Origin of the sequence: Pseudomonas sp. B19(2017) (genome assembly GCF_002113165.1) — a bacterium.
Taxonomy (GTDB): Bacteria; Pseudomonadota; Gammaproteobacteria; order Pseudomonadales; family Pseudomonadaceae; genus Aquipseudomonas.
The window spans coordinates 229,323-285,452 of record NZ_NEJR01000005.1 but is presented as its reverse complement, the minus strand read 5'-3'; the positions used below and the strand labels follow the sequence as shown (position 1 = coordinate 285,452).

52 protein-coding genes and 1 tRNA gene (2 of these 53 running past the window's edge) are annotated in these 56,130 nt (G+C 64.1%); 30 read left to right on the top strand and 23 right to left on the bottom strand.

The features are described from left to right. Together CAF70_RS10505 and CAF70_RS10500 are read right to left on the bottom strand one after the other, a co-directional pair. A protein-coding gene (locus CAF70_RS10505) for an ABC transporter permease (protein ID WP_085624696.1) crosses the window boundary here: on the bottom strand, positions 1–1,128 show its start. 1,380 nt of this gene lie to the left of the window's left edge; 1,128 of the gene's 2,508 nt are visible here — the first part of the coding sequence; the start codon lies at positions 1,126–1,128; its stop codon lies beyond the left edge, outside the window. Beyond that, positions 1,128–1,811, bottom strand: a complete 684-nt coding sequence (locus CAF70_RS10500) for an ABC transporter ATP-binding protein (protein ID WP_016714756.1) — start codon at positions 1,809–1,811, stop codon at positions 1,128–1,130. The genes CAF70_RS10505 and CAF70_RS10500 overlap by 1 nt, the downstream gene beginning before the upstream one ends. Positions 1,812–1,821: 10 nt before the next feature. Between CAF70_RS10500 and CAF70_RS10495 the strand changes: the two genes are divergently transcribed. The 3 genes from CAF70_RS10495 to CAF70_RS10485 all read left to right on the top strand — a co-directional run bounded on the left by CAF70_RS10495 (position 1,822) and on the right by CAF70_RS10485 (position 3,865). After that, complete coding sequence (locus CAF70_RS10495) at positions 1,822–2,427, top strand: arylesterase (protein ID WP_085624694.1); 606 nt, start codon at positions 1,822–1,824, stop codon at positions 2,425–2,427. Between the two features lie 58 nt (positions 2,428–2,485). After that, a complete protein-coding gene (locus tag CAF70_RS10490; RefSeq protein WP_013971899.1) occupies positions 2,486–2,776 on the top strand; it encodes a hypothetical protein in 291 nt (96 codons plus the stop codon). 111 nt (positions 2,777–2,887) lie between these two features. Then, positions 2,888–3,865: a L,D-transpeptidase family protein gene (locus CAF70_RS10485; RefSeq protein WP_085624692.1), complete on the top strand. Its 978-nt coding sequence runs from the start codon at positions 2,888–2,890 to the stop codon at positions 3,863–3,865. 132 nt (positions 3,866–3,997) lie between these two features. On the opposite strand, the gene oprI is transcribed toward CAF70_RS10485, so the two are convergent. After that, a complete protein-coding gene (gene oprI / locus CAF70_RS10480; RefSeq protein ID WP_003259780.1) occupies positions 3,998–4,249 on the bottom strand; it encodes an outer membrane lipoprotei OprI in 252 nt (83 codons plus the stop codon). 507 nt (positions 4,250–4,756) lie between these two features. Here oprI and CAF70_RS10475 point away from each other — a divergent pair. After that, positions 4,757–5,038 (top strand): GNAT family N-acetyltransferase, encoded by a 282-nt coding sequence (locus CAF70_RS10475; protein ID WP_025338432.1) that lies wholly within the window; start codon positions 4,757–4,759, stop codon positions 5,036–5,038. Positions 5,039–5,171: 133 nt separating this feature from the next. Here the strand turns inward: CAF70_RS10475 and CAF70_RS10470 are convergent, their stop codons facing one another. After that, positions 5,172–6,248 carry a 3-deoxy-7-phosphoheptulonate synthase gene (locus CAF70_RS10470; protein ID WP_063914021.1) on the bottom strand — a complete coding sequence of 359 codons (1,077 nt, stop codon included), beginning with the start codon at positions 6,246–6,248 and terminating at the stop codon, positions 5,172–5,174. 230 nt (positions 6,249–6,478) lie between these two features. Here CAF70_RS10470 and CAF70_RS10465 point away from each other — a divergent pair, with 230 nt between their 5' ends. The 3 genes from CAF70_RS10465 (at position 6,479) to cysB (ending at position 9,152) form a co-directional block, all read left to right on the top strand. Next, the gene (locus tag CAF70_RS10465; RefSeq protein ID WP_085624690.1) at positions 6,479–7,426 is read left to right on the top strand and encodes a putative 2-dehydropantoate 2-reductase; all 948 of its coding nucleotides are present in this window, start codon (positions 6,479–6,481) and stop codon (positions 7,424–7,426) included. Positions 7,427–7,551: 125 nt separating this feature from the next. Then, complete coding sequence (locus CAF70_RS10460; RefSeq protein WP_085624688.1) at positions 7,552–8,049, top strand: universal stress protein; 498 nt, start codon at positions 7,552–7,554, stop codon at positions 8,047–8,049. Positions 8,050–8,177: 128 nt separating this feature from the next. Beyond that, complete coding sequence (gene cysB, locus CAF70_RS10455; RefSeq protein ID WP_085624686.1) at positions 8,178–9,152, top strand: HTH-type transcriptional regulator CysB; 975 nt, start codon at positions 8,178–8,180, stop codon at positions 9,150–9,152. 38 nt (positions 9,153–9,190) lie between these two features. Here the strand turns inward: cysB and CAF70_RS10450 are convergent, their stop codons facing one another. The 5 genes from CAF70_RS10450 to CAF70_RS10430 all read right to left on the bottom strand — a co-directional run bounded on the left by CAF70_RS10450 (position 9,191) and on the right by CAF70_RS10430 (position 14,635). Further along, positions 9,191–9,925 (bottom strand): phosphoadenylyl-sulfate reductase, encoded by a 735-nt coding sequence (locus CAF70_RS10450; protein ID WP_085624684.1) that lies wholly within the window; start codon positions 9,923–9,925, stop codon positions 9,191–9,193. Between the two features lie 116 nt (positions 9,926–10,041). Beyond that, positions 10,042–11,385, bottom strand: coding sequence for an aminodeoxychorismate synthase component I (gene pabB, locus CAF70_RS10445; protein ID WP_085624682.1), 1,344 nt, complete (start codon positions 11,383–11,385; stop codon positions 10,042–10,044). Between the two features lie 192 nt (positions 11,386–11,577). After that, a complete protein-coding gene (locus tag CAF70_RS10440) occupies positions 11,578–12,558 on the bottom strand; it encodes an alpha-L-glutamate ligase-like protein (protein WP_085624680.1) in 981 nt (326 codons plus the stop codon). After that, on the bottom strand, positions 12,558–14,093 hold the full coding sequence (locus CAF70_RS10435; protein WP_085624678.1) for an inactive transglutaminase family protein: 1,536 nt from the start codon (positions 14,091–14,093) through the stop codon (positions 12,558–12,560). Before CAF70_RS10435 ends, CAF70_RS10440 begins: the two co-directional genes overlap by 1 nt. Positions 14,094–14,098: 5 nt before the next feature. After that, positions 14,099–14,635 (bottom strand): ATP-dependent zinc protease, encoded by a 537-nt coding sequence (locus CAF70_RS10430; RefSeq protein WP_025338438.1) that lies wholly within the window; start codon positions 14,633–14,635, stop codon positions 14,099–14,101. 329 nt (positions 14,636–14,964) lie between these two features. Between CAF70_RS10430 and CAF70_RS10425 the strand changes: the two genes are divergently transcribed. From CAF70_RS10425 to prpD, 6 genes are all read left to right on the top strand, one after another. Beyond that, positions 14,965–15,681 (top strand): GntR family transcriptional regulator, encoded by a 717-nt coding sequence (locus CAF70_RS10425; protein ID WP_085624675.1) that lies wholly within the window; start codon positions 14,965–14,967, stop codon positions 15,679–15,681. After that, the gene (gene prpB, locus CAF70_RS10420; RefSeq protein ID WP_085624673.1) at positions 15,678–16,568 is read left to right on the top strand and encodes a methylisocitrate lyase; all 891 of its coding nucleotides are present in this window, start codon (positions 15,678–15,680) and stop codon (positions 16,566–16,568) included. The genes CAF70_RS10425 and prpB overlap by 4 nt, the downstream gene beginning before the upstream one ends. A gap of 179 nt (positions 16,569–16,747) precedes the next feature. Then, the gene (prpC, locus tag CAF70_RS10415; RefSeq protein WP_085624671.1) at positions 16,748–17,875 is read left to right on the top strand and encodes a 2-methylcitrate synthase; all 1,128 of its coding nucleotides are present in this window, start codon (positions 16,748–16,750) and stop codon (positions 17,873–17,875) included. Between the two features lie 162 nt (positions 17,876–18,037). Beyond that, the gene (gene acnD, locus CAF70_RS10410) at positions 18,038–20,626 is read left to right on the top strand and encodes a Fe/S-dependent 2-methylisocitrate dehydratase AcnD (RefSeq protein ID WP_085624670.1); all 2,589 of its coding nucleotides are present in this window, start codon (positions 18,038–18,040) and stop codon (positions 20,624–20,626) included. A 132-nt stretch (positions 20,627–20,758) separates the two neighbouring features. Then, positions 20,759–21,949, top strand: coding sequence for a 2-methylaconitate cis-trans isomerase PrpF (gene prpF, locus CAF70_RS10405; RefSeq protein WP_085624668.1), 1,191 nt, complete (start codon positions 20,759–20,761; stop codon positions 21,947–21,949). Between the two features lie 170 nt (positions 21,950–22,119). Next, complete coding sequence (gene prpD, locus CAF70_RS10400) at positions 22,120–23,604, top strand: 2-methylcitrate dehydratase (protein WP_085624666.1); 1,485 nt, start codon at positions 22,120–22,122, stop codon at positions 23,602–23,604. A 176-nt stretch (positions 23,605–23,780) separates the two neighbouring features. Here prpD and acnB read toward each other — a convergent pair whose 3' ends face one another. Further along, entirely contained in the window at positions 23,781–26,390 is a 2,610-nt protein-coding gene (acnB, locus tag CAF70_RS10395) for a bifunctional aconitate hydratase 2/2-methylisocitrate dehydratase (RefSeq protein WP_085624664.1), read from the bottom strand. A gap of 406 nt (positions 26,391–26,796) precedes the next feature. Between acnB and CAF70_RS10390 the strand changes: the two genes are divergently transcribed. Together CAF70_RS10390 and CAF70_RS10385 are read left to right on the top strand one after the other, a co-directional pair. Further along, positions 26,797–27,267 (top strand): DUF1289 domain-containing protein, encoded by a 471-nt coding sequence (locus CAF70_RS10390; protein WP_178076370.1) that lies wholly within the window; start codon positions 26,797–26,799, stop codon positions 27,265–27,267. A gap of 69 nt (positions 27,268–27,336) precedes the next feature. Next, positions 27,337–27,975 carry a hypothetical protein gene (locus CAF70_RS10385; protein WP_085624660.1) on the top strand — a complete coding sequence of 213 codons (639 nt, stop codon included), beginning with the start codon at positions 27,337–27,339 and terminating at the stop codon, positions 27,973–27,975. Positions 27,976–28,027: 52 nt separating this feature from the next. Here CAF70_RS10385 and queD read toward each other — a convergent pair whose 3' ends face one another. Next, positions 28,028–28,384: a 6-carboxytetrahydropterin synthase QueD gene (gene queD / locus CAF70_RS10380; protein ID WP_051097763.1), complete on the bottom strand. Its 357-nt coding sequence runs from the start codon at positions 28,382–28,384 to the stop codon at positions 28,028–28,030. A 53-nt stretch (positions 28,385–28,437) separates the two neighbouring features. After that, a complete protein-coding gene (locus tag CAF70_RS10375) occupies positions 28,438–29,517 on the bottom strand; it encodes a patatin-like phospholipase family protein (protein ID WP_085624658.1) in 1,080 nt (359 codons plus the stop codon). Positions 29,518–29,794: 277 nt separating this feature from the next. Here CAF70_RS10375 and CAF70_RS10365 point away from each other — a divergent pair, with 277 nt between their 5' ends. From CAF70_RS10365 to CAF70_RS10345, 5 genes are all read left to right on the top strand, one after another. Continuing rightward, positions 29,795–30,106 (top strand): PepSY domain-containing protein, encoded by a 312-nt coding sequence (locus CAF70_RS10365; RefSeq protein ID WP_085624654.1) that lies wholly within the window; start codon positions 29,795–29,797, stop codon positions 30,104–30,106. Next, positions 30,106–30,420, top strand: coding sequence for a PepSY domain-containing protein (locus CAF70_RS10360; RefSeq protein ID WP_085624652.1), 315 nt, complete (start codon positions 30,106–30,108; stop codon positions 30,418–30,420). Before CAF70_RS10365 ends, CAF70_RS10360 begins: the two co-directional genes overlap by 1 nt. After that, a complete protein-coding gene (locus CAF70_RS10355) occupies positions 30,421–31,089 on the top strand; it encodes a response regulator transcription factor (protein ID WP_085624650.1) in 669 nt (222 codons plus the stop codon). Beyond that, positions 31,086–32,405 (top strand): sensor histidine kinase, encoded by a 1,320-nt coding sequence (locus CAF70_RS10350; protein WP_085624648.1) that lies wholly within the window; start codon positions 31,086–31,088, stop codon positions 32,403–32,405. The genes CAF70_RS10355 and CAF70_RS10350 overlap by 4 nt, the downstream gene beginning before the upstream one ends. Positions 32,406–32,640: 235 nt before the next feature. Further along, positions 32,641–33,795, top strand: a complete 1,155-nt coding sequence (locus tag CAF70_RS10345) for an HPP family protein (RefSeq protein ID WP_085624646.1) — start codon at positions 32,641–32,643, stop codon at positions 33,793–33,795. Here the strand turns inward: CAF70_RS10345 and CAF70_RS10340 are convergent. Next, positions 33,769–34,635, bottom strand: coding sequence for a LysR family transcriptional regulator (locus CAF70_RS10340; RefSeq protein WP_085624644.1), 867 nt, complete (start codon positions 34,633–34,635; stop codon positions 33,769–33,771). The genes CAF70_RS10345 and CAF70_RS10340 overlap by 27 nt on opposite strands. 181 nt (positions 34,636–34,816) lie before the next feature. Between CAF70_RS10340 and CAF70_RS10335 the strand changes: the two genes are divergently transcribed. Continuing rightward, the gene (locus CAF70_RS10335; protein WP_085624642.1) at positions 34,817–36,706 is read left to right on the top strand and encodes a propionyl-CoA synthetase; all 1,890 of its coding nucleotides are present in this window, start codon (positions 34,817–34,819) and stop codon (positions 36,704–36,706) included. 112 nt (positions 36,707–36,818) lie between these two features. Here the strand turns inward: CAF70_RS10335 and zapE are convergent, their stop codons facing one another. Beyond that, a complete protein-coding gene (gene zapE / locus CAF70_RS10330) occupies positions 36,819–37,904 on the bottom strand; it encodes a cell division protein ZapE (RefSeq protein WP_085624640.1) in 1,086 nt (361 codons plus the stop codon). 158 nt (positions 37,905–38,062) lie between these two features. Here zapE and CAF70_RS10325 point away from each other — a divergent pair, with 158 nt between their 5' ends. Continuing rightward, on the top strand, positions 38,063–38,488 hold the full coding sequence (locus CAF70_RS10325) for a DUF1810 domain-containing protein (protein WP_085624638.1): 426 nt from the start codon (positions 38,063–38,065) through the stop codon (positions 38,486–38,488). A gap of 1 nt (position 38,489) precedes the next feature. Here CAF70_RS10325 and CAF70_RS10320 read toward each other — a convergent pair whose 3' ends face one another. Beyond that, the gene (locus CAF70_RS10320; RefSeq protein ID WP_085624636.1) at positions 38,490–38,732 is read right to left on the bottom strand and encodes a hypothetical protein; all 243 of its coding nucleotides are present in this window, start codon (positions 38,730–38,732) and stop codon (positions 38,490–38,492) included. 260 nt (positions 38,733–38,992) lie between these two features. Between CAF70_RS10320 and CAF70_RS10315 the strand changes: the two genes are divergently transcribed. Continuing rightward, a tRNA-Gln gene (locus CAF70_RS10315) sits at positions 38,993–39,067 on the top strand. A 92-nt stretch (positions 39,068–39,159) separates the two neighbouring features. Here the strand turns inward: CAF70_RS10315 and CAF70_RS10310 are convergent. Genes CAF70_RS10310 through CAF70_RS10300 form a run of 3 tightly spaced genes read right to left on the bottom strand, consistent with a single transcriptional unit; the run spans position 39,160 to position 44,286 of the window. Beyond that, the gene (locus tag CAF70_RS10310) at positions 39,160–41,547 is read right to left on the bottom strand and encodes a response regulator (RefSeq protein WP_085624634.1); all 2,388 of its coding nucleotides are present in this window, start codon (positions 41,545–41,547) and stop codon (positions 39,160–39,162) included. 13 nt (positions 41,548–41,560) lie between these two features. Then, positions 41,561–42,022, bottom strand: a complete 462-nt coding sequence (locus CAF70_RS10305; protein ID WP_085624632.1) for a response regulator — start codon at positions 42,020–42,022, stop codon at positions 41,561–41,563. 14 nt (positions 42,023–42,036) lie between these two features. Further along, complete coding sequence (locus tag CAF70_RS10300; RefSeq protein ID WP_085624630.1) at positions 42,037–44,286, bottom strand: ATP-binding protein; 2,250 nt, start codon at positions 44,284–44,286, stop codon at positions 42,037–42,039. Positions 44,287–44,548: 262 nt separating this feature from the next. On the opposite strand from CAF70_RS10300, the gene CAF70_RS10295 reads away from it, so the two are divergent. The 7 genes from CAF70_RS10295 to CAF70_RS10265 are packed head-to-tail and all read left to right on the top strand — an operon-like array spanning position 44,549 to position 50,889. Then, positions 44,549–45,076: a spore coat U domain-containing protein gene (locus CAF70_RS10295; RefSeq protein ID WP_085624628.1), complete on the top strand. Its 528-nt coding sequence runs from the start codon at positions 44,549–44,551 to the stop codon at positions 45,074–45,076. 30 nt (positions 45,077–45,106) lie between these two features. Then, positions 45,107–45,643, top strand: a complete 537-nt coding sequence (locus CAF70_RS10290; RefSeq protein WP_085624626.1) for a spore coat U domain-containing protein — start codon at positions 45,107–45,109, stop codon at positions 45,641–45,643. Between the two features lie 18 nt (positions 45,644–45,661). After that, positions 45,662–46,192, top strand: coding sequence for a spore coat U domain-containing protein (locus CAF70_RS10285; RefSeq protein WP_085624624.1), 531 nt, complete (start codon positions 45,662–45,664; stop codon positions 46,190–46,192). Positions 46,193–46,195: 3 nt separating this feature from the next. Then, positions 46,196–46,699 carry a spore coat U domain-containing protein gene (locus CAF70_RS10280; RefSeq protein ID WP_085624622.1) on the top strand — a complete coding sequence of 168 codons (504 nt, stop codon included), beginning with the start codon at positions 46,196–46,198 and terminating at the stop codon, positions 46,697–46,699. A gap of 39 nt (positions 46,700–46,738) precedes the next feature. Beyond that, positions 46,739–47,515 (top strand): molecular chaperone, encoded by a 777-nt coding sequence (locus tag CAF70_RS10275; RefSeq protein ID WP_085624619.1) that lies wholly within the window; start codon positions 46,739–46,741, stop codon positions 47,513–47,515. 12 nt (positions 47,516–47,527) lie between these two features. Continuing rightward, complete coding sequence (locus CAF70_RS10270; RefSeq protein ID WP_256573282.1) at positions 47,528–49,921, top strand: fimbria/pilus outer membrane usher protein; 2,394 nt, start codon at positions 47,528–47,530, stop codon at positions 49,919–49,921. Continuing rightward, positions 49,918–50,889, top strand: a complete 972-nt coding sequence (locus tag CAF70_RS10265; RefSeq protein WP_085624617.1) for a spore coat U domain-containing protein — start codon at positions 49,918–49,920, stop codon at positions 50,887–50,889. Before CAF70_RS10270 ends, CAF70_RS10265 begins: the two co-directional genes overlap by 4 nt. Before the next feature lie 193 nt (positions 50,890–51,082). Here the strand turns inward: CAF70_RS10265 and CAF70_RS10260 are convergent, their stop codons facing one another. The 5 genes from CAF70_RS10260 to CAF70_RS10240 form a co-directional block, all read right to left on the bottom strand. Then, a complete protein-coding gene (locus tag CAF70_RS10260; RefSeq protein ID WP_085624615.1) occupies positions 51,083–52,231 on the bottom strand; it encodes a M14-type cytosolic carboxypeptidase in 1,149 nt (382 codons plus the stop codon). 109 nt (positions 52,232–52,340) lie between these two features. After that, positions 52,341–53,114: a helix-turn-helix domain-containing protein gene (locus tag CAF70_RS10255; protein WP_085624613.1), complete on the bottom strand. Its 774-nt coding sequence runs from the start codon at positions 53,112–53,114 to the stop codon at positions 52,341–52,343. Between the two features lie 37 nt (positions 53,115–53,151). After that, positions 53,152–54,384 (bottom strand): MFS transporter, encoded by a 1,233-nt coding sequence (locus CAF70_RS10250; RefSeq protein ID WP_085624611.1) that lies wholly within the window; start codon positions 54,382–54,384, stop codon positions 53,152–53,154. Positions 54,385–54,626: 242 nt separating this feature from the next. Further along, positions 54,627–55,091 carry a nuclear transport factor 2 family protein gene (locus CAF70_RS10245; RefSeq protein WP_085624609.1) on the bottom strand — a complete coding sequence of 155 codons (465 nt, stop codon included), beginning with the start codon at positions 55,089–55,091 and terminating at the stop codon, positions 54,627–54,629. 146 nt (positions 55,092–55,237) lie between these two features. Continuing rightward, positions 55,238–56,130, bottom strand: partial view of an MFS transporter gene (locus tag CAF70_RS10240; RefSeq protein WP_085624607.1) — the 3' portion only. 298 nt of this gene lie beyond the right edge of the window; the window shows 893 of its 1,191 coding nt (coding positions 299–1,191); the start codon falls outside the window, past its right edge; the stop codon is at positions 55,238–55,240.

Sequence of the window (56,130 nt, the reverse complement as noted above, 5' to 3'; positions counted from 1 at the left end):
CGCGGCGATTGGCGGCAGGGCGAAACCGGCCAGGGCCACCAGCCCGGTAGCGATGCCGGCCATGGCCGGGACGATGCCGCCTGCAGGTACCACGCTTGGCAGCAAGCCGTGCAGCAGGCGGAACAGGCCCAGTTGGGCCAGCCAGCCGAGCAGGGCGCCGGCCAGCGCTGCGACCAGGCCGAGCATGGCCAATTGCAGGCAGTACAGGCCCAGCGCCTGGCGGCGCGAAAGGCCCAGGCAGCGCAGCAGGGCGCTGGCGTCCAGGCGGCGTGCGGCATAGCGGCTGGCCGACAGGGCCACGGCGACGCCTGCCAGCAGCACGGCCACCAGGCTGGCCATGTTCAGGTAGCGCTCGGCCTTGCCCAGGGCGCCGCCAACCTGCTGGTTACCATCGCGAGTGTCGCGCAGGCGCTGGTTGGCGGCCAGGTCCTTGTTCAGTGCCTCGCGGTACTGGGCCAACGCTTCGGCATCGCCGCGCCACAGGTCGCGGTAGGTAACCCGGCTACCCGGCTGGATCACGCCGGTGGCCGGCAGATCGGCCAGGTTCATCATTACCCGAGGGGTAAGGCTGTAAAAGTTGTTGGCGCGGTCCGGTTCGTAGGTCAGCACGCGGCTCATGCGCAAGGTTTTCATACCCACGTCGATGCTGTCGCCAACCTTCAGCCCCAGTGCCGCCAGCAGGCGTGGTTCGACCCATGCTTCGCCGGGTGCCGGGCCGCCGCCCGGGGTTTCTGCGGCATACGGCGCCGCGGCGCTGCGCACTTGCCCGCGCAACGGGTAGGCACCATCGGCAGCCTTGACGCTGGACAGCTGGATGCCGTTGTCGCCGCCGACAACGCTGGTGAATTCGACCACCTGGGCGTGGCGCAGGCCTAGTGCCTTGCCGGTCTCGATCTGCTGGTCGCGGGCCGGGGCGCTGCCCTGTAGCACCAGGTCGGCACCGAGGAACTCGCTGGCACGCAGTTGCATGGCACCGTTGAGGCGGGCACCGAAATAGCCGATGGCAGTGCTCGCCGCCACCGCCACCAGCAGGGCGAAGAACAACACGCGCACTTCGCTGGCGCGGATGTCGCGCAGCAACTGGCGCAGGGCCAGGCCGCACAGGCGGGACAGCGGCATGTGGTTCATCAGGCCTCCACCGGGGCCACCAGGCGGCCCGCATCCAGGCGGATCTGGCGGCGGCAGCGCCGGGCCAGGCGTTCGTCATGGGTAACCAGCACCAGGGTGGTGCCGCGCTCCTTGTTCAGTTCAAACAGCAGATCGCTGATGCGCTCGCCGGTGTGGCTGTCGAGGTTGCCGGTAGGTTCGTCGGCGAACAGCACTGCCGGTTGCGCGGCGAAGGCGCGGGCGATGGCCACCCGTTGCTGTTCGCCGCCCGAAAGCTGGCGCGGGGTATGGCTCAGGCGCTTGCCCAGGCCGACCCGTTCGAGCAAAGTGCGCGCGTGTTCGCGGGCATCGCGGCGGCCATCCAGTTCCAGGGGCAACATGACGTTCTCCAGGGCATTGAGGCTGTCGAGCAGCTGGAACGACTGGAACACGAAGCCCACATGTTCGGCGCGCACCCGTGCGCGTTGGTCTTCATCCAGCGGCCCAAGGTCGTGACCAGCGAGGATGACCTTGCCGGCACTGGGCTGGTCGAGACCGGCGAGCAGGCCGAGCAGGGTCGACTTGCCCGAGCCCGAGGCGCCGACGATGGCCAGGCTGTCGCCCTGGGCCAGGTCGAGAGACAGCGCGTGCAGGATGGTCAGGTCACCTTCCGCGCTGGGGACCACTTTGCTAAGGTTCTGCGCAACGAGAATGCTGGGGCCCATGGAGAATCCGATGCGAGTGTGGTGGTTGAGTGCCGGTCTGGCCCTGTATTGCCTGGCCCAGAGCGCGGCGGCGGGAACACTTCTGGTTGTCGGCGATAGTATCAGCGCCGGTTTTGGCCTGGATACCCGCCAGGGCTGGGTGTCCCTGTTGCAGACCCGCCTGCGGGACGAAGGTTTCGACGACAAAGTGGTCAATGCATCGATCAGCGGTGACACCAGTGCCGGTGGCCAGGCGCGGCTGCCGGCGCTGCTTGCAGCACACAAGCCGAGCCTGGTGGTGCTGGAACTGGGCGGCAACGACGGCCTGCGCGGGCAGCCGCCAGCGCAATTGCAACAAAATCTTGCCTCGATGATCGAGAGTGCGCGCAAGGCCGGTGCCAAGGTGGTGCTGCTGGGCATGCGCCTGCCACCCAATTATGGCCTGCGCTACACCACTGCCTTCGCCCAGGTTTATGAACGGCTGGCGACAGAGAAACAGGTTCCGCTGGTGCCGTTTTTCCTCGAGGGGGTAGGGGGCGTGCCGGAATTGATGCAGGCGGATGGTATTCACCCGGCCCAGGCCGCCCAGCAGCGCCTGCTGGAAAATGCCTGGCCGGCGATAAAACCCTTGCTGTGACGCTTTAAACGGCGCCGGCTTTCGGCTAATGTTGCGCCCCCCGTTTCGAGTGCCACCGATGCCGCGCCCTGCCTGGTCCCTGTACGCCTACCAACTGATCGAGCCTGATGAGCAGCTCGACCTGTTTGCCTGCCAGGAAATCCGCGTCCACCTGGTGGCCCGCCAGCTCGAGCTGGGCGTACCGGCTGACCGCACGTTGTGCGGTGGCCTGTTGCCGGCGCAACCGCGCTGGTCGGGGGTGCCGCGCTCGATCTACCGCGACGGCCGCCTGTGCGACCTGTGCCGTGCCATTCTAGATGCGCAGCGGCGCGGCATGCGCCCGGTGTGGCCGGAACTGCAGGGCGGCTGAACAGCGCACCTTTCATCATCTGAAACGCTTGCATGGTGCCAATGCCTCCCGCTTGCATCGGCGCGGGTGTACAATCGATTCTCTTGACCCACCTTTCGAAGGATTTACCGGATGTTGCCGCGCTTTCCTGCCGTCACCCGTAGCCTGTCCCTGGCCGCCCTGCTGGTAGCAGGCCCCGCTGCTGCGCTGGAGCTGCCACTGCCACCACCCGGTGAAGACATCATCGGCCAGGTGCAGGTGATCAAGGCAAAGTACGAGGACACGTTCGCCGATATCGGCACTGCCAACGACCTCGGCTACCTGGAAATGATCGCTGCCAACCCGGGCGTAGACCCATGGCTGCCAGGAGCGGGCACCGAGATCATCCTGCCCACCCGCTACATCCTGCCGCCTGGCCCGCGTGAAGGCATCGTCATCAACCTGGCCGAATACCGCATGTACTACTTCCCGAAAGGGCAGAATGTGGTGCATACCTTCCCGCTGGGCATTGGCCGTGAAGGCTGGGGTTCACCGATCGCCAACACCAAGATCACCGCCAAGACGCCAAACCCGACCTGGACCCCGCCAGCGTCGATCCGCGCCGAGCACGCGGCTGACGGCGATATCCTGCCGAGCGTGGTGCCGGCCGGTCCGGACAACCCGCTGGGGCCGTTCAAGTTCACCCTCGGGGTGCCGGGCTACCTGATCCACGGCTCTAACAAGAAGTTCGGCATTGGCATGCGTACCAGCCACGGTTGTTTCCGCATGCTCAACAACAATGTGCTGGAACTGTCGAAGATGGTGCCGGTGGGGACGCCGGTGCGCATCATCAACGAGCCCTACAAGTTCGGTATCAGTGGCGGCAAGGTCTATCTGGAGGCACACACGCCGCTGGACGACCAGGGTAATCCGTCGGTGGTCGATAAACACACTGCAGTCATCAACGCCTTGCTCAAGCGTGAAGACCTGGCCAATAACCTGCGCATGAACTGGGACATGGTGCGTGACGTGGTGGCCGCGGAAGATGGCATGCCGGTCGAAATTGCCGTGCCGACCGAAAGCCAGGGTGGCGCGCCGATGGTTTCGAGCATTCCGCCCGAACTGCAGTAAGGTTATTGCGACATACCCGGGCCTGCCTTAGTGCAGGCCTTTTCGTTTCTGCCTGGCGCGTTTGCCTTGTGCGCAGGCAATAAAAAAGCCGACCCACAAGTGGGTCGGCTCCATAACAATCCGTGAGGATTATTACTTGCGGCTGGCTTTGTCCAGCATACGCAGAGCGCGCTCGTTGGCTTCGTCAGCGGTCTGCTGAGCCTTCTGAGCGGCTGCCAGTGCGTCGTCAGCCTTACGGTAGGCTTCGTCAGCACGAGCTTGAGCGCGAGCTGCTGCGTCTTCAGTCGCAGTCAGACGAGCTTCGGTTTCTTTGGATACGCTGCTGCAACCGGTAGCCAGAACTGCGGCCAGAGCCAGAGCAGAGAATTTCAGAACGTTGTTCATCGTGTTCCCCTTCAAGGACTTTCTATTAAATAGCCATCTCTCGGAAAAGAGAAACTGGCCGGCGTACATAGTACCCATTACTTGTAGTAAGTAAACTGACTAAGCGCAAGAACTGCAAAAAAAATGTTGCTTGACGCCTTTCCGACAAGATTTGCGACACGCCTGTGAAAAAAACGTGCAGGGACCGCAAGCGTTTGTAGTACGGGAACTTTTTTGTTGAACTAGCGGTGACTTTAACTGTCGTTCAGCGTCTTAAGCCCTAGTACATCCGGTGGCCGTTGGCGTGCAAGCAAGAGTCGCTCTGGCTGCATTCCAGCCATTTTTAACCGCCACCACCTTGAGCAATCCCGCCCGCGGCGCCTACTATCTTGTGAGTGCCAGAGGATCCGAACGATTGCAATCGTCCAGTGGTCGAAGTGGGCAACAGGTGGCGTAGAGGATTCTGTGCCGGATAAACCACCATCGGTTAAGGTATGGGTCTGCCGACAAGACCTGCGAGGAGTAGTGATGAGCGAAGCGCTGACCATCCACCATGACCAGGCCGGTCATCAGTTCGAGACCAACGTGGACGGTCATCGTGCCTATCTGACGTACATGGATCTGGGCAAGCAGACGCTGGACATCTATCGCACCTTCGTACCCAACGCCCTGCGCGGCCGCGGGATTGCTGCCGCCCTGACCGAACGGGCCCTGGAGTACGCGGAACAGATGGGCTACACGGTGATCCCGTCCTGCTCGTACGTGGAGCGCTACATGGAGCGCCAGCAGCGGCATTCGAGCAAGGTCTGATTCCGTAAAAAAAAGCGGGGCCGCTTTGCGCCCCATTCGCGGCACAAGGCCGCTCCTACAGGGTTATGCGATTTCCTGTAGGAGTGGCCTTGTGCCGCGAATGGGGCGCGAAGCGGCCCCTCTCTTTATCGCGTCAGCCGCGCTTGCGCTGCGGCAGCACATCTTTCAGCTTGGCCCGCATGCTGCGCAGGGTCTTCTCGGTCGCCGACCAGTCGATGCAGGCATCGGTGATAGACACGCCATACTGCAGCTCGTCCAGGTTCTTCGGAATCGACTGGCAGCCCCAGTTCAGGTGGCTCTCGACCATCAGGCCGATGATCGACTGGTTGCCTTCGAGAATCTGGTTGGCGACGTTCTCCATCACCAACGGTTGCAGGGCCGGGTCCTTGTTGGAGTTGGCGTGGCTGCAGTCGACCATGATGTTGGCCTTGATCCTGGCCTTGGCCAGGTCCTGCTCACAAAGGGCGACACTGACCGAGTCGTAATTCGGCTTGCCGTTGCCGCCGCGCAGTACCACGTGGCCGTACGGGTTGCCCTTGGTGGTGACGATCGACACGCCACCTTCCTGGTTGATGCCGAGGAAGCGGTGCGGTTTGGACACCGACTGCAGGGCATTGATGGCAACGGTCAGGCCGCCGTCGGTGCCATTCTTGAAGCCGACTGCCGAGGACAGGCCCGAAGCCATCTCGCGGTGAGTCTGGGATTCGGTGGTGCGAGCGCCGATGGCCGACCAGCTGATCAGGTCCTGCAGGTATTGCGGGGAAATCGGGTCGAGCGCTTCGGTGGCGGTCGGCAGGCCCATTTCGGCCAGGTCCAGCAGCAGCTTGCGGCCGATGTGCAGACCATCCTGGATCTTGAACGAGTCATCCAGGTACGGGTCGTTGATCAGGCCTTTCCAGCCGACGGTGGTGCGCGGTTTTTCGAAATACACGCGCATTACCAGGTACAGCGTGTCAGACACTTCCTCGGCCAGCACTTTCAGGCGCTCGGCGTACTCGTGGGCGGCCTTGATGTCGTGGATCGAGCAGGGGCCGACCACGACGAACAGGCGATGGTCCTTGCCGTCGAGAATATTGCGCACCACTTCACGGCCGGCAGTCACGGTCTGCAGGGCCTTGGCGCTGAGGGGGATTTCCTTCTTGAGCTGATCGGGGGTGATCAGGGTCTCGTTGGAGGCAACGTTCAAGTCATCGATCGGTAAATCAGCCATCGTGTTACTCGTCAGGTCACGGTGCCGGCCGCCAACTATCCCCGTGCGGCCCAGCAGCAAGAATAATCGCAGCGGGGAGCCGAACCTTAGCGCGTTACAGGTGGCGCGACAATGGGCTGGGCCCAGTCTGTGTGGGGTTTTTCCGAGATGACAGGTGTTTGCCACGCAGAGGCTGCCCAGCGCTGCGCAACCTGTGTAAAAAGAGGGCTGACCTTTACCTGGAGATCGGCATGCATCCGCACACACCACGAATCGGCATCATCGGCAGTGGCGCCATCGGCGGCTTCTATGGGTTGATGCTGGCCCGGGCCGGCTTCGATGTGCATTTTCTGCTGCGCAGCGAGTACGAGGTTGTCCGCGAGCAGGGGTTGGCGCTGGACAGTGCCGTGCATGGCACCGTGCAGTTGAAGGTGCAGGCGTATGCCAGTGCAGCCGAAATGCCACCCTGCGACTGGCTGCTGGTGGGGGCCAAGGCCACCAGCAATGACCAGTTGGCACCGCTGATCGTGCAGGCGGCCGCGCCGGGTGCCAAGGTGGTACTGCTGCAGAACGGCCTGGGCGTGGAGGCGCAGTTGCGCCCGGCCTTGCGCAGCGACATGCACCTGCTTGGCGGCCTGTGTTTCATCTGCGTCAACCGCCAGGCGCCCGGTGTGATCCGGCACCAGGCCCTGGGGGCGGTCAATCTTGGCTACCACAGTGGGCCGGCCAGCGATGGCGGCAGCGCGCTGGTCGATGAAGGCGTGGGGCTGTTCCAGGCGGCGGGCATCGACTCGCAGGCCATGCCCGACCTGGCCCTGGCGCGCTGGCAGAAGCTGGTGTGGAACGTGCCCTACAACGGCCTGTCGGTGCTGCTCGCCGCCAGCACCACGGCGCTGATGGCGGACAGCCATAGCCGCACCTTGATCCAGGCCTTGATGGCCGAGGTGGTGCAGGGCGCGGCGGCGTGTGGCCATGTGTTGCCTGAGGGGTATGCCGAGCACCTGTTCCAGGTGACCGAGCGCATGCCCGACTACTGGCCCAGCATGTACCACGACCATGTCCACAAGCGCCCGCTGGAGCTACAGGCCATCTATGCCGAGCCGTTGGCGCAGGCGCGTGCGGCAGGCTGCCGTTTGCCGCGGATGGAGATGCTGTACCAGGCGCTGGCCTTCATCAACCGTGGCGAGCAGCCCCGCTGAGGGCGGCTTCGCCCGCGCCCGGGGCTCTGCAGCCCTCGCCGGCAGCGCGCCAGACGGCAAAGCGTGTGTCCGGCGCGCTGCTAAGCTGAAGCTTGCTCTGCCGCAGCGGCAGTCGAGGAGGTCGAATGATCCACTCCATGCTGTACGCCACCGACCTCGGTGTCTACGCCCCTTTTGTCATGCAGCACGCGCTGGCGCTGGCGCGCACATTCGGCGCCGAGTTGTATGTGATCCACGCGGTAGAGCCCATGGGCCAGTTCGCTGAATCTCTCCTGCAAAGCTACCTCGATGAACAGACGCTCGACCAACTGCACAGCCAGGGGGTGAACACGGTGATGGCCAACATCGAGCAGCGTGTGCTGGAAAACTTTCGCGACGAGCTGGGCGAGGAGGCCGACCTGGCGGTGATCAAGGCTGTGCGGGTACGCCAGGGCGACCCGGCGCAGGTGATCCTTGAGCAGGCGCAGCGGCTGAGCGTCGACTTGCTGATTTTCGGTAGCCACAGTGCTGGTGCCGGCGTGGATGTGCCATTGGGGCGCACGGCGGTACGGCTGCTGCAGCTGTCGCCAGTGCCGGTGTACATGGTGCCGTTGGCGCAGCATTTGGGGCGTAGGAAAGCATGAAGATGGCTGTAGGCCATTTCGATAGGTATGTAACAAAATAGTTCTAGATTTATTTCCAGAACCACTAATATAGTTATATATCGTCGCCGCCTGCTGCCGCGGACTCATCGCTGAACCGAGGGGAACCTATGAAGCTTCAACAACTGCGCTACATCTGGGAAGTGGCGCACCATGACCTCAACGTCTCCGCGACGGCGCAAAGCCTGTATACCTCCCAGCCAGGTATCAGCAAGCAGATCCGCCTGCTCGAGGATGAACTGGGTGTTGAAGTCTTTGCCCGCAGCGGCAAGCACCTGACCCGCGTCACCCCGGCCGGTGAGCGCATCATCACGACCGCCGGCGAAATCTTGCGCAAGGTCGAAAGCATCAAGCAGATTGCCCAGGAGTTCTCCAACGAGAAGAAGGGCACGCTGTCCATCGCCACCACCCACACCCAGGCGCGTTACGCCTTGCCGCCGGTGATCAGCAGCTTCATCAAGCAGTACCCGGAAGTGTCCTTGCACATGCACCAGGGTTCGCCCATGCAGATTGCCGAGATGGCCGCCGACGGTACCGTCGACTTCGCCATCGCCACCGAAGCGCTGGAGCTGTTCGGCGACCTGATCATGATGCCGTGCTACAAGTGGAACCGCTGCGTGGTGGTGCCGCAAGGTCACCCGCTGGCCAAGCTGCCGAAGCTGACCCTGGAAGCTGTGGCTGAATACCCGATCGTCACCTATGTATTCGGGTTTACCGGGCGCTCGAAGCTGGACGAGGCCTTCAACCACCGTGGCCTCACGCCGAAGGTGGTGTTCACTGCGGCAGACGCCGACGTGATCAAGACTTATGTGCGCCTGGGGTTGGGCGTGGGTATCGTCGCCGGCATGGCCGTGGACGCCAAGCTCGACAGCGACCTGGTGGCACTGGATGCCAGCGAGTTGTTCGAAGCCAGCATCACCAAGATCGGCTTCCGCCGTGGCACCTTCCTGCGCGGCTTCATGTGCGACTTCATCGAGAAGTTCGCCCCTCACCTGACCCGTGAAGTGATGGCCAAGGCCATTCAGTGCCATAACAAGCAGGAGCTGGAAGAGCTGTTCGAAGGCGTCGAACTGCCGGTGCACTGATTCCGGCATGCTGGGGCTGTGAAACAGCCCCGGCTACCTCAAGCCTTGCTGATCAGGTTGCCAGCGTGCAACCCGCATTCCTTCTGCGTCGACTCTTCCCACCACCAACGCCCTTCGCGCTCATGCTGGTTAGGCAGCACCGGGCGGGTACATGGCTCGCAGCCAATGCTGATGAAGCCGCGCTCGTGCAGGCTGTTGTACGGCAGCTCCAGCATGCGGATATAGCCCCACACTTCCTCGCTGGACATCTGCGCCAACGGGTTGAACTTGTACAGGGTACGCTCGGGGGTAGAGAAGGCGCTGTCGATTTCCACTGCCGCCACCTGGCTGCGGGTTCCCGGGCTCTGGTCGCGGCGTTGGCCGGTGGCCCAGGCGCTGACGGTGGCCAGCTTGCGACGCAGCGGCTCGATCTTGCGGATGCCGCAGCACTCGCCGTGGCCGTCCTTGTAGAAGCTGAACAGGCCCTTTTCCTTGACGAACGGGTCGAGTTTGGCACGGTCGGGGCTGAGGATTTCGATCGGCAGGTTGTACTGCTCGCGCACTTGGTCGATGAACCGATAGGTCTCCGGGTGCAGGCGGCCGGTGTCGAGGCTGAATACCTTGACCTGCTTGTTCAGCTTCCAGGCCATGTCCACCAGCACCACGTCCTCGGCGCCGCTGAAGGAGATCCACAGGTCATCACCAAAGTGCTCGAAGGCAAGCTTGAGGATGTCCTGCGGGGACTTGTTGGCATAGGTCGCGGCCAGGGCGGCGACGTCGAAGGGTTGGCTCATCAGGCGGTTTCCATCGTGGCTGTGGCGCTGTGCGCTCGTAGTAAGGTGATGGTAACAAAAAATGGCGGGGTAGACGGACTTGGAGTCGGTAGCGGCTGCTTCGCGGGCTCGCCCGCTCACAAGCCTTGCAAGGTCTCCATCAGCACGCGCACTTTGGCAATCGACTCTTCATACTCGGCCTGCCACTCGGAGTCGGCCACCACCGCGCCGCCGCCCCAGCAGCTAACCTGTCCGCCCTTGACCAGCAGGCTGCGAATGGCAATCGAGCTGTCCATCTCGCCGCGCACATCCACGTAGAGCAGTGACCCGCAGTACAGCGCCCGGCGCGCCGGCTCCAGTTCATCGATGATCTGCATGGCGCGGATCTTCGGTGCGCCGGTGATCGAGCCGCCGGGGAAGCTGTCGCCGATCAGGTCAAGGGCGTCCTTGTCGCTGGCCAGCCGGCCGGTGATGCTGCTGACCAGGTGGTGCACGTTGGGATAGCTCTCCAGGCTGAACAGTTCCGGTACCTTCACCGAGCCTATCTCGCAGGTGCGTCCCAGGTCGTTGCGCAGCAGGTCGACGATCATCAGGTTTTCCGAGCGATCCTTGGGGCTATGCAGCAGCTCCTCGGCATTGCGCACGTCTTCGGCAGGATTGCTGGCGCGCGGTCGGGTGCCCTTGATCGGCCGCGTTTCCACCTGGCGCTGGCTGACGCGGATGAAGCGCTCGGGCGAAAAACTCAGCAGGGCGCTGCCGTCGGCCAGTTGCTGATAGCCGGAGAAGGGGGTGGGGCAGGCTTTGCGCAGGGCCTGGTAAGCGTGCCACGGGTCGCCCTGGCAGGGCGCGCGGAAGCGCTGCGTCAGGTTGATCTGGTAGCAGTCGCCGGCCTGGATGTAGCGCTGCACCTGGTCAAAGGCCGCCTTGTACTGCTCGGGCAGCAGGTCGCCGGCCATTGGCGCAAGTAGCTGGAAACTGCCGCTCTCTGCGTTGTCGACACCCTCGAACAGGTCGATCAAGCGTTCGCGTTCGCTGCCCGAAAGACTCGGGTGCAACACCAGTTGGCTGGTCGCGCACTGGTGGTCGGTGACCAGCGCCCAGGCATACAGGCCCAACTGGGCGTCTGGCAGGCCGAGATCGTCCATGGCCAGGCTGGGCAGGTGCTCCAGGCGGCGGCCGAAGTCGTAGCTCAGGTAGCCGATCAGGCCGCCGGCGAAAGGCAGCTCGCTGCCTTCGGGCAACTGCGCGTGCCCCAGTTGCGCCAGGCCAGCGCGCAGGCGCTGGAGGAAGGCACGGCCCTCTTCGCCGGGTTGTGCTTGCAAGTGTTGCAGCGGCCAGGCGCTGATCAGGTCGAAGCGGCCGCGCTCGGCGCCGGGGCGGGCGCTGTCCAGCAGGATCGCGCCGGGGACCTGGCGCAGGCGGGCGAAGTAGGCGGCAGGGTCGGGCTGGTAGGGCAGGGGGTGGAGCGTACAGGTCGGCATCAGTGTGGACGGCGATGTAAAAGCGAGGAGGGCGATTGTAGACCTGTGCAGGTAAAGCGCCTAGCACTGGTGCGACATTCAGCATTTTGTTTGCAGCCCATTCGCAGCACAAGGCTGCTCCTACAGGTTTACGCTATATCCTGTAGGAGCAGCCTTGTGCTGCGAATGGTCCGCAAAGCGGCCCCGGCATTTTCAGCGCGGATGCACGTGCCCGAACAAGCCTTGCGACACCCGCACGCGCTGTTCGGCATCTTCGCTGATGCCATCCTTGGCCAGTGCTTCGATGTGCGCCTCGATCGCATGGGTACGTTGGGTAAGCCCGCAATCGTTGGCGATCTGGATGTTCAGGCCAGGGCGCGCGTTGAGCTCTAGAATCAGCGGCCCCTTGTCCTGGTCCAGCACCATGTCGACACCGATGTAGCCCAGGCCGCACAGCTCGTAGCAGCCGGCGGCCAGCTTCATGAAGCCGTCCCAGTTCGGCAGTTGCACGCCATCCACTGCGTTGGTGGTGTCGGGGTGCTTGCTGATGATGTTGTTCAGCCAGGTGCCGCGCAGGGTCACGCCGGTGGCCAGGTCGACACCCACGCCGATGGCGCCCTGGTGCAGGTTGGCCTTGCCGCCGGACTGGCGGGTCGGTAGGCGCAGCATGGCCATCACCGGGTAGCCCATCAGCACGATGATGCGGATGTCCGGCACGCCTTCGTAGCTGATGCTCTTGAATATCTGGTCAGGGGTGACCCGGTACTCGATCAGCGCGCGGTCGCGGTGCCCGCCCAGCGAGTACAGGCCGGTGAGGATGCTCGAGATCTGGTGCTCGATCTCCTCATGGCTGATGATCTTGCCCGACACCGTGCGGTAGCGGTCCTCGAAGCGGTCGGCGATCACCAGGATGCCGTCACCGCCGGCGCCCTGCGCCGGCTTGATGACGAAATCGCTGCGCCCGCCGATGATCTGGTCGAGCTTCTCGATCTCTTTCTCGGTCTCGATGATGCCGTACATTTCCGGCACATGGATGCCGGCCGCCAGGGCGCGCTCCTTGGTGATGATCTTGTCGTCGACGATCGGGTACAGGTGGCGCTTGTTGTACTTCAGTACGTAGTCCGCGTTACGCCGGTTGATACCCATGATGCCCCGGGCCTCCAGGGCTTTCCATGTTTTGATCAGGCCAAACATCAGGCGTCAGCCTTCTTCAGGAATGCCTTGAAGCGCACGAGCTCGGTCAGGCGGTAGCCGCGGTAGCGGCCCATTGCCAGCATGAAGCCCACCAGGATCAGCAGCACGGCGGGGAAGGTGAACACGAAGTACACCAGCTCCGGCACCATCATCAACAGGTGTGCCAGGGAAGCTGCGAACAGGGTGCCGATGGCCACTTTCATGGCATGGCCACCGCCACGTTCTTCCCAGGTGATGGACAGGCGCTCGATGGTCATGGTCAGGATAACCATCGGGAACAGCGCGACCGACAGCCCGCGCTCCAGGCCCAGCTTGTGGCTGAACAGGCTGATGGCGGCAATCAGCACCACGACGAAGGTCAGTACCACCGACAGGCGAGGCAGCATCTGCAGTTTCAGGTGTTCCAGGTACGAGCGCAGCGACAGGCCCAGCGCGGTGATGACCGTGAACAGCATGATGCCGAAGCCCAGCTGGGTCTCGCGGAAGGCCAGGGCGATCAGTACCGGGGTGAAGGTGCCCAGGGTCTGCAGGCCGATCAGGTTGCGCAGCACCAGAATCACCAGCACACCGATCGGGATCATCACCATGATCATGAAGGTTTGCTGGGTTTGCAGCGGCAGGCCGTACAGCGAATATTCGAGGAAGTCGGCGTCGGTATTCTCGTCGGTCAGCTTGGCCAGGCGGATGGCGTTCATCTCGCTGTTGTTCATGCTGAAGGTGACGTTGGCCTTCTTGCCGCCATCGACGGTGATCAGGTTGTCGTCACCGGTCCACCACAGCAGGCGATCGCTGGGCAGGCCCTGCTCGCCGGTGTCCGGGTTGAAGTACAGCCAGTCGGTGCCGTTGAAGCTGCGCAGCCACAGTTCCGGGGTTTGCGGGGTGTCGGCCACCAGGCGGATGGTGTGCACCTTCTCCATCGGTACGTGGGCGATCGACAGCAGCAGGTCGATGACCTGGGCCTTCTTCATGGTCGTGGTGTCGCCGGCCAGCAGCAGCTTGACGTTGTCGTCGTTGAGGTTGTTGACCCGCTTGATGGTCTCGCTGACGAAGGTCTCGACGTCGGCCGAGTGCTGGCGGATCGGCGCCATCAGGGCCTCGGCGGCGATCTTCTCGGGGCCTTCCACGGCCAGGCTGTCACGGAAGGTCGGGCCTTTGATCGTGGTCTTCTCGTTGCTGTAGCGCTTGGTCAGCACCAGGCGGTAGTAGAGGGTCTGGTTGCCGCTGGCGCGGCGGGCCGACCAGGTGACCTTGCGGTTGCCGTCGGCACGGTTGACGCTCACCCCATAGTTGTTGGAGATGAAGCTCTCGTTGAGGCTGACGTAGTCGCGGTTCAACGGTGGCACGAACATCTGCACCTTGACCGGGTCCTTGGTGCTGGCCACGAACTCGACCTTGGCGTCGATGTTCCACAAATCGTCGGTTTCATCCTCGGTTACCGGGATGCCGAGTACGAAGATCTGATAAGCCGTGACCGCCACGCCCAACAGCACCAGCACGGTGATCAGGACTTTCAGATGGAGGGTAAGAGAGCGCATCGGGATTACTCTGCTTTGGGAGCGTCGGTGGCACAGGCAGGTTTGCCGGCCGCGTATTTAAGGCTTGGGTCGACCAGCGCGTCGAAGTGCTTGAGCGCCTCGGAGCCGATCAGCAGCGGGAACTGGAAGGCGCTGCGGTCGGTGAGGTTGACTTCGATGGTGCGCATGGCCTGGCCCATGCAGATTTCAAGTTCGATGACCGGGCGTGCGGTGTAGGCCTTGCCCGATTCAGCATCATAGTCGCCGGCCCGGCGCTTGATCTTGCTTACGCGTGCCAGCGGGCGTTCGATAGGGTGCGAATGGGCAGCGTCGATGGCCAGGTAGAAGCGCACCCAGCTTTCGCCGTTGCGCTTGAAACGCTTGATGTCGCGAGCGCTGAGCGAGGCGGTCTTGGCGCCGGTGTCGAGCTTGGCGGCCACTTCCAGGTCCAGGTCGCCCAGGCGTGCATATTCGTTGAGACCGTACACGGTCTTGCCTGCGGCCTGGCCTAGGGCCGGCAGCAGGGTGAGGCAGAGCAGCAATAATGCGGGTGTAAGTCTCATAATCCTGGCGCGGTGCAGTGCAAGGTTCGGGGCTGTTTTCAAAGCCATGTTCAGAGCCGTGTTCAGGGCAAGGCGACTGGCAGCGACTGCGCAAGCTTCCTCGTTCATCTGTCAACAGCATGAATGGATGACAGACAGGCTATCCATACTCCAACGGAGGCGCGGCATTCTATCACGCCGGCGTCTTGACGCCAGCGGTGCGCGATCTGACAGCGGCGGGCCGGCGTTAGTTCGCTCTTAGACGATTGTCGACAATATTCATTTTGTCTTTGACTGCTGTGACCGAATTAGCTAATTTCTGGCAAAGAGATTTGCAAGGTGTCGACAATATGCAGGACCTATCCACCTCCAGTCCGGTGCTGACAGACGAAACGGAAACCCTGTCCGAAAACGTCTTCCGGCGTATCCAGGCGGCCATCGTCAAGGGCGATATCGCCCCCGGCAGCAAGATTTCCGAGCCGGAGCTGGCGCGCACCTACGGCATCAGCCGCGGGCCGCTGCGCGAGGCCATCCACCGCCTCGAAGGCCAGCGTCTGCTGGTGCGCGTGCCGCATGTGGGGGCACGGGTGGTTTCGCTCAATCACGTCGAACTGATCGAGCTCTATGAAATTCGCGAATCGCTGGAGGGCATGGCCTGCCGGCTGGCCGCCGAACGCATGAGCCAGGCCGACATCGACGAATTGCGCCGGGTGCTCGATACCCACGAGCGCGATGCCGCCTTCCAGGCCGGCCAGGGCTACTACCAGCAGGAAGGTGACTACGACTTCCATTACCGGATCATCCAGGGCAGCGGCAACCAGACCCTGGTCAAGATGCTCTGCGGCGAGCTGTACCAGCTGGTGCGCATGTACCGCATCCAGTTCTCGGCCACGCCCAACCGGCCACGTCAGGCCTTTGCCGAACACCACCGCATTCTCGACGCCATCGCCGACCGTGACGGCGAGCTGGCCGAACTCCTGATGCGCCGCCACATCGGCGCGTCCAAGCGCAATATCGAGCGTCACTACCTGGACGCCCACAACAACAGCCCACGAGGTGAGAAATGACTGTGAAGAGCACCCCCGGTCAGCGTTTCCGCGACGCCGTTGCCGCTGAACATCCGCTGCAGGTGGTTGGCGCCATCAACGCCAACCATGCCCTGCTGGCCAAACGCGCCGGCTTCAAGGCCATCTACCTGTCCGGTGGCGGCGTCGCCGCCGGTTCGCTGGGCCTGCCGGACCTGGGCATCAGCGGCCTGGACGATGTGCTCACCGACGTGCGTCGCATCACCGACGTGTGCGACGTGCCGCTACTGGTGGATGTCGACACCGGTTTCGGTGCCTCGGCCTTCAACGTCGCCCGCACCGTGCGCTCGATGAGCAAGTTCGGCGCTGCCGCCATCCATATCGAGGACCAGGTTGGCGCCAAGCGCTGCGGCCACCGCCCGAACAAGGAGATCGTCAGCCAGCAGGAAATGGTCGATCGCATCAAGGCCGCAGTCGATGCCCGTACCGATGACAGCTTCGTGATCATGGCGCGTACCGACGCCCTGGCCGTCGAGGGCCTGAACGCCGCGCTGGACCGCGCCGCCGCCTGCGTCGAGGCCGGTGCCGACATGATCTTCCCGGAAGCCATTACCGAGCTGCAGATGTACAAGACCTTTGCCGACCGGGTGAAGGCACCGATCCTGGCCAATATCACCGAGTTCGGCGCCACGCCGCTGTACACCACCGAAGAGCTGGCCTCGGTCGACGTGTCGCTGGTGCTGTACCCGCTGTCGGCCTTCCGCGCCATGAACAAAGCCGCCGAGAATGTCTATACCGCGCTGCGCCGTGACGGCACGCAGAAGAACGTGATCGACACCATGCAGACCCGCATGGAGCTCTACGAAGCCATTGGTTATCACGCCTTCGAGCAGAGCCTCGATGCGTTGTTTGCCCAGAAGAAGGGCTGAAGGTCAAAGATTTGCATTGGAGCGGCTGGCCTCTTCGCGGGTGAACCCGCTCCCACAAGTACGGCGTGATGCTCGATACCTGTGGAACCCTGTGGGAGCGGGTTTACCCGCGAAGGGGCCGGCACAGGTTTCAACGATTAGCCAGACTTCCATAACAAGTTCAAGAAAGGAGAAACACCATGGCCGAAGCAAAAGTACTCAGTGGCGCAGGCCTGCGCGGCCAGGTGGCCGGCCAGACCGCATTGTCCACCGTGGGCCAGGCCGGTGCCGGGCTGACCTACCGAGGTTACGACGTGCGTGACCTGGCCGCCGGTGCCGAATTCGAAGAAGTCGCCTACCTGCTGTTGTACGGCGAGCTGCCGAGCAAGGCCGAACTGGCCGACTACAAGCGCAAGCTCAAGGGCCTGCGTGACCTGCCCCAGGCGCTGAAGGAAGTGCTCGAGCGCATCCCGCGCGACGCCCACCCGATGGACGTGATGCGCACTGGTTGCTCGGTGCTCGGTACCCTGGAACCGGAGCTGACCTTCGAAGCCCAGCGCGAGAAGACCGACCGCCTGCTCGCGCTGTTCCCGGCGGTGATGTGCTACTGGTACCGCTTCACCCACCACGGCGTGCGCATCGACTGCACCAGCGACGAAGACACCCTCGGCGGGCATTTCCTGCACCTGCTGCACGGCAAGAAACCCAGCGACCTGCACGTCAAGGTGATGAACGTTTCGCTGATCCTTTACGCCGAGCACGAATTCAACGCTTCCACCTTCACCGCACGCGTCTGTGCCTCGACCTTGTCCGACCTGTATTCCTGCATCACCGCAGCCATCGGCTCGCTGCGCGGCCCGCTGCACGGTGGAGCCAACGAGGCGGCGATGGAGCTGATCGAGCGTTTCCAGAGCCCGCAGGAAGCTACTGCCGAGCTGCTGCGCATGCTTGAGCGCAAGGACAAGATCATGGGCTTTGGCCATGCCATCTACAAAGAGTCCGACCCGCGCAACGAGGTGATCAAGGGCTGGTCGAAGCAGCTGGCCGACGAAGTGGGCGACAAGGTGCTGTACCCGGTTTCCGAAGCCATCGACAAGACCATGTGGGAGCAGAAGCGCCTGTTCCCCAACGCCGACTTCTACCATGCCTCGGCGTACCACTTCATGGGCATCCCGACCAAGCTGTTCACCCCGATCTTCGTCTGCTCGCGCCTGACCGGCTGGGCGGCGCACGTCTTCGAGCAGCGCGCCAACAACCGCATCATCCGCCCGAGCGCCGAGTATGTCGGTGTCGAGCAGCGCCAGTTCGTGCCGATCGACCAGCGCTGATTAGATATAGAGAGGCAACCCGTTTCCCTTGTGGGAGCGGGCTTGCCCGCGAATGCGTCCGTACTGGCAACCGCATTGCACCTGCTGACGCATTTGCGGGCACGCCCGCTCCCACGGGGGCGGTGAAACCTTCCGAATCCTGTGACCGAGCCTGATTCCATGATGAATACTGCATTCCGCAAGCACCTGCCAGGCACCGACCTGGACTATTTCGATGCCCGCGCGGCGGTCGAGGCGATCAAGCCCGGCGCCTACGACGGGCTGCCTTACACTTCTCGCGTGCTCGCCGAAAACCTGGTGCGCCGTTGCGACCAGGCCACCCTCGACGCCTCGCTGGGCCAGCTGATCGAGCGCAAGCGCGATCTCGACTTCCCATGGTTCCCGGCGCGGGTGGTGTGCCACGATATCCTTGGCCAGACCGCGCTGGTCGACCTCGCCGGCCTGCGTGACGCCATTGCCGACAAGGGCGGCGACCCGGCCCAGGTCAACCCGGTGGTGCCGGTGCAGCTGATCGTCGACCACTCGCTGGCCGTCGAGTGCGGTGGTTTCGACCCGCAGGCCTTCGAAAAGAACCGCGCCATCGAAGACCGCCGCAACGAAGACCGCTTCCACTTCATCAACTGGACCAAGAAGGCGTTCAAGAACGTCGACGTGATTCAGCCGGGCAACGGCATCATGCACCAGATCAACCTGGAGAAGATGTCGCCGGTGATCCACAACGACCGTGGCGTGGCCTACCCGGACACCTGCGTCGGCACCGACAGCCACACCCCGCATGTCGACGCCCTGGGCGTGATCGCTATTGGCGTGGGTGGCCTGGAAGCCGAGAACGTGATGCTCGGCCGTGCCTCGTGGATGCGCCTGCCGGAAATCGTCGGCGTCGAGTTGACTGGCAAGCTGGCGCCGAACATCACCGCCACCGACCTGGTGCTGGCCCTGACCGAATTCCTGCGCAAGCAGAAAGTCGTCGGTGCCTACCTGGAGTTCCACGGCGAAGGTGCCCGTGCCCTGACCCTGGGCGACCGCGCCACCATCTCCAACATGGCCCCGGAATATGGCGCCACCGCGGCGATGTTCGCCATCGACCAGCAGACCATCGACTACCTGCGCCTGACCGGCCGCGAAGAGCAGCAGGTCAAGCTGGTGGAAGCCTATGCCAAGGCCACCGGCCTGTGGGCCGATAGCCTGGGCGGCGCCGTCTACGAGCGCACCCTGAGCTTCGATCTGTCGAGTGTGGTGCGTAACATGGCCGGCCCGTCCAACCCGCATGCCCGTGTCGCCACCAGTGAACTGGCGGCCAAAGGCATCGCCGGCAACTGGGAAGAAGTGCCGGGGCAGATGCCTGACGGCGCAGTGATCATTGCCGCCATCACCAGTTGCACCAACACCAGCAACCCACGCAACGTGATTGCCGCAGGCCTGCTGGCGCGCAATGCCAACAAGCTGGGCCTGGCCCGCAAGCCTTGGGTCAAGTCGTCGCTGGCACCTGGCTCCAAGGCCGTGCAGTTGTACCTTGAAGAGGCGGGGCTGGAGAAGGAGCTGGAACAGCTCGGCTTTGGCATCGTCGCCTTCGCCTGCACCACCTGCAACGGGATGTCCGGCGCCCTGGACCCGGTGATCCAGCAGGAGATCATCGACCGTGACCTGTACGCCACCGCCGTGCTGTCGGGCAACCGCAATTTCGACGGGCGTATCCACCCCTATGCCAAGCAGGCCTTCCTCGCATCGCCGCCACTGGTGGTGGCCTACGCCATCGCCGGCACCATCCGCTTCGACATCGAGAAGGATGTGCTGGGTGTGGTCGATGGCAAGGAGATCCGCCTCAAGGACATCTGGCCCAGCGACGAAGAGATCGACGCCGTGGTGCGTGCCGCGGTCAAGCCTGAGCAGTTCCGCAAGGTGTACATCCCGATGTTCGCCATCGAGGAAGACCGCGGGCCAAAGGTGGCGCCGCTGTACGACTGGCGCCCGATGAGCACCTACATCCGCCGCCCGCCATACTGGGAAGGGGCCCTGGCCGGCGAACGTACCCTGCGCGGCATGCGCCCGCTGGCAGTGTTGCCGGACAACATCACCACCGACCACCTGTCGCCGTCCAACGCCATCATGCTCGACAGCGCTGCCGGCGAGTACTTGGCGAAGATGGGCCTGCCGGAGGAAGACTTCAACTCTTACGCGACCCACCGTGGTGACCACCTGACCGCCCAGCGCGCCACCTTCGCCAACCCCAAGCTGTTCAACGAAATGGTGCGCAAGGAAGACGGCAGCGTGCAGCAGGGCTCGCTGGCGCGTATCGAGCCGGAAGGCAAGGTCACCCGCATGTGGGAGGCGATCGAGACCTACATGGAGCGCAAGCAGCCGCTGATCATTGTTGCCGGTGCCGACTACGGCCAGGGTTCGTCCCGTGACTGGGCGGCCAAGGGGGTGCGCCTGGCCGGTGTCGAGGCGATCGTCGCCGAAGGCTTCGAGCGTATTCACCGGACCAACCTGGTGGGCATGGGCGTACTGCCGCTGGAGTTCAAGCCGGGCACCGATCGCAAGACCCTCGGCCTGGATGGCAGCGAGACCTATGACGTGCTGGGCGCGCGGACGCCGCGGGCGACGCTGACCCTGGTGGTTACCCGCGCCAACGGCGAGCGCCTGGAGGTACCGGTGACCTGCCGCCTGGACACCGCCGAGGAAGTGTCGATCTACGAGGCCGGCGGGGTGCTGCAGCGCTTTGCCCAGGACTTCCTCGAAGCGACCGCCTAATCAAGAGCAGCGCGGTCCCTGTGGGAGCGGGTTTACCCGCGAATGCGTCAGCAGATGCAACATGGTTTTCTGATCGGACGCTTTCGCGGGTGAACCCGCTCCCACAGGGGCTGTGCAAGACAGGAATTGAACATGGCTCATGTACCGCAAGTAAAAATCCCCGCCACCTACATCCGTGGCGGCACCAGCAAGGGCGTGTTCTTCCGCCTGCAAGACCTGCCCGAGCAGGCGCAAATCCCCGGCCCGGCCCGCGATGCCCTGCTGCTGCGGGTAATCGGCAGCCCCGACCCCTACGGCAAGCAGATCGACGGTATGGGCGGCGCCACTTCGAGCACCAGCAAGACCGTGATCCTGTCGCAAAGCATCAAGCCCGAACACGATGTCGACTATCTGTTCGGCCAGGTCAGTATCGACAAGGCCTTCGTCGACTGGAGCGGCAACTGCGGCAATCTTTCCGCCGCGGTCGGGTCGTTCGCCATCAGTAGCGGCCTGGTCGACCCCGCGCGCATCCCGCGTAACGGCATCGCCACCGTGCGCATCTGGCAGGCCAATATCGGCAAGACCATCATCGCCCATGTGCCGATCACCGAAGGTGAAGTGCAGGAAACCGGCGACTTCGAACTGGACGGAGTGACCTTCCCGGCCGCCGAGGTGCAGCTGGAGTTTCTCGACCCGGCTGCCGACGACGATGGCGACGGCGGGGCGATGTTCCCCACCGGCAACCTGGTGGATGAGCTCGAGGTGCCGGGTGTCGGTACGTTCAAGGCGACCCTGATCAATGCCGGCATCCCGACCATCTTCGTCAACGCGGCGGATATCGGCTACACCGGCACCGAACTGCAGGACGCCATCAACGGCGACCCGCAGGCGCTGCTGCGCTTCGAGACGATTCGCGCCTATGGCGCTGTGCGCATGGGGCTGATCGACAACGTCGACCAGGCTGCCGGGCGTCAGCACACGCCCAAAGTGGCTTTCGTCGCGCCACCGAGCACCTACACTGCGTCCAGTGGCAAAGCGGTGCAGGCGGGTGATATCGACCTGCTGGTACGGGCCTTGTCGATGGGCAAGCTGCACCATGCGATGATGGGTACGGCCGCGGTGGCCATCGGCACCGCGGCAGCCATTCCGGGCACGCTGGTCAACCTCGCCGCAGGCGGGGGCGAGCGCAGTGCCGTGCGTTTCGGCCACCCCTCGGGCACCCTGCGGGTGGGGGCCGAGGCGCGCCAGGTGAATGGTGAGTGGACAGTGACCAAGGCAATCATGAGCCGCAGTGCTCGCGTGCTGATGGAAGGCTGGGTTCGCGTGCCTGGCGATAGCTTCTAACGCACCACTGGCGCTCGGCTTTAGTTCGTTGGGGCCGCTTTGCGCCCCTTCGCGGGCTTGCCCGCTCCCACAGGTAATCGCAGGTTCCGAAGGCTGTGGTGCACCTGTGGGAGCGGGCAAGCCCGCGAAGGGCTGCAACGCAGCCCCGGCAATTCTGAAGGGAGCTGCATATGAGCGCCAACGTAGACCTCAACGCCCGCCCGGACTACGACCGGGTGCTGCAAACCCTCGCCGATTACGCCCTCACGTACCGGGTCGAATCCGCCGAAGCCCTGGACACCGCGCGCAACTGCCTGATGGATACCCTCGGCTGTGGCCTGCTGGCCTTGCGCTTCCCCGAATGCACCAAGCTGCTCGGCCCCCAGGTGGAAGGCACCGTCGTGCCCAACGGCGCGCGCGTCCCCGGCACCGCCTACCGCCTCGACCCGGTCAAGGCCGCCTGGGACATCGGCTGCACGGTGCGCTGGCTGGACTACAACGATACCTGGCTGGCCGCCGAATGGGCCCACCCCTCGGACAACCTCGGCGGCATCCTGGCGGTTGCCGATCACCTGTCGCAAAAGCGCGTGGCCGCAGGTGAAGCGCCGCTGCTGATGCACGATGTGCTCGAAGCCATGGTCATGGCCCATGAGGTCCAGGGCGTGCTGGCCCTGGAAAACGCCTTCAACCGTGTTGGCCTCGATCACGTGATACTGGTCAAGGTAGCCTCCACGGCCGTGTGTGCCAGGCTGATGGGGGCCAACCGTGAGCAGATGCTGTCAGCCTTGTCCCACGCCTTCGTCGATGGCCAGGCGCTACGAACCTACCGCCATGCGCCCAATGCCGGCTCGCGCAAATCGTGGGCCGCCGGTGATGCTTCCAGCCGTGGCGTGCGCCTGGCCGATATTGCCCTGCGTGGCGAAATGGGCGTGCCAGGCGTGCTCACCGCGCCACAGTGGGGGTTCTACGATGTGCTGTTCAGCCACACCAACAAGGACCTGGCACTCAAACCTTCCGAGCAGCAAGCGCTGCGGGTGCCGCAAGACTTGGGTAGCTACGTGATGGAAAACGTGCTGTTCAAGGTCAGTTTCCCGGCCGAGTTCCACGCCCAGACCGCCTGCGAGGCCGCAGTAACCCTGCATCCACTGGTGCGTAACCGACTGCACGAAATCGACCGTATCGTTATCACCACACAGGAATCGGCAATCCGCATCATTTCCAAGAGCGGCCCGCTGGCCAATGCCGCCGACCGTGACCACTGCCTGCAGTACATGGTGGCGGTGCCGCTGATTTTCGGGCACCTGGTGGCCGAGCACTACGAAGACGCCTTCCATGCCAACCACCCAAGCATCGACCGCCTGCGCGAGAAGATGGAGGTGGTAGAGGAACCGCGCTTCAGTCGTGAGTACCTGGAGCCGGACAAGCGCTCAATCGCCAATGCGCTGCAGGTGTTCTTCAAGGATGGCAGCAGTACCGAGCAGGTGGTGGTGGAATACCCGATCGGGCATCGTCGGCGGCGAGGAGAGGGCATACCGTTGCTGGAGGCCAAGTTCAGGGACAACCTGGCGACGCGCTTTGCGCGGCAGCGGTGTGGGGAGATCGTGGATGTGTGCAAGGACCAGCAGAAGCTGGAGCAGATGGCGGTGCACAGGTTTGTCGACCTGTTCGTGATCTGAGGTTGCCTGTGCTGGCCTCTTCGCGGCTAAAGCCGCTCCCACAAGGTTTTGCGCAGCCCTCGAAAACTGTGGGGGCCATGTGGGAGCGGCTTTAGCCGCGAAGAGGCCAGCACAGGTGGAAACAAGAAAGCCCCGGCATTTCTGCCGGGGCTTTCCTTTACATCCTATAACTCAGCTTACGCCTGAACCACCGGGATCTTGGCGTTGGCTGCCGCTTCGCGGAACTCGGCGATCTGGTCGAAGCTCAGGTAGCGGTAAACGTCGGCAGCCATGCTGTCGATGTCCTTCGCGTACTGCATGTACTCTTCGATGGTCGGCAGCTTGCCGATGATCGACGCGACAGCAGCCAGCTCGGCCGATGCCAGGTACACGTTGGTGGCGTCGCCCAGACGGTTCGGGAAGTTACGGGTCGAAGTGGAGACCACGGTCGAACCGGTCTGCACACGTGCCTGGTTACCCATGCACAGCGAGCAGCCTGGCATTTCCATGCGCGCGCCGGCCTTGCCGTAGATGCCGTAGTAGCCTTCTTCGGTCAGCTGGTGAGCGTCCATCTTGGTTGGCGGAGCCAGCCACAGACGGGTCGGGATACCGCCCTTGACCTTGTCCAGCAGCTTGCCGGCAGCGCGGAAGTGGCCGATGTTGGTCATGCACGAACCGATGAACACTTCGTCGATCTTCTCGCCTTGTACCGAAGACAGCAGGCGGGCATCGTCCGGGTCGTTCGGTGCGCAGAGCACAGGCTCTTTCACGTCGGCCAGGTCGATCTCGATGATTTCGGCGTATTCGGCATCGGCGTCGGCCGACAGCAGCTCAGGCTTGGCCAGCCAGGCTTCCATGGCCTGGGCGCGGCGCTCCAGGGTGCGGGCATCGCCGTAGCCTTCGCCGATCATCCAGCGCAGCAGGGTGATGTTGGACTGCAGGTACTCGGCGATGGCCTTCTCTGGCAGCTTGATGGTGCAACCGGCAGCGGAACGCTCGGCCGAGGCGTCGGACAGCTCGAAGGCTTGCTCGACGGTCAGCTCGTTCAGGCCTTCGATCTCGAGGATGCGGCCGGAGAAGATGTTCTTCTTGCCCTTCTTCTCGACGGTCAGCAGGCCCTTCTGGATGGCGTAGTAAGGGATGGCGTGGACCAGGTCACGCAGGGTGATGCCTGGCTGCAGTTTGCCCTTGAAGCGCACCAGCACGGATTCCGGCATGTCCAGCGGCATGACGCCGGTGGCAGCGGCAAAGGCCACCAGGCCGGAGCCGGCCGGGAACGAGATGCCGATCGGGAAGCGGGTGTGCGAGTCACCACCGGTACCCACGGTGTCCGGCATCAGCATGCGGTTCAGCCAGCTGTGGATGATGCCGTCGCCCGGGCGCAGCGACACGCCGCCACGGGTGCGGATGAAGTCTGGCAGGGTGTGGTGGGTGGTGACGTCGATCGGCTTCGGATAGGCCGCGGTGTGGCAGAACGACTGCATCACCAGGTCAGCCGAGAAGCCCAGGCACGCCAGGTCTTTCAGCTCGTCGCGGGTCATCGGGCCAGTGGTGTCCTGGGAACCGACGGTGGTCATCTTCGGCTCGCAGTAGGCACCTGGGCGCACGCCTTGGCCTTCCGGCAGGCCGCAGGCACGGCCGACCATTTTCTGCGCCAGGGTGAAGCCCTTGCCCGAATCGGCAGGTTGCTCCGGCTTCTTGAACAGGTCGGAGGCACCCAGGCCCAGTTCGGCGCGGGCCTTTTCGGTCAGGCCACGGCCGACGATCAGCGGAATACGGCCGCCAGCGCGGACTTCATCCAGCAGCACTTCGGTTTTCAGCTCGAAGTTGGTGACCAGCTCGTCGCTACCGTGACGGCGCACTTCGCCCTTGAACGGGTAGACGTCGATGACGTCGCCCATGGCCAGGTTGGTGCAGTCGAATTCGATCGGCAGGGCGCCGGCGTCTTCCATGGTGTTGTAGAAGATCGGGGCGATCTTGGTGCCGAAGCAGAAGCCACCGGCGCGCTTGTTCGGTACGTACGGGATGTCGTCGCCGAAGAACCACAGCACCGAGTTGGTGGCGGATTTGCGCGAGGAGCCGGTACCGACCACGTCACCGACGTAGGCAACCGGGTAACCCTTGGCCTTGACGGCTTCGATCTGGGCCAGTGGGCCGACCGAACCAGGCTGCGACGGCTCGATGCCGTCACGGGCCATTTTCAGCATGGCCAGGGCGTGCAGCGGGATGTCAGGGCGCGACCAGGCGTCCGGGGCAGGGGACAGGTCGTCGGTGTTGGTTTCGCCAGGCACCTTGAACACGGTCAGGGTGTACTTGTCGGCGATGGCCGGACGCGAGGTGAACCACTCGCCGGCAGCCCACGATTCCAGCACGGCCTTGGCGTGAGCGTTGCCGGCCTTGGCCTTTTCGGCCACGTCATGGAAGGCATCGAACATCAGCAGGGTGTGCTTGAGCTGTTCGGCCGCGACGGCGCCCAGTTCGGCGTCATCCAGCAGTGCGACCAGCGTTTCGATGTTGTAGCCGCCCTGCATGGTGCCCAGCAGTTCGGTGGCGTGCTTGCGGTCGATCAGAGGCGACTTGGCTTCGCCCTTGGCGACGGCGGAGAGGAACGCGGCCTTGACGTAGGCAGCTTCGTCGACCCCTGGCGGTACACGGTGGGTGATCAGGTCTACGAGGAAGGCTTCTTCGCCGGCCGGCGGGTTTTTCAGCAGCTCGACCAGGCCTGCAGTTTGTTCGGCGTTCAGCGGCTGGGGCACGATGCCCAGGGCGGCACGCTCTTCGATGTGTTTGCGGTAGGCTTCAAGCACAGTTATTTCCCTCATCAGTGGTCCCTAAAGGGGGTCCGGGACGCTCATCCAGCATTCGATGCACCCATGCGCTGCCACGGCTTTGTGGGCCGCCCAGCCAGAGTCGCAAAGAATCCTTACAGAAGCTGCTTTCAAAGTTTTACGCCAGCAGAACGGGGAGCTGATGAGGGCTGGCACGGGCATGCGAGGGATGCATGGCCCGGGCCAACGCCGTTCTACCGGATGAACTGTGCTCGTGACGCTTTGAAAACAGCTTCCAACGGACATTGTTGCCTTTGAAAAGGCCGGGTGATTCTACGGCAAAAAAAGCCCGAAGGTAAGGCGGCGATGACGACTTTAACGAGTGACCCTGGTTAGACAAAGGGCTAACATGGGCTCGTGTTCCACCGCCAAGCTGTTGTTTTTCATGTCCAACAAGTCCATCAAGACCCCTTGCGTCGGCCTGTGCTCCACGGTGTACGGAGACACGGTGTGCCGTGGCTGCAAGCGTTTCCACCACGAAGTGATCAACTGGAACGGCTACGACGATGCGCAGAAGCGCGCGGTGTGGCTGCGTCTGGAGCAGTTGCTGGTGCAGGTGATGATGGCCAAGCTGGAGGTGTTCGACAAAGGCCTGTTGCGCCAGCAACTGGAGCAGCGTTCCATCCGCTTTGTCGAGCAGCAGTCCGAATATTGCTGGGCGTACCAGCTGATTGCCCGCGGGGCCCGGATGATTCGCGACCTGGAGGCTTACGGCATGGTGCTGCTGCCGGAGTTCCGCGACTGGGAGCTGCCGCAGCTGCGTGATGCCATCGATCGCGAATTTTTCCTCTTGTCCGAAGCGCATTACCAGCGTTACATCGCGCCGGCCTTCCTGCACAAGGCCTTGGGTGAGTAGCTTCCCTCTGCCTTGCGAAGGCCCGGGTTCATAGCGTAGAGGCTCTTTGAACTGACGGAGAGCGTCAGCATGAGCGAATACCTATTTAACTCCCGAGAAACGTTCCTGGCCCGCTGCTGGTGGCAAGCTTCGGCGCAGCGCATCGAGCCGCAGGCATGGGCCGATCAGAAACACCGGCTGTCCGCGATGTGGGTAGAAACCGGTAGCCGGGGCAATCGAGGCCACTGGGATCACTATCTGCAGAGCGAGGAAAACGGCGTGCTGGAAAAACGCCTCGACCCGGTCGATTACCTTTCACCGAGCCAGCGCTACTTCGAACTGTTCTGGTTCGGTGCCTATACCAAGGGCAGTGCAGGGCCGGGCAAGCGCCTGTATTACGAGATCCGGCCTGCTGACCGGAAATGGAACATTGCCCGCTGGGCACTGGATTCGAACGCTTGGTCGGGCTATGTGGGGATCTGGGAAACCGATGAAGCGCAAGGCGCCCTGCGCAAGCCCGCTTCCGCCCGGTTATGGACGATCGATGGCCTGGCGCCGGAAATGCAGGAAGGTGAGCGCCGCTTCAACGTGCTGTTGTCTACGCCAAATGGTGAAAACCTACGGCGTTACGCAAGTGAAGGCGCGCTGTTTTTCAATACCTACAAAGGTGACGCCGGGCGCGTCGCGATGGAAATCCTGAGCATTCCCCACCAGTACGGTGAGGTCTGAGCGTTGCCGCCGGCCCCTGCGATGAGCGCGTAGGGCCGGCATTCACGATGCTTCAGTCGCCGGTATATTCACAGCCGCTGGTGCAGGTTTCATGAATGCGCACCTTGGACAGTTCAGGCATCAGCGGCTTTACCTGGTCCCAGATCCATTTGGCGATGACTTCGCTGGTAGGGTTCTCAAGCCCCGGGATGTCGTTCAGGTAGTTGTGGTCCAGCTGCTCGTAGATCGGCTTGAAGATCGCCTTGACCTCGGCGAAATCGCGGATCCAGCCGGTGTGCGGGTCGAGCGGGCCGGTCAGGTGCAGGCCGACCTTGAACGAGTGGCCGTGCAGGCGGCCGCATTTGTGCCCGGCAGGCACGTGTGGCAGGCGGTGGGCCGATTCGAATGTGAACTCTTTAAAAATTTCCACGCTGGCATGACTCTGTGTGAATCGATAATGCGCGCAGTCTACCAGCATGGCCGCTACAAGGCTTGCAGGCGTTCATGCAACCGCCCGGTGGCAATCAGCTCCAGCAACTCGTCGCCCAGCCGCTGGCTTTCGGCAATGGCCTTGTACCAGTAGCGTCTACGGCTTGGTGCATCACCCATGAAACGCTTGAAGTCGTTGCGATCGGGCAGCTTGCCGTAAGGCAGTGCCGCCAGGTACTGCGGCGAGGGCGTCATCAGCAGCACGTTCTGCAGGCGTGTGGCATCGCCCCTGCGCCAGGGCAGGGCCTTGTCGAACCAGCCGGGCACGACCCTGTCGGTAAAATGCGGGTACAGCACCAGGTCGTCGCCGCGGTAGGGCAGGTCGAGGTGGTAGTCGAGCAGACCGCCGTCGCGGTAGGTGCCTGCACCTGCACCGGGGATATCTTTCACACCTTCCATGACCATAGGGATGGAACCGGAGGCGAGCAGGGCATGGCGCAGGTTGGCCAGGTCCAGCGGCAGGCAGCGCGAGGGGAAGTCGGTCAGTGCATCGAGCGGCGGCGTGGCGCGGCCGTCGTGCAGGATGATGCGCTCGAAGTGCCGACCCAGGCGCGAACGGCCGAGCAGGTTGCTGGCGATTACCGAACCCAGGCCGAGGCCCAGGCGGCCACGATGGTCGTGGGCGAGCTGGCCATGGCTTTTCACCACCAGGATGTTCAGGCGATAGTGCGGATTGGCCAGCAGCTGGCCGTCGCGGCCTTGCAGCAGTTCATCGAGCATGTGCTGGCAGCTGCGGCTGATTTCGGCCGGGGTGACGCCCTTGGCGAAATCCTGTTCGGTGTACAGTTCGCCAAGGCGACGGATGCCTGCGACGGGGTCTTCGAGGCAGGCACTGGCGAAGCGCCAGGCGCCGATCGAGGCGCCGATCAACGCGCGTTGGCGAGGTGCCGACGGCAGCCACTCACCGAACAGCGCCAGGTCCAGGCCCTGAATGCCCAGCGGCTTGGGTCCGCCCGCCGCACCCGGCAGCACACCGACATCGGCCGCCTGCAGGCCGCGCTCGCGGATCTGCCGCAGGGCACGTTGACCAGCCTTGAAAGTGAGGGCGGGGTGCTTGATGTGAATGGCGCTCATGGCGGGTCTCTTGGCGGCTGGCGGTCATTATAAGGCTTCATGCGGATACCCTGTGAGCGCAGGTCCCCCGCGAAGCATGCAGCGTGGTGTATGGCACCGGCTGCGCCGGTGTTCGCGGGCAAGCCCGCTCCCACAGGGACCGGGCAGGATTCAGCGATGGCGAGACAGCGGCCTGACCTGCGCTATCATGCCGCCAGTTGTTTTCAGGTTGAATTAAGGACCGGTGGTTAATCTTAACCCCGTAGACAACTTGCACAGTTCTCAGGAGAGAAGAACGATGAAACACATGACTGCCCTGTTCACCGTAGCCGCTGCCCTTGCCCTGGGCGCCCATTCCGCCATCGCCAAGGACGTGCAGCCCGACGAAGTGGTCAAGCTGGTCAATGCCAAGACCGTCAAGTCGCTGGACGAACTCAAGGCCGCCGCCGTGGCCAAGCACCCCGGCGCCACCGTCACCGACTCGGAACTTGAAGACGAGTACGGCCGTTATATCTACAAGGTCGAGCTGCGTGACGCGCAGAACGTCGAATGGGACGTGGCGCTGGACGCCAAGACCGGTGAAGTGCTGAAGGACGAGCGGGACAACTGATGACCCACCTACTGCGGCCGGCGCGCTACCTCGCGCTGGCGCTGCTGGCCGTGTGTTCCCTGGCCGTTGCCCGCGACCTGGACCAGGACGAAGCCCTGGAGCTACGCCAGAAGGGCATCATCCTGCCGCTCGAGCATCTGCTGGAAACCGCCCTGGGGCGTCACCCCGGGGCGCGCCTGCTGGAGGCCGAGCTGGAAGAAGACGACGGTCGCTACGAATACGAAGTCGAGTTGCTGACGGCTGAAGGCGTGGTGCGCGAAATCAAGCTCGACGCCAGCAACGGTACCCTGCTCAAAGACGAGGAAGACGACTGAATGCGCCTGTTGCTTGTCGAGGACAATGTGCCGCTGGCCGATGAACTGACCGCCGGCCTGCAGCGCCAGGGCTACGCCGTGGACTGGCTGGCCGATGGCCGCGACGCGGTGTACCAGGGCCAGAGTGAACCCTATGACCTGATCATCCTGGACCTTGGCCTGCCAGGCCTGCCGGGCCTGGAGGTGCTGGCCCAGTGGCGTGCCGCCGGCCTGGCCACGCCGGTGCTGATCCTTACCGCTCGTGGCTCGTGGGCCGAGCGTATCGAAGGGTTGAAGGCCGGGGCCGATGACTATTTGAGCAAACCCTTCCATCCCGAAGAACTGCAGTTGCGCATCCAGGCGTTGTTGCGCCGTGCCCGTGGCCTGGCCAACCAGCCGACGCTGGAAGCGGCCGGCCTGCAACTGGACGAAAGCCGCCAGTGCGTGAACCGTGACGGCGTGGATATCCAGCTGACCGCCGCCGAGTTCCGCCTGCTGCGCTACTTCATGCTGCATCCGCAGCAGATCCTGTCCAAGAGCCACTTGGCCGAGCACCTCTACGACGGTGAAACCGAGCGCGACTCCAATGTGCTGGAAGTGCACGTCAACCACTTGCGGCGCAAGCTGGGCCGCAGCGTCATCGAGACCCGCCGCGGGCAAGGCTACATCTACGCCGGGAGCGCCGCATGAAGTCGATCCAGGCGCGCTTGAGCCTGGGCCTGGTGGCGGTGCTGGTGGTGGCAGGCCTGGTGCTGGCACAGCTGACCTTGTGGCTGTTCGAGGTCGGCCTGCAGCGCTATCTGGAAAACGGCTTGCGCAAGGAAAGCGAAAACCTGCTGGTGGCCTTGGTGCGCGGGCCTTCGGGCCTGCAGCTGGATGAGCGGCGTATCTCGGCCGCCTACCAGCGGCCGTTTTCCGGCTATTACTTCCGCATCGACTTCGATAAAGGCACCTGGCGTTCCCGTTCCCTGTGGGATCTGGACATGCCCAAGCCCGCCGCGCCTGGTCTTTCCGACAGCCACGAACTCGGCCCGGAAGGCCAGCAACTGCTGGCCCTGCGTGCCGACTACCGGCGCCTGGGCCAGGAAATCTCGATCAGCGTGGCACAGGATTATTCGCCGGTACGCGAAGGTTTCCGGCGCCTGCAGCAGATCGGTCTGGGCATGGGCCTGGTGGCACTGATTCTGGTGCTGGTGCTGCAGCGCATCACCGTGACCCGCTCACTGCGACCTCTGGAGCGGGCACGCCAGCAGATCGCCCAGCTGCAACAGGGCCAGCGCTCGCAGCTGGATGCCGAAGTGCCCAGCGAACTGGCGCCGCTGGTGGGGCAGATCAACCACTTGCTGAGTCATACCGAAGACAGCTTGCGCCGCTCGCGCAATGCCTTGGGCAACCTGGGCCATGCGCTGAAGACGCCGCTGGCGGTGTTGCTGAGCCTGGCCTCCAGTGAGCGCCTGAAGGACCTGCCGGATGTTCGCGCGCAGATGCGCGAGCAGCTGGAGCAGATTCAGCAGCGCCTGGCGCGTGAGCTGAACCGTGCGCGCCTGGCGGGGGATGCGCTGCCAGGCGCGCAGTTCGACTGCGACGTCGAGCTGCCGGGGTTGCTGGGGACATTGGGCATGATCCATGGCGATGGCCTGCTGCTGGCCAGTGATGTGCCACCCGGGCTGCTGCTGCCGTGGGACCGCGAGGATTTCCTGGAGCTGCTCGGCAACCTGCTGGACAACGCCTGCAAGTGGGCCGACAGCGAGGTGCGGCTGGGTATTGCGCCGTATGACGAAGGCTACCAGGTGTGGGTCGATGATGATGGCCCCGGTATCCCCGAGGGCCAGCGGCAACAGGTGCTGGAACGCGGTTCGCGGCTGGACGAGCAGGTTGACGGGCATGGCCTGGGCTTGGGCATCGTGCGCGATATCGTCGAGGCCTGGGGCGGGCGCCTGGCATTGCAGGAAAGCCCCTTGGGTGGGTTGCGGGTAAGCATCGACTTGCCGCGCAAGGCTCGATAACGCCGGGGCTGCGCAGCAGCCCCAGATCAGTACTGCAAAAAAATTGCAGCACAGCCACATTTTTTTGAATTAGCCCAATCCCACCCCACCCGGCAAAATCCCCTCCACGAAACCCTGCGGTTTCCATCTCTCCACGGACGGAGCCCCTTGTGATATTGCACTCGCAATACGAGGCCCAGGCCACCTCGGCTGGGCTTTCTTTTTAATCAAAAAACCAAAGATCCCGATTACTTACATGTCTGCCTCGCGTTCCGAAAGTCGTCTGCAGCGGCTGTTGCCGGCGCCCCTGAATATTCCCCCAAAAGAATGGTTGCGTGCCGGTATCGGCGCGTTGCTCGGCCTGTTCCTTGCCGGCTGGTTGACCAGCATGGTCTATGGCCCAAGCATTGCCTTGCACCTGCTCGGCCCGCTTGCGGCTTCGGCCGTGCTGGTGTTCGCCGTGCACTCCGGCCCGTTGGCCCAGCCTTGGCCGGTGTTGGGCAGCTACGCCCTGGCCGGCGCGGTCGGCCTGGCCATGCGCCAGGGCTTTGGCCCGGAGCTGTGGGTGGCCGCTGCCGCCCTCGGTATCTCGATCCTGGTGATGTGCCTGCTGCGCTGCCTGCACCCGCCAGGTGGCGGGGTGGCGGTGAGCGCGGTGCTGGCCGACCCGGGGCTGACCGCCATGGGCGACCACCTGCTGGAGCCGGTGCTGCTCAACGCGCTGATCCTGGTGACGGTGGCGATCCTCTACAACCGCCTCACCGGCGTGCGCTACCCGAAAGGCGCGGTAGTGCGCAAGGACCTGCACCACACCCATGATCCGCTGCCCAGCGAGCGGGTCGGCATCCGTGGGGAAGACCTGGACCAGGCTCTGGAGGAGCTGGGCGAGTTCGTCGACGTCACCCGTGACGAACTGGAACGCATCATCCTGGCCACCGAGCAACACGCCTTGCAGCGCAGCCTCGGCGGTATCACCGCGGCCTCGGTCATGTCCCGCGACGTGCAGTTCGCCACACCCGATACCACCCTGGAGCAGGCCTGGAAGATGCTGGCCAGCCACCACCTGAAAACCCTGCCGGTGCTGCAGCAGGGCAAGCTGGTGGGCATCGTCAGCCTCAGCGACCTGGTCGGCCCGGCCATGCAGCGTGGCCGCTTCAGTTGGCGCGGGTTGTTCGGCCGCAAGGCGGTGCGCATGGAGCAGGTGATGAGCCGCCGGGTAATCAGCGTCAGCAGCCAGCACCCGCTGGAGCGCCTGCTGCCCTTGCTGTGTGAACAGGGCCTGCATTGCCTGCCGGTGCTCGATGCCGACCAGTTGGTAGGGGTGATCACCCAGACCGACCTGATCGCCGGCCTCAAGCGCCAGTTGCTCAGCAAGGCCGAGGCTTCAGATAATCGGGTCCCAGCGTTGTGACCAGTCGCTGGCGCCGGCGGCCACCAGCCGACGCAGGATGGCAAAGGCCTGTTGCAGGGCCTCGCTGTCGCGTTTGCGCGGGTATACCAGGAAGGTCGGGTAGGTGAACTCAGGCGCCTGTGGTACCCGCTCGAACACACCGCTGTCCAGATAAGCTTGCACCACCCGCGTGCGGAAGTAGCCACTGCCACCCTGGTCGAGTATGAACTGCAAGGCCAGCGGGCCCAGGTTGAAGCTCAGCGCCGGGCGCGCGCAATCGGGCAGGGCGGCATCGTGCTGGCGACGGAAGGCCTCGCCCCAGTCGATATAGATATACGGGTCTGGCCGCTCGACCCGGCGCACACGGATCAGCTTTTCCTCCATCAACTGCTCCACCTGCAGGCCCGGGCCGTAGGTTGGCTGGTAGACCAGGGCGGCATCCAGCAGGCCCATCTCGACCTTGCGCAGCAGCGCTTCGCCGTCGCTCACCTCGCTGCGGATGGCATGGCTGGGCAGCTCGCGGTGCAGGGCACTGACCCAGTCGAGCATCATCGGGTTGCCCAGGCTCACCTCACCGCCCACATGCAGCACTTGCTGGCAGCCTTCGGGCAGCGGCAGGTCGCGGCGCGCCGCTTCCCAGGTTTGCACCATCTGGTTGGCGTAACTGACGAATGCCTCGCCGTCGCTGGTCAGGCTGGCGCCATTGCGGCTGCGCACGAACAGCTGGCAGCCCAGTTGCTGCTCCAGGCGCTGCACCCGTGCGGTGATCGCCGTCTGTGACACGTACAGGCGTTCGGCAGCGGCGACCAGGCTGCCGCAACGCACGATTTCCAGGAAGGTACGGGCCTGATCGATATCCATGAGCTGCTCGGTGGCTTGGGGGGGTGGCCTATTCTAGAGACTTTGCACCGTTGTGGGGCGTTTTCGCGTTGTCTGCAAATTTGCAGGTCGGTTGTGACTTTAGTCCCATGGCGGCGCGGGTGTAGCGGTCCATACTCAATTTTCGCCCTTCAATAACAACAAGTACCGGGTTTCTTTCGATATGAGCTACCAGCACAGCTATGCCCATTCCATTTCCGACCCTGCCGCGTTCTGGGCGGAACAGGCCGCACACCTGGCCTGGCACCGCAAGCCCGCCCTCACGCTGCAAGACAATGCCGACGGCACCCACCGCTGGTTTGCCGATGGCCGCCTGAACAGCTGCTACCTGGCCCTGGATCAGCAGATCGAGCAGGGCCGTGGCGAGCAACTGGCGCTGATCTATGACTCGCCGGTGACCGGCGTGCAGCAGGCCTACACCTACCACCAGCTGCGTGACGAGGTGGCGCGCCTGGCCGGCTTGCTGCGCCAGTTGGGGGTAAACAAGGGCGATGGGGTGATCATCTACATGCCCATGGTGCCGCAGGCGGCCATGGCCATGCTGGCCTGCGCACGAATTGGCGCGGTGCACTCCGTGGTGTTCGGGGGTTTTGCCGCCAACGAGCTGGCCCTGCGTATCGACGATGCCCGGCCGACGCTGCTGCTGACGGCCTCGTGCGGGCTGGAGTTCGACCGGGTAATCGAATACAAGCCGCTGGTCGACCGTGCCCTGCAACTGGCCCGGCATCAGCCGCGTAACGTGCTGGTGCTGCAGCGGCCGCAGGTGTGTGCCCGGTTGCAGCCTGGCCGCGATCTGGACTGGCAGGCAGCATTGGCCAACGCCGAACCGGTGCCACCGGTGGAGCTGAATGCGGGCGATCCGCTGTACATCATGTACACCTCGGGTACTACCGGCAAACCCAAGGGCATCGTGCGGGAGAACGGCGGCAACGCCGTGGCGCTGTGCTATGCCATGCGCCATATCTACGGCATGCAGGCCGGCGATGTATGGTGGGGCATTTCCGACGTCGGCTGGGTGGTCGGCCATTCGCTGATCGTCTATGGGCCGCTGATGAGCGGCTGCACCACGGTGTTCTACGAAGGCAAGCCGATCCGCACCCCGGACGCATCGGCCTACTGGCGGGTGGTGGAGCAATACAAGGTCAACGCGCTGTTCTGCGCGCCCACTGCCATGCGCGCCATTCGCAAGGAAGACCCCGAGGGTGAACTGATTCGCAAGCACGACCTGAGCTCGCTGCGCCAGTTGTTCCTGGCTGGCGAGAAACTGGATTCCAGCACTCACGAATGGCTGGAGCGGGTCAGTGGCAAGCCGGTGCATGACCATTGGTGGCAGACCGAGACCGGCTGGCCAGTCACCGCGCCATGTGTGGGGCTGGAAGGCAGCGCGGCGAAGCCGGGGTCGAGCAACCGGGCGGTGCCGGGCTACCACGTGCGCGTGCTGGATGAAGAGGGCCATCTGCTGGGGCCGAACCACCAGGGCTCTATCGTCATCGCGCTGCCATTGCCGCCTGGCTGCAGCCAGACGCTGTGGGGGGACCACGAGCGCTACCTGCAGGCTTACCTGCATACCTACCCGGGGTATTACCACACCGGCGATGGTGGCTACCTCGACGAGGACGGCTTCGTCTACATCATGGGTCGCACTGATGACGTGATCAACGTGTCCGGGCACCGGCTGTCCACCGGCGAGATGGAGGACCTGGTGGCGCGTCATCCGGCGGTGGCCGAGTGTGCGGTGATTGGCGTGCACGACGAGATCAAGGGGCAGGTGCCGTTGGCCCTGGTAGTGCTCAAGGACGGCGAGGGCATTGCCGAGGCTCAGTTGCTGGTGGAGCTGGTGGGCAGCGTGCGTGAGGAGATTGGTCCGTTGGCCTGCTTCAACCGGGTGCGCTTGGTCAAGCGCTTGCCCAAGACCCGCTCGGGGAAGATTCTGCGGGCGGTGCTGCGCAAGATTGCCGATGGGCAGGACTATGTGCCGCCTTCGACCCTGGACGACCCTGCGGTGCTGGGGGAGATCGAGGCGGTGCTGGCGGATCTGCCCAGGGCGGGTTGAAGTTTTGACTTTGCTGGCCTCTTCGCGGGTAAACCCGCTCCCACAGGAATGTCATAGGCCTTGAGAATTGTGCAATACCTGTGGGAGCGGGTTTACCCGCGAAGAGGCCGGTTCAACCAATGCAGCTGTCGGGCCCTACCTGATGCAGCTGCCCCAACCGGCTGCGCGTACGCATCAGGTCGGCAAGCGGCCCGCCCAGGCTTTCTTCCAGCGGCCGCTTGCCAATCACCAGCACCTGCCGATCCTGGTCATAAAGCACATCCACCAGGTTGACGAAGCGCTGCTGCGCGGCCAGCGAACATGCCGACAAGTCATCCAGCCCATCGATGATCCATTCATCGTATTGCCCGGCCAGCACCAGGTAGTCGATCACTGCCGTGGCCTTTTCGCACAGGTCGTCAAAGCCCAGCAGCACCCGCCGGCCATCCACGGCCAGTGCGCGCAGCGGGCGCTTGTTCACTTCCAGCATCACCGGCTGCGGCTTGGGCACATTCAGCGCCTGGCGCTGCGCTGCATTGCCCGGCCAGACGTAGTGGCCCCGGGTAAAGCGCTGATGCTCACGGTTGGCCGGCAAGCTGCGGAAATCGGTGTCGCCACCCACTTCCAGCACTTCCATCGAGCTGTTGATCAGGCGAATCACCGGCAGAAAGCGCTCGTGGTACAGCGGGTTGGGCAGCAGCCCTTCGGGCGCATAGTTGGAGGTCACCAGCAAGAACACACCACGGGCGAACAGCGCGTTGAACAGGCGGGTGAGCAACATGGCATCGCCAATGTCGTGCACATGGAATTCGTCGAAGCACAGCACCCGGCAATCGCCCAGCAGCTCGTCGAGTGCCGAGCCCAATGCGTTGTCCAGCGCCCGGTGGCGGTGCATGCCCTGATGCAGGCGGGCAAAGAAGTCATGGAAGTGCAGGCGCTGCTTGGCCTGCACCGGCACGGCCTGGAAAAAGCCGTCGAGCAGCCAGCTCTTGCCGCGGCCTACCGGGCCGTACAGGTACAGGCTGCGCGGCTGACCTCGTTCGAGCTGCACCAGTTGTTCGGCCATGCAGTGGATTACCCGGCGTTGGCCGTCGCTAAGCTGGTAGCCGCGGCTGTGTGCCTTGTCCTCGAACCAGCCGAGCAGTTCGCTCTGGTTGGTGGCGGCGCCGCGCAGGCGTTGGCCAAGCTGGCGTAGCGGGGTTGGGATCCAGGCAGGCAAAAGCAAAGCTCCTTGGGCGATGGCGGGGTAGCGTGCAGCTTGCCCGAGGGCGGCCATTTTGACTAATACAGAAACTGCGCGGCATTGATCGCCTGACGAGATAGGTTTGCCATGCAGGCGTACAGTAAAGGCTGGAACCAGAGTGAGGAGGGGCGAGCATGCACGCCGACTTTGATCTGCAGCGCTTCGTCGAGGCGCAGAACCCGGTGTATGACCAGGTGATGGAGGAGCTGCAGGCCGGGCGCAAGCGCAGTCACTGGATGTGGTACGTATTCCCGCAGCTCGATGGCCTGGGCCACAGCGCCATGGCCGAACGCTATGCGCTGGCCGGCGTCGACGAGGCCCGCGCCTACCTGGCTCATCCGCTGCTTGGCCCGCGCCTGCAAGCCTGCGTGACGGCTCTGCTGCGGCACAGTGACAAGAGCGCCCGTGAAGTGCTTGGCAGCCCCGACCACCTCAAGCTGCGCTCGTGCCTGACCCTGTTCGCCCGGGCCGCGCCCGACAACCCGTTGTTCCAGCTGGCGCTGGTGCAGTTCTATGACGGTGAGCCGGACGCCCTGACCCTGACCAGGCTGGAGGGCTAGCTCAGGCCTTGCGCTCCAGTTGGCGTTCGATCATGTACTTCACTGCCAGCCGGCGTTCTTTAAGGTGGCGCAGGTCTTCATCCTCGAAGTTGCCCGCCGAGATAGACTCGGCGGCCAGCACCTGGTTGTCGATGTCCATGTACTCGTCCAGCAGCCGGTCCAGGGCCTTGTCCTGCTGACGGCGTTGCTGGACGATTTCGCGCGGGTAGTGCAAGTCCTGGTAAAGATCGTGGGAGACAGGCATGGGGTCCTCCTTGGTCAATGCAGATGGCTCATCTGATTGGAAGGAATGAATGCGATTGTGTTGAAGCCAAGCGGGCAGAAAACGACGGATGGTCATCGCGCAAACAGCGAAAATGACTAACTCGCTGTTTTTTGGTAATTTTTTTTCATCAGGGGGTTCACAGAACGAAAGTTTGTTGTTAAAGTGCCGCGCATTCCAAGACAACAACCCGGTTGTCACTCAGTTGGAATTGTCAGAGCAGCTTACGCTGCATCCGATACAGGGGCGTCGCCAAGCGGTAAGGCAGCAGGTTTTGATCCTGCCATGCGTTGGTTCGAATCCAGCCGCCCCTGCCATTTTCATGTTTCAAACGTATCTCGGTCCGGTGCTTGGAAAGACAAGCGCTGGGCTTTGTCGTTTCCGCGTGTTTTGCCTGGGCTCTGTTCGGTCACCTGGCAGTTCCAAGCATCTCGTTCAGCAAGCGGGCCAGTTCGTCGGCCTGTACCGGCTTCTGGATCACCAGGCTGCCTGGCAACTCCAGCCCCTGCAACTCCGCATACCCGGTGAGAAGTACCACCGGCAGCTGCGGATAGCGTTCGCGTGCCGCCAGTGCCAGTTGCGCACCGTTGAACTCGGGCATGGCGAAATCGCTCAGTAGCAGGTCGATCTGCCCATCCAGCAAGGCCAGGGCCTGTTCGCCACTGTGCGCCTGGCGCACCTGGTAGCCGTACTGGCGCAACACATCTCCGAGCATGTCGCGTACCAGATGGTCATCATCCACCAGCAGCACGGTGCGGTTATGGCCGCATTCGCTTACCGAGTGGCTGAGCAGTGACGGCGTCGGTTCGCTCAAGGCTTCACCCTTGACTGCCGGTAGATACACGGCCACCTGCGTGCCACGCCCCAGCGTGGTATCGATGCGCACGCCACCCCCGGACTGTTTGGCAAAGCCGAACACCTGGGCCAGGCCCAGGCCCGAGCCCTTGCCGATATCCTTGGTGGTGAAGAACGGCTCGAACACTTTGGCCAGCACTTCTTCACTCATGCCGCAGCCGGTATCGCGGATGCTCAACATCACGTACTCGCCAGGGTCCGGGTCTTCCGGGCGCTGCGGGTGGGCGTCGATCCGGGTGTTGCGGGTCGACAGCGTCAGTTGGCCACCGTCGGGCATGGCATCGCGGGCGTTGATCGCCAGGTTGAGAATGATCATTTCGGTCTGCGTCGGGTCGGTCAGCGCCTGCCACAGGGTTGGTTCCAGGTCCAGGCGCACCGAGACATTGCCGCCCAAGGTGCGGCGCAACAACTCCTCCAGGCCGGCCAGGGTGCGGTTGAGGTTCAGCGCCACCGGCTCCAGGCGCTGGCGGCGGGAGAAAGCCAGCAACTGCGAGGTCAGCTTGGCACCGCGTTCGCCCGCTTCGCGAATGTGCTTGAGCCGCGCACGGGCCTTTTCCAGGTCGGCTTTGGTCAGGTCGCGCTCGAGGAAGCTGGCGCCAGTGAGAATTACCGTCAGCAGGTTGTTGAAATCGTGAGCCACACCGGCGGTCAGCTGGCCGACTGCCTCCAGCCGCTGCATCTGCTGCAGCGCGGCCTCGATACGTTCGCGTTCGGCGATCTGCTCGCGCAGGCGGGCGTTGGCTTCGGCCAGTCCCAGGGCGGCCTCGCGCTCGCTGGTGATGTCGCGCGCCACCACGTACAGCAGGGTGTCTTCCGGTACCACCACCCACGACAACCAGCGCTGCTGGCCACCTGCATCCAGGATGCGCCCGACAAAGCGGGCACTGGTGCGGCCATGGGCGAGCGTCGCCAGTTCGGTGAGCAGCAGTTCCTGGTCGGGCTCGGGCAGCAGGTACAGCAAGGACGACTGGCTCAGACGTTCGCGGGACAAGCCCAGGCTGGCTTCCCAGGCGGGGTTCAGCGCGACCGGGGTCAGGTCCTTGTTGAGCACGGCCAGCAAGTCTTGCGACAGCTCCCATGCACGGTCGCGCTCGCGGGTGCGGCGCTCGACCCTTTCCCCCAGCATCTCGTTGAGCTGGCGCAGCGCCTGGGTAGCCAGGCGTTGGGTGTGGATGTCCTGCAACACCCCGGAAAAGCGCACGCACTTGTCGTTGACGAACTGGCTCTGGCCGCTGCTGAGCAACCAGCGCGGTTCCAGGCCAGCGGGTTGGGCGATGCGGAATTCGACCCGGTAATGGCCGCCACTTTCCGGGCACATGGCGTGTTCCACGGCTTCACGCACCTGCGCCAGGTCGTCGGGGTAGATGCCGGCGTAAAACACCTCAAGGGTCATTTCGGTACTGGCGGGCAAGCCGAACAGGGTCTTGCAGCGGTCATCCCACAACAACAGGCCTTCTTGCGGACGCATGTCCCAGGTGCCCATGCCGGCGGCGTCGATGGCGATGCGCGCACGTGCCTCGACATCGGCCAGTGCCTCTTCCGCGCGGCGCCGGCGCTGGCGCTCCTGCACTTCGGTCAGGGCCCGGCGCACGGCCTTGGGCAGCAGCGGCAGGTTCTTCTTCAACACATAGTCGGTGGCGCCCAGGCGGATCATTTCCACCGCATGTTCTTCGCCATAGATGCCAGACAGGAAGATGAACGGAATGTCCGGAGCCAGGCGCTGGGCGATGGCCAGCACTTCGCTGCCGGACGAGCCCGGCAGCACGCAGTCGCACAGGATCAGGTCGTACGGCGCTTCGCGCAGGGCGTGTTCGACACCGGTATGGTCGAATACCAGGTGTGCCTGTACATGCAGCCCGCTGCGCTCCAGGCGCATCAGGGTCAACTCGGCGTCCATCGAGTTGTCTTCGACCATCAGCAGTTTCAGTGGTGTTGGCTGCATCGTCGTGGTCACCTCAGAGGCTGCCACGCCGGTTCAGGCGCAGCGAGCCGGGTGGCGGCTCGTTGAGTACCGCCCAGAACACCCCCAGGTCGGAAATGGCGGCGACGAATTCCTTGAACTCCACCGGTTTGACCACGTACGCGTTCACCCCTAGCTCGTAGGCGCGCAGCAGGTCAGGCTCCTCGCGCGAGGAGGTCAGCATCACCGTCGGGATGCTGCGTAGCTCGGCGGTGGCGCGCACTTCCTTCAACACCTCCAGGCCGTCGACTTTTGGCAGTTTCAGGTCCAGCAGCAGCACCGCGGGGTTGCCATCGTCACGTTCGGCATAGGCATTGCGTCGTAGCAGGTAGTCAAGTGCCTCGGCACCGTCACGCAGCACGATGACCTCGTTGGCCAACTGGCTGCGTTCCAGCGCCAGGAGCGTCAGCTCCAGGTCCCGTGGGTTGTCTTCGACCAGCAGGATGGGTTTGAGCATGATGGTGCGGTGCCTCAGGTGGTTGCGGGGTGGCGCGGGAGGGTGAAGTGGAAGGTCGCGCCCTGGCCAACCTTGCCATGGGCCCAGACCCGGCCGTCGTGCCGTTCGATAATGCGACGCACGCTGGCCAGGCCAATCCCGGTGCCTTCGAAGTCTTCCATGCGGTGCAGGCGCTGGAACACGCCGAACAGTTTGTTGGCGTAGGCCATGTCGAAGCCCACGCCGTTGTCACGAATGCAGATCTCGGTTTCGCCCGGGTGTTGCACGGCGCTGATGCCGATGCGCGCCGGGGTGCGCCCACGTGTGTACTTGATGGCGTTGGCCAGCAGGTTGTGCAAGGCCATGTTGATGAACGCCGGGTCACCGATCACCTTGGGCAACTGGGCGATGTCCCAGACAATTTCGCGGTTCTGGTAATCGGGCGCGAGTTCGCTGCGAATGGCCTCGACCAGGGTGTTGAGGTCGACCTCGGACAGGCGCAGGGCCGAGCGGCCCATTTGCGAGAAGTTGAGCAGGTTGTCGACCAGGCTTCCGGCAAAATGCGCGGCTTCCTCGATGTGTTGCAGAAAACGCCTGCCACGTTCGTTGAGGTTCTGGCCCTCGATTTCGCCGAGCAGCTCGGAGTAGCCGGCAATATGGCGCAGAGGCGCGCGCAGGTCATGGGACACGCTGTAGGAAAACGCTTCGAGTTCCTTGTTCGAGCGGCGCAACTCGCTGGCCAGTTGCGCCAGTTCCTCGGCCTTGCGCAGGACAATGCCGAGCACAGCCGTGCGCAGCTCCTGAACGCCCTCGATGACCAGCGGGTGCCAGGGTTCGCAGTAGCCGCGCAAATTTTCCTGCCAGCGTTCGAAACTGTGGCGCGGGTCCAGGTTACCCTGCGGCCCGACCTGTTTGTTCGGCTGCCCGGCCCAGTTTACCGTGCGCACCTGCTCGGGGCGGAACCACAGCAGGTAGTGCGAGTGGATCTGTGAAATGGCCACTGCCAGGACGCCGCCGGCATGGGCTGCGAGCTCAGGCAGTTCATCGATGTCGCGGCGCAGGTTGTCGCTGTGGAACACACTCTCTTCGCCACGTTGCGATAGCCAGTGCACCAGGGCGGTTACCTGCGCGGCCGGTGGGGTCTTGCCGATCAGGTCGCAACGTTCGGCGGATATGACCGCGGCACCTTGGGCACCGGCGAAAGCCAGCAGTACTTCGGGCAAGTCGCGCAGGCCGTCACCGACACTGTCATGATCGGCCATGGACGAAATCATGCGCACGATGTGTTGGCGCAGCTCCAGCAACTGGCGCGTGTTGGCATGGGACTCGCGCGACTCGATCTGCAGCGACAACACACTGGCCAGCAGTTCGCAGGCGGTGCGGGTGCGCAGGTCCACCGGTCGCGGCTGCTCATGGTGACAGGACACCAGCCCCCACAACTGCCCGTCGACCATGATCGACAGCGACATCGATGCCAAGGTGCCCATGTTGCGCATGTATTGCAGATGCACTGGCGACACGCTGCGCAGTGCGGCAAAGCTCAGGTCCAGGGGCTTGCCGGTGCGCGGGTTGACAGCGGGCAGCAGCGGCGAGGCCTGGTAATTGGCATCCTCGATCACGCGGATGCGGTTGATTCGGTACAGCTCGCGCGCCTGGCTGGGTATGTCCGAAGCGGGGAAACACAGGCCCAGGTAGCTCGGGTAACCCGGGTCGGCCACTTCGGCCAGCACCTGGCCGTTACCCTCGGCGTCGAAGCGGTAGGCCTTGACCCGACCAAAGCCGGTGATGCGCTTGAGTTGCAGCACTGTTTGCTGCAGCAGTTCTTCAAGGCTACCGGCCTGGTGCAGACGGCCGACGAAGCTGCGCACCAGCGGGTAGTAGTCGCCTTGCCCGGCAAGGTCTGCCGGCAGGCGAGGGGGTTCGAACTCGGCGATCAGCACCTGGTCGTGACGGTGGACCAGCAAGTGCAGGTTGCCACGGTAAGGTGCGTCCTGGCGCAGGTGCACATCGCTGATGTGGAATGGAAAGACCTCGTCCTGCGGCAGGCGTGCCAGGTGCAGGCGCAGGTCGAAGCCACCGCTTACCAGTTCGGCGAAGTCACAACCGGCCAGTTCAGCGGCCGGTATGCCCAGCCAGTGCTCGATATTTTCACTGGCCTGGAGTACCTGCATGTCGGTTTCGTCCAGCACCAGAAGGAAACCGTGGGGCTGGATGCTGCCAGGCTGCCGGATGGGCTCCTGGGCGCAGCGCTCGAGGGCTTGGGTGAGCGTGCTGTCTGCAATCATCTATGAAAACGCTCCTGTCGTGTTCGTCCATGCATGCCGCATGAGTCTAGGCAGGATGAAGGGAATACACCCTAACAGAATATCGGCCTGGTTACCGGCCTATGGCCATTTGAGAGGAATGCTGGCGATGCGTTCTGTTCCAGGTAGTTTTTTTTACGTGGTAGCGCTTTTCGGCTAATACAAAAAAATGGTTGCATGCCAGCACTGTGACACCATCTCGCTGCTACGCTCAGACCAGCAGACATCGACAAGGAAAAGCAAGGTGACGGAGCGCTTCCTGGCAGCCCTGTTGGGCCTTATGTTGAGCAGCAGTGCCGTGGCGGCAGATTTCCTGGTAGAGGTACGGGTGCTGGTGCAGCGCGGCTGCATGCTGGTCAACCAGCCCCGCGATGCGGGTGCGCAGGCACTGGGGCGGATCGACCTGGGCGTTGCTGCGCGCCTGGATGGCCCTGGCGCACCGCTCAGCGGCGTGTTGCCGAGCCAGCACCCGCCACGCCTGGAGTGCAATCCCGACACCCCGTACCAGGTCCGAGTCGACGGGGGGCAGCATGGTGGCGTCGGCGAGTTGCGCTTTCTGGCCAGCGATGATGACGCGGCCCGGCCCATCCCGTATCGCCTGTACCGTGACCCCGCCTGGCGCGAACCTCTGGTAGTGAATGGGGTGCATGCGGCGCGGGTGCCGGACAGCGGCTCGGTCGAGCTGCCGCTGTATGCACGGATCGACAAGCTGGCCTGGGTACCGCACGCAGGCAGGTATGCCGACCTGCTCAAAGTAACCGTCACCTGGTAGGGATGCCGCCATGCCCAAGGACGCGACGCCATGAACCGCACCTCTATCCTGCTGCTGACCCTCGGTCCGCTGCTGGTGCCCGGTGGTGTTGCGCATGGCACCAGCAGCGGTTTCATACAGGCGCGGCTGGTAATCAGCGCGGCTTGCCAGGTCAGCAGCAACGCGACGCAACCAACGGTGGTGGGCAAACCGGGGGTGCTGGACTTCGGTGAGCGCGCTCCGCACTGGGACCAGCCGCTGCGCAGCCGGGTCGATGACATGAGCGGCGAGGGCAGCCTGCAGATCAGTTGCACGCCCGAGGTGCGGGCGATCAACGTGCGCATCAACGGCGGCCTGAATGGCAGTGACGGTATACGGCGCCTGAGTAACGGCCGCGAGCTGATCCCTTACCAGCTGGCGATCGACCCGGGCGGTAACAGCCGTTACGGCATCGGCCAGGCGCGTGCCTTCACCATCAGCAGTACCCGGCAGATACCGATCCCCATCTACGGTGTGGTAGTGGCGCAACCGCGCGCGCTACCGGCCGGGCTGTACCGTGACACCCTCAGGGTGACCCTGGACTGGTAACGACGCAAGGAGACTTCGATGCGAATGAACCTCTCACGCTGCATCCTCGCCGGCCTGGGCCTGGCGCTGGCTTCCCAGGCCCAGGCCGCCACGACCGGGACCATCGACTCGAAGCTGACCTTGACCGCGGCATGCCAGGTCAATGGCAGCTCTGGCACCTCGGGGGTGAGCTTTGGTGTCCTGGACTTCGGCACCAAGGATGCCCTGTTCACTTCTGCCGATGCCGAGGTAATTGGCGGCGGCGGAGGGGCGATGAGCATTCTCTGTTCGGCCGGCACGGTACCGGTGATCCGCGTGGGCGCAGGTTCCCACGACGGCCAGTCGGCCGGGGGCAGCCGTGCACTGGCCGATGGCGTCGGCAACTTCGTGCCGTACGATTTCTACACCGATGCCGGGCGCACACAGCTGTTGGCGATCAACGGCACCATCACCTTGCCGACCAGCAGCGGTGTGGCCCAGATCGTCAACCTGTATGGCCAGGCGCGCGGCAAGGCCGGCCTGCCGGCGGGGGTGTACACCGATACGGTGTCCGTCGAGCTGTCGTTCTGAACCATGCGCAACTGGCTGGCGGTTGGCCTGGGCAGCCTCGGCGTGCTGCTGGCCGCGCCGCTGGATGCGGCGACCAGCAGCAGCTTCCTGGTGTCGGCGCAGATCGTCGCCGGGTGCCTGGTGGTTGGCGGCGCGAGCAGCTACGGGACGCTTGACTACGGCACGCGATCGGCGCTGGCCACCGGGAGTATCGGCACCTCGCTGGGCGGTACCACGGTGACCTTTCAATGCACTCCAGGGGTCGCCGTGAGCATGAGTGTGGATGGCGGGCAGAACAGTGCCAGCGGCATGCGCAACCTCAAGCGAACGGGCGGCACGCAGATGCTGGCCTACCAGTTGTACCGGGACGCGGCCTATAGCCAGAGCCTGGGGATCGGGCAGAGCGTGGCCGTGAGCTACACCGACCCGACGGCGATCAAACTGCCGGTGTACGGACGGGTCCAGCTGAGCGGCACGCTGCCGGCAGGGACCTACACCGATGTAGTACAGGTGACCGTGACCTGGTGAATACGTCGGCACCAACGACCAGTATCCAAGGAGAGCTTCATGGGGGCAGGCGCGAAGTGGGCGCGTGGATTGATCGGCGCATTGTGGCTGGCGAGTCTGCCGGCCGGGGCCGCCACCTCGGTGCTGATCTGGCCGATCGACCCGGTGCTGGAGGCTGACCAGAAGGCCGGCGCACTCTGGCTGGAAAACCGCGGCAGCGCACCGGCCAACTTGCAGGTGCGGGTGTTTGCCTGGCGCCAGGGTGACTACCAGGAACAGTATCAGGCGCAGCGCGAGATCATCGGCAGCCCGCCGGTGGCCAGCATCGCCCCCGGGCAGAAGCAACTGATCCGCCTGACCCGCACTGGCCCCTCGCCAGTCGGCCAGGAGCAGGCCTACCGCATCATCATCGACGAAATCCCGCCCGCCATCCCCGTCGACAAGGCCGAGCCCGGCACCACCGCGGCGATCCGCCTGCAGATGCGCTACTCGGTCCCGCTGTTCGTCTATGGCGAAGGTCTTTGGGGCAAGGCCGACCCGGCGGGCAAGCGCAATGCCGAGGGCGTCGGCAAGCCGCAACTCAGTTGGCGCGCGGTGACCGTGCAGGGCAAGCCCTATGTGGAACTGCGTAACACCGGCCCGGTGCATGCTCGCCTGACCGATGTGGTGGTGCAGCAGGGCAGCCAGAGCGCGCCACTGGCCGAGGGCCTGCTGGGCTATGTGCTGCCAGGGGCCAGCATGCGCTGGCCGGCACCGCTGGCAGCCAGTGCCGGCAGTGTGCTGAAGGGGAGGGTGAACGGCCAGAGCAGCGCGGACCCCATCCGCCAAAGCCAATGAGCGTGCGCCTGAATGCCCCGCTGCGGCCAGGGAGGACCTGGCAATGGTCGCAAACCATGTGGGTGGTGGCTGACGGCGACTACCCACCGCTGCTGCCTGGGGGTGGCCCTGTTCGGCTCTGGCCTGGCGCTGGCCAACGACCTGCCGCCACCGCCCACGGAGCTGTCGGTCATCGCCGACGCAACGCTGTACCTCGAACTGCTGGTGAATCAGATGCCCAAGGCTGAACTGGTACCGGTGCAGCAGCGCGCCGGGCAGTTGTACCTGGACAGCGAGGTGCTGCGCGGGGCCGGTATCTCGCTGCCGGGCAACCCCCAGGGCGAGGTGGCGCTGGAGGCCATCGCGGGGTTGCGCGCCGACTACGACAGCCAGAACCAGCGCCTGCTGCTGCAAGTGCCCCCGGCCTGGCTGCCCGATCAGCAGCTGGGCGGGCGCAATCTGTACCCGGCCAGCGATGCGCGCAGCAGTTTCGGCGCGTTGTTCAACTACGACCTGTACCTCAACGACACCGATGACGGCGGCAGCTATCTGGCGGCCTGGAACGAACTGCGGCTGTTCCACAGCTGGGGTACGTTCTCCAGCACCGGTCAGTGGCGCCAGTCGTTCGAGGGGGCGCCGGCCAACGACACGCGCCAGGGCTTCTTGCGTTACGACACCACTTGGCGCTTCACCGACGAGCAGCGCCTGCTGACCTACGAAGCCGGTGACCTGGTCACCGGCGCCTTGCCCTGGACCAGCTCGGTGCGGGTCGGCGGCGTGCAGTTATCGCGCGATTTCGCCGTGCGCCCCGATCTGGTCACCTACCCGTTGCCGGCGTTCTCTGGTGAAGCAGCGGTACCGACCTCGCTGGACCTGTTCATCAATGGCTACAAGTCCAGCACCACCGAGTTGCAGCCGGGCCCTTACACATTGACCAACGTGCCGTTCATCAACGGCGCCGGGGAAGCAGTGGTGGTTACCACCGATGCCCTTGGCCGGCAGGTGTCGACCACTTTGCCGTTCTACGTCACCAGCAGCCTGCTGCAGCAGGGCCTGACGGATTATTCGGTGGCGGCCGGTAGCCTGCGTCGTGACTACGGAGTGCGCGATTTTGCCTATGGCCCCGGGGTTGCCTCGGCCAGCCTGCGCTACGGGGTCAGCGACTTGTTCACCCTGGAGACCCATGCCGAAAGCGCTGGCTCGCTGATGCTGGGCGGCCTGGGCGGCAACATGCGGCTGGGCAACTTCGGCGTGCTCAACGCGGCCCTGGCGCAGAGCCGGCTCGACGGCGACAAGGGTCACCAGGTTGCCCTCGGTTACCAGTACAACAGCCAGCGCGTCGGCTTCAGCTATCAGCGCCTGCAACGCTACGGCGACTACGCCGACCTGACCCGGGTCGATAGCCAGGACATGCAGCTGAGCCAGCGCAGCGAACAGGTCACCTTGAGCCTGAACCTGAACGAGTACGGCAACATCGGCGCCGGCTATTTCGACGTGCGCGCCGGTGACGGCACACGTACCCGGCTGATCAACCTGAGTTACAGCAGGCCGCTGTGGGGCAACAGCAGCGTGTACCTGTCGGCCAACCGTGAAGTGGGGGACAGCCAGTGGGCGGTGCAGGCGCAACTGGTGATCCCGTTCGACCTGCACGGCACCCTGGCCTTGGGCATGGAGCGTAGCCAGCAAGGCGAAACACTACAGCGGGTCAACTACAGCCGTGCCACGCCGGTGGGCGGTGGTGTCGGCTACAACCTGGGCTACGCCGCCGGTAGCGAGCGCGACGCCTACCGCCAGGCCGATGTCACCTGGCGCCTGCAGTCGGTGCAGTTGCAGGCTGGTATGTATGGCAGCAGTGGCGAGATGACCCGCTGGGCCGACGCCAGTGGCTCGCTGGTGTGGATGGATGCCGGGCTGTTCGCGGCCAACCGTATCGATGATGCCTTCGTGGTGGTCAGCACCGGGGGCTACGCCGATGTGCCGGTGCGCTATGAAAACCAGGAGGTCGGCCGCACCGATGCCAACGGTCACCTGCTGGTGCCGTACGGCAGCGGTTACTACCGCGGCAAGTACGAGATCGACCCCATGGACCTGCCACCGGACATCCTCGCGCCGGAAGTGGAACAGCGGGTGGCGGTGCGTCGGGGCAGCGGCTACCTGCTGGAATTCCCGCTCAGGCGTGTGCTGGCGGCCAGCGTCGAACTGGTCGACGCTGACCGGCAGGTGCTCAAGCTGGGCAGCCGCGTCACCCATGCTGAAAGTGGCGGCCAGGCGGTGGTCGGTTGGGATGGCCTGGTGTATCTGGAGAACCTGGCGGCGCATAACCGCCTGCAGGTGGAGCTGGAAGGGGGCGGGCATTGCCAGGTGGCGTTCGACCTGCCCGAAGCGCAAGGCTCGATCCCCTTGATCGGCCCGTTGGTGTGCAAATGACGGCCTGCTGGCGCGGGTTGTGGGCGGGGTTGCTGTTACTGCCGGCAGCTTCGGCGTGGGCGCTGTGCTCGTCGGTTGCGACGTCGCCGGCAGCGTTCGGCAGCCTCAGCTCGAGACAGGTCCTGAATACGGTACAAAGCACCTCGACGCTGAACTCGGGGTTGCAGTGCAGTGGCTCGCTGCTCACCCTGCTCAGTAGCGATGATCACTTCTATGCCACCATCCTGCCCGCGTCGGGCGGGCTGGTCGGCCCGACGGGTGACGTGATCCCCTACACCCTGTATGCCGACAACAGCACCAACTATCCGCTGACCCGTGGTCAGCCCTACGACTTCGCCCGCAACAATATCATCGACCTGCTGGGGTTGCTCGGCAGCTCCACGCCCAAGACTGTGCCGATCTACATGCGCACCCAGACTGGCAGCAACGTCGCCGCAGGGCTGTACCAGGAGACCCTGACCGTGGCCTGGAGCTGGAACTACTGTGCGGGGATTGGCCTCGGCGGGCTTTGCGTGGGGCGTGACATCAACTCGGGTAGCCAGAGCTTGTACGTGAGCCTGGTGGTGACCAACGACTGCCAGATCTCCACACCCAGCATCAGCTTCGCCAGTGCGCCGGTGGTGGCAGGCTTCGGCACGGTGAACCAGAGCCTGAGTGTATCGTGCACCAAGGGCAGCAATTACACCGTGGGCCTGGATGACGGCCAGAACGCAGCCAATGGGCGACGGCGGATGAAGTCGGCGGCCAACAACTACCTGGCCTATGACATTTTCAAGAGCGCCGGGGCGGTGCGGTGGGGTTCGACAGGGGCTGCGCGACGGGCCAGTGCCGATGCCGATGTGAACCCCGGCACGGGTACCGGTACCGGTAGCCAGGTGTTCAACTACAACGCCAAGGTCTACACCGACCAGGCTACACCGCCGGCAGCGACCTATACCGATAGCGTGATTCTGGATGTGCAGTTCTGAGTGCAGGGACCTTGTGGGAGCGGCGGACCGCGTAACCTGTGGGAGCGGCTTTAGCCGCGAAGAATCCAACGCGGTGCATGGCACCGGCTACGCCGGTGTTCGCGGCTAAAGCCGCTCCCACAGGGTCCCTGCTAATGCCATGAGTCATGTGCAGTCCTGTGAGAGTCGGCTTGCCGGCGATGGGCCGTTTCAGTCAACGCAAATCGCCAACCATCTTCGCCAATGTCTCCAGTACCGCCCCGGCCAGTGCCTTCGAGCGCGCTCCCGACCAGCCGGTGACGGCATCCGGCGCGTCGTCATGGTCCTTGAACGGCATTTCCAGGGTCAGTGACAGGCAATCATGGGCCATCCCCACCGCATTGCAGGCCAGCGTCGTGTTGGCTTGCCCCGGCTCGTCGCGGGTGTAGCCATGCACGGTCTGGAAGTCGCGGGTCAGGCTGCACAGGGTGCTGCGGAACTGCTCCTCCAGTTTGGCCAGCCGCGGCGTGTAGCCCGGGTTGCCCTCGCAGGCTGCGGTGAACACATGGGGAATCTCCTCGTCCCCATGCACGTCGATGAACGCATCCACGCCGTATTGCTTCATCTGCGCCTGAGCGAAGAACACCTCGGGGCTGAACTCGACGCTGGCGTCCTGCCAGGCACGGTTGAGGTCCTTGCCCTTGAAGTTGGTGCGCAGGTGGCCGAGGAAGGCACCGTCGGGGTTCATGTTGGGAATCAGGTACAGGTCGGCCTTTGCCAGCAATTGCCGGATCACCGCGTCATTGGCCTGCAGGCGGTCGATCACGCCTTCCATGAACCACTCGGCCATGTGTTCGCCCGGGTGTTGCTGGGCAATCAGCCACAGCTTGCGCTTGCCAGCGGCACCGTCACCGGCACGCAGCAGGGGAATGTCGCGGCCCTGTACGCTGCGGCCACTGGCTAGCAACTCGACCCCCGGCAGCTGCTGTGCACGTTCGATCAGCTGGTTGTGGCGCGCGCGCGGGTAGGGCTCGAAGTAGGCGAACCAGATGTGTGGCTGTTCGGCCTTGACCTCGAAGGACAGCGCCGTGCCATCGAACTGGCTGGGGACGCGGAACCAGGTCTGCTGGTCGTAGGAGGCCACGGCGTTGTAGCCGCTCCAGGCGTTCTTGTAGGAGGAGCCGGAGGCATTGTCGAGGCTGAAACGATGGACCTGGCCCGGCGTCAGCCCGCTGACCTTGAAGTGGAACCACTGGTAGTGGCCGCTGTGGGTGTCCGGGCGGATGGCCAGGTGCACCCTGGCCGGGTTGCTGGCATCCAGCACCTGGATGTTGCCGGAATCGAAATCGCAGTCGATCTGCAGGGGGGACAGCGTCACGCTCATGTGCCTGGCTCCTTCTGGGGGCTTTGTTGTGAAGGGTACTGTACACGGCTTGGCAGGGTTGCTGCGCGAGATCAGGCGACGCGGGGGGATCTTGTATGTTTCCTGCAGGCTATTTGAAGAACTGACTCGGCGTGATGCCGAACTGGCGCTTGAACATGCTGGCGAAGGCGCTAGGGCTGTCATACCCCAGCGTCCCCGCCACATCGATGATCCGCTCGCCCGTGGCGATCCGCTCCAATGCCTGCATCAGCCGCGCCTGTTGGCGCCACTGGCCGAAGGTCATGCCGGTTTCCTTGCGAAACAGGCGCTGGATGGTCTTTTCGTCCACCCCCAGCTGCTGGCCCCAGTCGGCCACAGTGGCTTTATCGTCAGGTCGCTCGTGCAATGCCGAACAGATCGCCTGCAGGCGCTTGTCACCGGGCTGCGACAGCTTCAGCGGCAAGGTCGGCAGCACGCAGATCTCATCGAGGATCAGGCGCATCACTCGGGCTTCCCGCGAGTCGTCGGCAAACGGTGCGCTAAAGCCTACGGAGGCCTTGATCAGTTCGCTGAGCAGCGGCGAGATGCTGATGGCCTTGCTTTGCAGTGGCAGCTGCACTGCCGCGTCGCTGCGCACGAACACGCTGCGCATCTTTACATCGCCCACGCAGCGGATCGCGTGCACCTGGCCGCAGGGCATCCAGACGCCGCGGCTGGGGGGCACGGTCCAGCGTTCGTTGCCGGACTCGACGATCATCAGGCCTTTGATGGCATAGATCAGTTGATGCTTGGCATGGCTGTGAGGCTCGATGAACCAGTCGCTCGGGTAGTCCGTCGCACGGCTGCCCACTTCCCAGGTCCACTGATCGACCTCCACCAGCAATTCACGCTGCGGCTTCAGCATTTTGCCCCCCTTGTACTGGCAGCCCGGCACGCCCACTTTAGCAGCAGCGGCTGGGGCGGGCATGCGAGCGGGTCGCCGGCAGCAGCGCGGTGGCCAGCCCCAGCAGCGGCAAGAACGAGATAACCTGGTAAACCCACTCGATGCCATGCCGGTCGGCCAGCTCGCCGAGCCCGGCGGCGCCGATGCCGCTGATCCCGAACATCAACCCGAACATCACCCCCGACACCATGCCGACCCGGCCCGGCACGGCTTCCTGGGCATACACCACCAGGGCGGCGAAAGCCGAGGACATCACCAGGCCGATGGTCACCGCCAGTACCGCCGTCCAGGCCAGGTTGGCATAGGGCAGGGCGAGGGCGAAGGGCGCCACGCCGAGGAACGAGACCCAGATCACCGCCTTGCGCCCGATACGGTCACCCACCGGGCCACCGGCGAAGGTGCCCAGCGCCACTGCCGCAAGGAACACGAACAGGTACAACTGGCTGCTCTGCACGCTCAGGCCGAAATGCTCGATCAGGTAGAAGGTGAAGTAGTTGGTAAACGAGGCGATGTAGACGAACTTGGCGAACATCAGCACGGCGATAACCGCCACGGCGCGCCACATGGCACCGTGCGACAGGCCCGGGGCCTGTTGGCCGGCGAAGGTCTTGAGCCGGGTCTGGCCATGGCGCACGGTCCAGCCGGTCACCCGCAGCAGCACGAAGACCGCCAGCGCGGCTGCCAGCATGAACCAGGCAATGGCCGCCTGGCCGTGGGGAATGACGATGGCAGCGGTCAGCAGCGGGCCGAGGGCCGAGCCGGTATTGCCACCGACCTGGAAGGTCGATTGCGCAGTGCCGAAGCGCCCGCCGGAGGCCATCCTGGCCACTCGCGAGGCTTCGGGGTGGAAGGTCGCCGAGCCCACGCCGACCACCGCGGCGGCTACCAGCAGCATTTCATAGCTGCTGGCGAAGGCGAGCAGGGCGATGCCCACCAGCGTTACCAGCATGCCAGCCGGCAGCAGGTAGGGTTGCGGGTGCTTGTCGGTGTACAGGCCGACCCAGGGTTGCAGCAGGGAGGCGGTCACCTGGTAGACCAGGGCGATCCAGCCGATCTGGGCAAAGCTCAGCGCGAAATCGCTCTTGAGCATAGGGTAGATAGCCGGCAACACGGCCTGGATCAGGTCGTTGAGCAGGTGGGCGAATGCGGCCGCGCCGACGATGCTGACCAGAAAACCCTGGGGTTGGTCGGCAGACGTGGTGGCGGCCATGGAGGCGGTGGAGGTCGTCATGGGCGATCTTCTTCTGGCGAAAGGGAACAAGGCATTTGCCGAAGAAGGGTAGCCAGTGCCCGGTTTGCCTGTCTCACGCCGAACAGGCAGCCACTGTCGCGTTTCGGACATCCATCGAGGCTGGCTTTATCGGGGCTGCTTTGCAGCCCTTCGCGGGCACGCCTGCTCCCACCGGAACCGGGTATTTCGTGAGCTGAACCCGACACCTGTGGGAGCGGGCCAGGCGCCCGCCGCAGGGCTGATCAGAGCCCCAGTTCGCTGAGCCCGGGGTGATCATCCGGGCGCCGGCCCAACGGCCAGCGGAACTTGCGCTCGGCTTCGCTGATAGGGTGCTCGTTGATGCTCGAATGACGGTTCTGCATCAGCCCGTCGTCGGCAAACTCCCAGTTTTCGTTGCCATGGGCGCGGTACCACTGGCCGCTGTCATCGTGGTACTCGTAGACATAGCGCACGGCAATGCGGTTGCCGGTGAAGGCCCACAGTTCCTTGATCAGGCGGTACTCCAGTTCATGGTTCCATTTGCGCGTCAGAAACGCCTCGACCTCGGCACGGCCTCGCGGGAACTCGACGCGGTTGCGCCAGACGGTGTCGAGGGTATAGGCAAGCGCGACCTTGGCCGGGTCGCGGCTGTTCCAGCCATCCTCGGCCAGGCGGACCTTTTCGATGGCGCTTTCGCGGGTGAAGGGTGGCAGGGGTGGGCGGGACATCGGCATTCTCCTCAGTTCGATTGGCTTGTAGGAGAGTAGTAGCCGCTGGCTGAACAGAGAATGGGTGTGCCTGGCACATCATAATTGCAGTGCGTGGAACAATGCCGAAGTGCCACGCCCGGCGCGGTCCCCGTGCAGGAGCGCGATCAGGCCATATCGGCTGCGGATTTCCCGGCAGCCTTTCTACGCCCGCCCAGCCACACCAGCAGCAGCCCGGCAGCCGCCAGCATGCCACCTGCCATCGGCACTGCCGCATAGCCCAGGTCCAGGCTGATCACCGCACCTCCCAGCGCCGCGCCCACGGCATTGCCCAGGTTGAACGCGCCGACGTTGATAGACGACGCCAGCCCCGGTGCTTCGATGGCGGCGATCATCACCCGCATCTGCAGCGGCGGTACCACGGCGAAGGTGAACATGCCCCATACCAGCAAGGCGATGGCGGCGCCGATATGGCTGCCCAGCACCAGCGGCATCAGCAGCATGATCACCGCCAGAGCCGCGAGGAAGATCCGCGCTGCACCTTCCAGCGACCAGTCGGCCAGGCGGCCACCCAGGCTGTTGCCCAGGGTGAAGCCCACACCAATCAGTACCAGGCCGAGGGTGACGAAGCTGTCAGAGGCGCCTGTCAGTTCGGCCAGTACCGGTGCCACGTAGGTGTACAAGGTGAACATGGCACCGGCGCCGAGCACGGTGGTGGCCATTGCCAGCAGCACGCTGGGGCGGGCGATGACCGCCAGTTCCTTGCGCACGTGCGGCACGCTGCCGCGTTCACCCTTGGGCAGGGCATACCACAGTGCCGCCATGGCCAACAGGCCCAGCAACGCGGTGCCGGCAAAGGCCATGCGCCAGCCGACCTGCTGGCCGATCCAGGTGGCGGCCGGCACGCCGCCGATGTTGGCGATGGTCAGGCCCATGAACATGGTGGCCACGGCGCTGGCCTGTTTCTCCTTGGGCACCACGCTGGCGGCCACCACCGCGCCAAGGCCGAAGAATGCGCCGTGGTTGAGGCTGGTGACCAGGCGCGAGGCAAGCAGGGTGT

Coding starts and splice junctions, on each gene's coding strand:
- CAF70_RS10500 (WP_016714756.1), bottom strand. CDS start 1,811: ATGGGCCCCAGCATTCTCGTTGCGCAGAACCTTAGCAAAGTGGTCCCC.
- CAF70_RS10495 (WP_085624694.1), top strand. CDS start 1,822: ATGCGAGTGTGGTGGTTGAGTGCCGGTCTGGCCCTGTATTGCCTGGCC.
- CAF70_RS10490 (WP_013971899.1), top strand. CDS start 2,486: ATGCCGCGCCCTGCCTGGTCCCTGTACGCCTACCAACTGATCGAGCCT.
- CAF70_RS10485 (WP_085624692.1), top strand. CDS start 2,888: ATGTTGCCGCGCTTTCCTGCCGTCACCCGTAGCCTGTCCCTGGCCGCC.
- oprI (WP_003259780.1), bottom strand. CDS start 4,249: ATGAACAACGTTCTGAAATTCTCTGCTCTGGCTCTGGCCGCAGTTCTG.
- CAF70_RS10475 (WP_025338432.1), top strand. CDS start 4,757: ATGAGCGAAGCGCTGACCATCCACCATGACCAGGCCGGTCATCAGTTC.
- CAF70_RS10470 (WP_063914021.1), bottom strand. CDS start 6,248: ATGGCTGATTTACCGATCGATGACTTGAACGTTGCCTCCAACGAGACC.
- CAF70_RS10465 (WP_085624690.1), top strand. CDS start 6,479: ATGCATCCGCACACACCACGAATCGGCATCATCGGCAGTGGCGCCATC.
- CAF70_RS10460 (WP_085624688.1), top strand. CDS start 7,552: ATGATCCACTCCATGCTGTACGCCACCGACCTCGGTGTCTACGCCCCT.
- cysB (WP_085624686.1), top strand. CDS start 8,178: ATGAAGCTTCAACAACTGCGCTACATCTGGGAAGTGGCGCACCATGAC.
- CAF70_RS10450 (WP_085624684.1), bottom strand. CDS start 9,925: ATGAGCCAACCCTTCGACGTCGCCGCCCTGGCCGCGACCTATGCCAAC.
- pabB (WP_085624682.1), bottom strand. CDS start 11,385: ATGCCGACCTGTACGCTCCACCCCCTGCCCTACCAGCCCGACCCTGCC.
- CAF70_RS10440 (WP_085624680.1), bottom strand. CDS start 12,558: ATGTTTGGCCTGATCAAAACATGGAAAGCCCTGGAGGCCCGGGGCATC.
- CAF70_RS10435 (WP_085624678.1), bottom strand. CDS start 14,093: ATGCGCTCTCTTACCCTCCATCTGAAAGTCCTGATCACCGTGCTGGTG.
- CAF70_RS10430 (WP_025338438.1), bottom strand. CDS start 14,635: ATGAGACTTACACCCGCATTATTGCTGCTCTGCCTCACCCTGCTGCCG.
- CAF70_RS10425 (WP_085624675.1), top strand. CDS start 14,965: ATGCAGGACCTATCCACCTCCAGTCCGGTGCTGACAGACGAAACGGAA.
- prpB (WP_085624673.1), top strand. CDS start 15,678: ATGACTGTGAAGAGCACCCCCGGTCAGCGTTTCCGCGACGCCGTTGCC.
- prpC (WP_085624671.1), top strand. CDS start 16,748: ATGGCCGAAGCAAAAGTACTCAGTGGCGCAGGCCTGCGCGGCCAGGTG.
- acnD (WP_085624670.1), top strand. CDS start 18,038: ATGAATACTGCATTCCGCAAGCACCTGCCAGGCACCGACCTGGACTAT.
- prpF (WP_085624668.1), top strand. CDS start 20,759: ATGGCTCATGTACCGCAAGTAAAAATCCCCGCCACCTACATCCGTGGC.
- prpD (WP_085624666.1), top strand. CDS start 22,120: ATGAGCGCCAACGTAGACCTCAACGCCCGCCCGGACTACGACCGGGTG.
- CAF70_RS10390 (WP_178076370.1), top strand. CDS start 26,797: ATGTCCAACAAGTCCATCAAGACCCCTTGCGTCGGCCTGTGCTCCACG.
- CAF70_RS10385 (WP_085624660.1), top strand. CDS start 27,337: ATGAGCGAATACCTATTTAACTCCCGAGAAACGTTCCTGGCCCGCTGC.
- CAF70_RS10375 (WP_085624658.1), bottom strand. CDS start 29,517: ATGAGCGCCATTCACATCAAGCACCCCGCCCTCACTTTCAAGGCTGGT.
- CAF70_RS10365 (WP_085624654.1), top strand. CDS start 29,795: ATGAAACACATGACTGCCCTGTTCACCGTAGCCGCTGCCCTTGCCCTG.
- CAF70_RS10360 (WP_085624652.1), top strand. CDS start 30,106: ATGACCCACCTACTGCGGCCGGCGCGCTACCTCGCGCTGGCGCTGCTG.
- CAF70_RS10355 (WP_085624650.1), top strand. CDS start 30,421: ATGCGCCTGTTGCTTGTCGAGGACAATGTGCCGCTGGCCGATGAACTG.
- CAF70_RS10350 (WP_085624648.1), top strand. CDS start 31,086: ATGAAGTCGATCCAGGCGCGCTTGAGCCTGGGCCTGGTGGCGGTGCTG.
- CAF70_RS10345 (WP_085624646.1), top strand. CDS start 32,641: ATGTCTGCCTCGCGTTCCGAAAGTCGTCTGCAGCGGCTGTTGCCGGCG.
- CAF70_RS10340 (WP_085624644.1), bottom strand. CDS start 34,635: ATGGATATCGATCAGGCCCGTACCTTCCTGGAAATCGTGCGTTGCGGC.
- CAF70_RS10335 (WP_085624642.1), top strand. CDS start 34,817: ATGAGCTACCAGCACAGCTATGCCCATTCCATTTCCGACCCTGCCGCG.
- CAF70_RS10325 (WP_085624638.1), top strand. CDS start 38,063: ATGCACGCCGACTTTGATCTGCAGCGCTTCGTCGAGGCGCAGAACCCG.
- CAF70_RS10320 (WP_085624636.1), bottom strand. CDS start 38,732: ATGCCTGTCTCCCACGATCTTTACCAGGACTTGCACTACCCGCGCGAA.
- CAF70_RS10310 (WP_085624634.1), bottom strand. CDS start 41,547: ATGCAGCCAACACCACTGAAACTGCTGATGGTCGAAGACAACTCGATG.
- CAF70_RS10305 (WP_085624632.1), bottom strand. CDS start 42,022: ATGCTCAAACCCATCCTGCTGGTCGAAGACAACCCACGGGACCTGGAG.
- CAF70_RS10300 (WP_085624630.1), bottom strand. CDS start 44,286: ATGATTGCAGACAGCACGCTCACCCAAGCCCTCGAGCGCTGCGCCCAG.
- CAF70_RS10290 (WP_085624626.1), top strand. CDS start 45,107: ATGAACCGCACCTCTATCCTGCTGCTGACCCTCGGTCCGCTGCTGGTG.
- CAF70_RS10285 (WP_085624624.1), top strand. CDS start 45,662: ATGCGAATGAACCTCTCACGCTGCATCCTCGCCGGCCTGGGCCTGGCG.
- CAF70_RS10280 (WP_085624622.1), top strand. CDS start 46,196: ATGCGCAACTGGCTGGCGGTTGGCCTGGGCAGCCTCGGCGTGCTGCTG.
- CAF70_RS10275 (WP_085624619.1), top strand. CDS start 46,739: ATGGGGGCAGGCGCGAAGTGGGCGCGTGGATTGATCGGCGCATTGTGG.
- CAF70_RS10270 (WP_256573282.1), top strand. CDS start 47,528: ATGCCCCGCTGCGGCCAGGGAGGACCTGGCAATGGTCGCAAACCATGT.
- CAF70_RS10265 (WP_085624617.1), top strand. CDS start 49,918: ATGACGGCCTGCTGGCGCGGGTTGTGGGCGGGGTTGCTGTTACTGCCG.
- CAF70_RS10260 (WP_085624615.1), bottom strand. CDS start 52,231: ATGAGCGTGACGCTGTCCCCCCTGCAGATCGACTGCGATTTCGATTCC.
- CAF70_RS10255 (WP_085624613.1), bottom strand. CDS start 53,114: ATGCTGAAGCCGCAGCGTGAATTGCTGGTGGAGGTCGATCAGTGGACC.
- CAF70_RS10250 (WP_085624611.1), bottom strand. CDS start 54,384: ATGACGACCTCCACCGCCTCCATGGCCGCCACCACGTCTGCCGACCAA.
- CAF70_RS10245 (WP_085624609.1), bottom strand. CDS start 55,091: ATGTCCCGCCCACCCCTGCCACCCTTCACCCGCGAAAGCGCCATCGAA.